The following is a 57434-nucleotide window of genomic DNA, read 5'->3' on the forward strand; positions in this document are numbered from 1 at the left end:
GATCTGTTCACCTGTGGCAGGGTTACGAACCATCCGCTCTGGGCGTTCGCGGCAATAGATTTTACCAACACCAGGAAGAGTCACGGCGCCGCCGCCTGCGACTTCTTTGGTGATGATGCTGGTTACAGCATCCAATGCAGCGCCTGCTGCTTTTTTGTCCAAGCCGGTCTCTTCGGAAAGTGCAGCAACAAGCTGAGCTTTAGTCATTGGTTTCGTCGCCATTTTCTGGTCTCCTTAATTCGCCCGACTTATGGGGCCTCTACCCGCGCATTTAACGGTATGTTGTGGGACACCACAACGATTAGTGTTCCATTTCAAGTGAAAACAGCGGCATTTCGCGTGTTTTTTGCACTTTTATAGGAACGCTGTCTCCTCAAAGCTGCGTAATTTGCGGCTATGGATGCGTTCTAGTGGCATTTCGCGCAGTCTTTCCATCGCGCGGATGCCGATCAGCAGGTGCGAAGCGACCTGTGTCTTATAGAAATCGGATGCCATACCGGGCAATTTCAGCTCTCCGTGCAGGGGTTTGTCACTGACGCACAGCAGCGTTCCATAAGGCACGCGGAACCGGAATCCGTTCGCGGCAATTGTCGCGCTTTCCATATCCAGCGCGACGGCACGCGATTGTGACAACCGCTGCACAGGTCCGGATTGATCGCGCAGTTCCCAGTTCCGGTTGTCGATCGTCGCAACTGTCCCGGTGCGCATGATCCGCTTAAGCTCGTATCCCTCTAGCTTGGTGACATCTGCCACCGCTGTTTCCAGCGCGATCTGAATTTCAGCCAACGCCGGGATCGGCACCCAGACGGGCAGGTCGGCATCCAACACGTGGTCTTCACGCAAATACGCATGCGCCAGAACAAAATCACCCAACCGCTGAGAGTTGCGCAAACCGGCGCAATGCCCCACCATCAGCCATGCGTGGGGTCGCAGGACCGCAATATGGTCAGTCGCCGTTTTCGCGTTTGACGGGCCAACCCCGATATTGACCAATGTGATCCCGCCACCATTCGCCCGTTTCAGGTGGTAGGTCGGCATTTGTGGCATCTTCGCCGGAATGGGAAGCGGTGCGTCCGCTGTCGTTATCTCAACATTTCCGGTGCTGACAAAACTGGTGTAGCCGCTATCAGGATCCGCCAGTTCTTTGCGCGCATAGTTTTCAAACTCTTCGACATAGAACTGGTAGTTGGTGAACAAAACGTGGTTCTGAAAGTGTTCAGGTGCGGTGGCCGTGTAATGGGCCAATCGGGCCAAGGAATAATCCACGCGCTGTGCCGTGAACGGTGCAAGCGGGCGGGCACCGTCAGGGTAAACAAACCCTTCGCCATTCACGATCGCATCGTGCGTGGTGCTTAGGTCTGGCACATCAAAATTGTCGCGCAGATTAAATTCCATGGACCCATCCTGCGGGACGGTCAGCGACGGATAGTTGGCTGCGGCAAAATGCACTGGCATCACCGTTTCAGACGACCCGATCATCACGGGCACCCCATGGCTATTCATCAAAAGCTGGATTTGCTGTTCAAGATAGGACGCAAAGAGGTCAGGGCGTGTGACCGTGGTTGCATAGGTTCCCGGTTCAGCCACGTGACCGAATGAGAGCCGGCTATCCATTTTGGCATGGGTCGTCGTCGTCAGCCGGATTTCAGGATAAAACGCCCGTACGCGCGTTTCGGGCTGGCCGTTTTCCAATGCTGTCTGAAAATTCTCTGACAGGAAAGTCACGGCAGTTCGGTATAGGTCTTGCAGCCGCGCAACGGCTGCCTTTGCGTCGGTAAACGCTTCATGTCCGCGCGCATCAGGTGTGCGGATAATGACCTTTGGTTCGTCGTTCATAGGTCGTCCTCAAATAGCTCTGTTAGTTCGAATTTTTCGACATCCACCAATCCCAGATCAGAAATCCGCAACGATGGGATGACAACAAGCGCCAGAAGCGAATGTTGCATATAGGCGTTGTTCAGCGTGCAACCACATTCGGCCATTGCGGCGACCATCTGGTCGGCTTTGGCCGCGACTTCGGCGGCAGGGCTGTCCGACATCAAACCCGCGATGGGCAGTTCGACCAACGCAAGTTCTTTGCCATTCTTCCAGACGGTTACACCGCCCCCGACCTGTCCCAGTCGGTTCGCGGCGGCGGCCATGTTCGCGCGGTCGGTGCCGACAACAATCATATGGTGGCTGTCATGCGCCACGGTTGACGCCATCGCCATTTTTCCGGTGTAACCAAACCCCGAAACAAAGCCGTTCACGACTTTGCCTGTGCCTTGGTGCCGTTCGACAAGCGCAATTTGATAGGTATCACCTTTACCTTCAACCAGCCCGTCAACCACGGGCAATTCCGCTGTCAGCGCCTCGGTCGGGGCTTGATTTTCGACGACACCGATCACTTTGGCCTTTACGCTGTTTTTGCCCGCAGGGGCATGGATCGCGAAATCGCTGTCATCCAGTTTCTTGCCCATATTTACGGTCTGGCGTGCATCGACGGGCCAGTCGTAATGCGGACAATCGACCGTGATCTTGCCACGCAATGCCACAGTTTTCCCGCGCGCGATGACATGTTCGATCGGCAATGTGGTCAGGTCAGATGTCAAAATCACATCGGCACGGCGACCGGGGGCAATTGACCCCAACTCGCGCTCCAACCCGAAATGGGTTGCGGTGTTGATCGTTGCCATTTGCAGCGCAATGACCGGATCGCACCCACAGGCAATCGCGTGGCGGACGACGCGGTTCATGTGCCCTTCGTTCACAAGCGTGCCGGAATGGCAATCATCGGTGCACAAGATGAAATTGCGCGGATCCAGCCCGCGTTCGGTCACGGCCGTGATCTGGCTTTCGACGTCATACCATGCGGACCCAAGCCGCATCATCGACTTCATCCCCAAACGCACCCGTGCAATCGCATCCGCCTCGGCGGTGCCTTCATGATCGTCGGACGCACCACCCGCAACATAGGCGGCAAAAGCATTGCCTTTGTCCGGCGAAGCGTAATGCCCACCGACAGTTTTACCCGCATTCATCGTCGCGGCCATTTCCGCCAGCATTTGTGGATCGCCGTTGACTACGCCGGGAAAGTTCATCATTTCGCCCAATCCGATGATGCCGGGCCAGCCCATTGCCTCGGCTACGTCAGCGGCGGAAATCTCGAATCCGGTAGTTTCCAATCCGGGGGCAGAGGGGGCACAGGATGGCATCTGCGTATAGATGTTGACCGGCTGCATCAGCGCCTCGTCATGCATCATGCGCACGCCACGCAGGCCAAGAACATTCGCGATCTCGTGGGGGTCTGTGAACATGGTGGTGGTCCCATGCGGGATCACGGCGGCAGCAAATTCTGCGGGCGTCAGCATCCCGCTTTCGATATGCATATGACCGTCACACAGACCGGGGATCATGTAACGCCCCGCCGCATCGATGATTTCTGTGTCGGGACCGATACAATGACTGGCATCGGGGCCGACATACGCAAAGCGCCCGTCAGCAATCGCAACCTGCCAACCATCCAGCACCTCGCGGGATTGGACATTGACCAATTGGCCGCCACGAATAACCATATCTGCAGCCGCGCGTCCCGCAGCGACAGCGACCAAACGGGGGGCAACTTCGGCCCAAGATTTGATGTGATGTTCCATGCACAATGGTTTCATTGATTTTGGACGGGTTCAAGGGGGGATACACCTGACGCGATCACCCAAATCGGGAAAAATGCCTGCCGCTAAGGCGCGCTGAAATTACGGCCGATCAAATTCAGTGCCACATGTCGGTAAAGCAGGCTCGGCAAATTTCTGACACACGATGCCAGCAGCCTGTCGCAAAAGGACCGCACCAGCGATGTGGCACGGCCCCGAAAAAGCATTGGTTTCTGGCAGCTTAATTAAACGTTGCCAGATAGGCGTAGATGTTTTCGGCTTGGTCTTCGTCACGCACCTGATAGGCCATTTTGCCACGGGCACGACTGTCGTCCAGTGCTTCGCGCAAATATCCCGTTGGGTTTTGGATATAGGCAACGAAAGAATCTTCGTCCCATACGGCGCCGGTTTCGCCCAGCGCAATGATGGAGTCGCCGTAACGGAAACCTTCGATGGATCCGATTTTACCGCCCGCGATACCAAAAAGGTTTGGACCTGTGCGTGCTGTCCGACCCGCCAAAACTTCGCCATTTTCGTCCTGCACGATGTGGCAAGACACACATTGACGGTTAAACTGTTCTTCACCTTCAGCGACATCACCTTCAGCGAAGGCGGGCGAGGCCAAGGCCGCCAAGGCGGCTAGGATTGTAAAATTCTTCATGATCGCGTTCCTTCTCGATCTCAACTTGTGACCGTTTGCCCCAGTCACTCCACGATATAGTGCACTAACGGGGTGATACCAAGTGTAATGACTTAGGTTTATCGACACGATGTTACAAACTAGCGCAGGCTGAACGGCTTGGCTGTGCGGCGTAGCCCCAAGTTTAGGGGCATCGTCACCTTTTGCCACCACGGATAGCCCGCAAGCGCCATGCCATCGCGTCGCGATCGATATCATGCTTTCTGCGCGCACGCCCATTTTCGGTCCAATGTTCGGGTGCATCCCACCGTTTGACGCGCGTTGCAGTGAACAGACTATCTGAAAAAATTGTAAGCATGACTTTCTCTTTCCTTGTGCTGATGGTCTGAGAATGCATATTTATATGTGTTCATACGACTCTGTATGATTTTCAAAATGATAGTATAGCTAACATATGAACTGGCATGAGATCCCGTCATTGGCGGCGCTACGCGCCTTTGAGTCCGCAGCGCGTGCTGGGTCGTTTTCGCAGGCAGCGCGGGAATTGAACGTGACACATGCGGCAATTGCGCAGCACGTTCGCGCAATCGAAGCAGAGCTGGGCACATCATTACTGGTGCGGCAGGGTCGCGGGGTCGCGTTAACAGATGCTGGCGCGCGATTGGCTGATGCGCTCTCGGATGGTTTTGGCCAGATTGTGTCAGGGGTGAAGGCTGTGCGCAGTGACACCGAAACGCGCCCTCTTGCGGTCACCGTCACCCACAACTTTGCGGAACGCTGGTTGATGCCGCGGATTTCGCGGTTTTGGGCGGATAACCCTGACATTGCGCTTTCGATTGTGCCTAGCAACAAACTGATCGATCTACGTCGCGATAGTTATGATTTGGGTGTGCGATACGGGGATGGGCAGTGGCCGGGGCTTGAGGCGACCCATCTTGTTGCCGCAGATTACACGGTCGTCGCGGCACCAGACAGTTTGAATAATCAAAGCGATGCGGCAGACCTGCCTTGGTTTTTCGAAGACGACCACCAAGAAGCCCGTCGCTGGGTCACAGATGCAGGCCTGATTTCGCAAAATCAGCGCGTCATCACGGTGACAACCTTAGGCATGGCGCTTTCGGCGGTCAGATCGGGCGGCGGGATCACAGTGGCGGCCAGCACGCTGGTCCAAGACGATATCAGTGCTGGACGGTTGGTGGCGGTCAGACAAACACAGCCGTTGGGGTTAGGGTACTACATCATCCACCCCCCCGGCGTGCTATCAAAGCGGGTGAAAATATTTAAATCATGGTTGCTGAAGGCGCTTTAACGCGGGCTGCGTTTCGCCAGAATGCGCTGCAATGTGCGGCGATGCATGGATAGGCGGCGCGCCGTTTCCGATACATTCCGATCACACAACTCGTAAACGCGCTGGATATGTTCCCAACGCACCCTGTCCGCGCTCATCGGGTTTTCTGGCGGCGGCGGCAATTCATCGGTCCGCGCAAGAAGCGCATTTGTGACGTCGGTCGCATCGGCAGGTTTTGCCAAATAGTCGGTCGCGCCCATCTTGACAGCGGCGACAGCGGTCGCGATCGCACCATAACCTGTCAGTACGACAATCCGGCTTTCGGGGCGGCGATTGCGCAATATCTCGACAACGTCCAACCCGTTGCCATCCTCAAGCCGCAGATCAACCACCGCATAAGCAGGAGGGCGCGCTGAAACGATTGCTTTACCGGCCGCGACGGATTCAGCCATCTCGACAATGAACCCGCGTTTTTCCATCGCTTTAGCAAGACGGCGCAGGAACGCATCATCGTCATCGACAAGCAAAAGGCTTTTGTCGTCTCCAAGGTCAAGTGGTGCGCTTGTCATCGTTACGTCCCCGACTAATTTTAACAGAGTTTAGGCCTGCGACGCCCGCCGTCAACCGCGACATCAGTATCATTGATCCGCATTGACCGGGTGCGTATCAAGGACCGACCCCGTGCGATAGGATCTGCGACCAAATGTCCATGACCGAATTTCAGCTATTCCAAGAACAACAGCATAGTAACTGGGTGCGTCTGCGCACGCTGACCACGCTGCGGTGGTGCGCGATCGGGGGCCAGTCTGTTGCGATTATCGTGGCAACACTTGTCTACGGCCTGCAAATCGAAGTGTGGCTGGCGGGGTTGGTCGTTGCCGTTCCGATGATTGCCAACCTGATCGTCCATTTCACCTACCCCGAGAACAAGCGCCTATCGGAACGCGAGGCAGCACAATGGATGTTCTTCGACCTTATTCAATTGGGACTGTTGCTGTTTGTAACCGGTGGGCTGAACAACCCGTTTGCGATGCTTGTACTGGCGCCCGTCACGGTCGCCGCCACAGTTTTGCACCGCAGTAGTACGATCGTTCTAGGTGTGACAGCGATCATCGTCATTTCGCTGATCAGTCAATTTCACCTGCCACTTGTTATGGCGAACGGCGCCAGCCTTGTTTTGCCTGCAATCTTTCGGTTCGGGTTCTGGATTTCACTGGTGATCGGTGTGATTTTTTTGTCGATCTATGCACGTCAGGTTACAACCGAAATGCACGCCATGCGCGAGGCATTGGTCGCCACCCAACTTGCGCTCGCGCGCGAACAAAAGCTGACAGATCTGGGTGGTGTGGTGGCTGCGGCCGCACATGAACTGGGAACTCCGTTGGCGACCATAAAACTTGCCAGCAGTGAACTGATGGAAGAACTGAGTGATCAGCCAGAGCTGTTCGCGGACGCAAACCTTATCCGTGAACAGGCAAACCGTTGCCGTGATATCCTGCAATCGATGGGGCGGGCGGGGAAAGACGATCTGCATCTACGGTTCGCCCCACTGGAAACCGTTGTACGCGAAGCAGCAGAGCCGCATGCAAGCCGTGGAAAGTTTGTCCAGTTTCGAATTGATCGCAATATCGAACATCAGCAATCGCAACCGGCAATGGCCCGCCGCCCCGAGATCATCCACGGGCTTCGCAACCTCATCCAGAACGCTGTCGACTTTGCCCAAGAACAGGTGAACGTCGATCTATCGTGGTCGGATACTGCCATCACGGTGCGCATCATGGACGATGGCCCGGGTTTCCCCGCGTCAGTGTTCGGCCGCATCGGCGACCCTTATGTGCGTCAACGAAGATCAACAGAAGAAGGCGACCCGCGTCCAGGTTATACGGGCATGGGTCTTGGCCTGTTCATCGCCAAAACGCTTCTTGAAAGATCAGGTGCATCTTTAAAGTTTGCAAACAGCCGCGACGGTGGACCGGGCCAAGGTGGTGCGGTCATTGATGTAACATGGGCACGCAGCGACCATCATGACCGCGCACCGCTGGGTGAAAATCAACGTCACGGCCCTGCAGCGTGACCCGGTAAAGAGGCTTAACCCGACATTAACCTTAAGATTAGATGATTGTCCCACATCTATGAGGGGCACCGTCAGATGGTAGTGAGTCTATACACTTTTGCGATTATGGGGGTCGCAACAACGATTGCGGTTTTTATTGCTGCGACAACATTGGCTAAGAAAAGCCGCACACAAAAATTGATGCAACGGTCCGTCAAAGCCCTGCGCGTTGGCCCGGTATTTTTGTTCGATCAAGGCCAGCTTGTCGATGCGACGCCTGACGCGCTGTCACTGATTGCGACTTACAGTGATCAGATGTCGGATTTTGACGCAATGATCCGGATGCTGGGTCCGCACTTTCCAAAGTTGCGCGACGTACTGGAAAGCCCGCCGGAAAAAAAGCGAACGATAGATGCGCCCACATGTCCCGACCTTTGGCTCGAGATCAGTGAAACAGCGGGGCGGCTACGCATCGCCGTTTGCGGTGGAAGCAAGACGACCACACAACCCGTCAAAGACTCCCTTGAGCGTGACATACACCTATCAGAGCTTGCCATGCTGCGCGAAATCACCCAGCACACCCCGCAGCTCATGTGGCATGAAGATCGCGCCGGACGGCTGATTTGGGCGAACCAAGCCTATATGAAAATCGCCGATCAAATGATGCCACCGCATGCCAACAGCCAAGCGATTTGGCCTAACACCTCTATTTTTCCTAATCTACACAATTTTCCAGGGCCGAAAGGGACATCATTTCGGCGGCTATCCGCAAAGCTGTTTGGTCAATCAGCCGAGCATTGGTTCGATGTTACCAGCACGCCTTTGGGCACCGGATTTTTGCACTTTGCCACGGATGCAAACGCGATCGTCCGGGCCGAACAGCAGCGCAGAAGTTTCGTCCAAACATTGGGCAAGACATTTGCAGAGCTTTCTACAGGTCTTGCTGTGTTTGACAAAAGGCGCGAACTGGCGATGTTCAATCCGGCCCTGCTGGATATGACCGGCCTACCTTTCGATTTTCTCAGCAGTCGCCCATCGCTTGATGCTGTTTTGGACCGGCTGCGCGAAGCACGAAAATTGCCGGAACCCAAAAATTATGCATCATGGCGCGAACAGTTCAAAGCGCTCGAGGATGGTGCCAAGAACGGCACCTATAGCGAAAGGTGGGCGTTGCCAGACGGTCAAACTCTGCGCGTTTCTGGCCGCCCGCACCCCGATGGCGCGTTTGCCTTCCTTCTTGAAGACGTGAGCGCAGAGGTGTCGCTGACCCGTCGGTTCCGGTCAGACATAGAAACCGGACAAGCCGTGTTGGATAGCGTTTCAGAAGCGATCGCTGTGTTTTCCAGCGCAGGCCATTTGGTGATGGCGAACAAAGCCTACGTCGACTTATGGCAGACGAACCCGGCTCTTTATCATGAACACAGGATGCTTCAGACAGAAATGAAAGTCTGGCAGCGACACAGCGACGGTAGTCATATTTGGACACAGATCCGTAACTTTACACACCAGCTGGGGCCGCGAGCATCCTTTACCGACAGCACTGTGATGGACGATGGCCGCCCGTTACGCTGCCACGTCAGTGCAATCACCGGCGGAAAGACACTTGTGAAGTTCACCGCTGACGCCCACATCAATCCGGTACTCCAAAAATTGAACATGCGCGATACGACGATCAGGATTGGAAAACGCTGATTTGACCTTGCAGGTGGCGCACCACACAATAGTGTTCAGGGATGACAAATTTCCCTCTCACGCTAACGCTGCCCGATGAAATCGACACGATCGCGTTAGCGAACCACATCGCGCCTTTGCTCAATCCGGGCGATACACTGCTGCTTGATGGACCCATCGGCGCAGGAAAATCTGCGTTTGCGCGGGCGTTAATCCGCGCGCGGTTGGGCCGGATGGAGGATGTCCCGTCACCGACATTTACGCTGGTCCAGACATATGAAGCACCCGATGGCGATATCTGGCACTGCGATCTTTACCGTCTAACGCACCCTGATGAGGCGTTCGAACTGGGGCTGGACGAGGCGTTTTCGACCGCAATCTGTCTGATTGAATGGCCAGACCGGCTTGGTGCTGATATACCGTCAAACGCGCTGAACCTCACATTTTCAGCAGGGCACACCGCGCATTCTGTAAAGATTGACGCAACAGCGGACTGGCAACAGCGCCTCAGAGGTATCCTATGACCGAACGGGCAGACATCATCGACAGGTTTATCGCGGACTCTGCTTGGGCAGCTTGGGCGCGCCATCCATTAGCCGGAGACGCCTCGGCACGCAGGTACGAAAGGTTGGTCAATGGCCAGCATTCCGTCATCGTAATGGATGCGCCGCCGGAAACGGGCCTGTCCACACAACCTTTTGCCGACATGACACGGTTCCTGCGGGACACCGGTCTTTGTCCGCCCGAAATTTTGGCACATGATGCAGATCGTGGAATTATGGTTCTGTCTGACCTTGGGAAAAACGATTTCGCACAATGGCTGACAATGCACCCGCATGAAAACACGACGCTTTACCGCGCCGCAGTTGACGTATTGATCAAGGTCGAAAGGGAAATCTGGCCGTCTGGATTGACCAAAATGACACCCGAAGTTGGTGCAAATATGGTCGAAATTACCGGCGAATTTTACGCCGGGCATCCGTTACCTGATCTGATAACCGCGGTGGGAAAGGCGTTAGAAGCCCACGCGCCTGATGCAAATACCCTTGCCTTGCGCGATTTCCACGCAGAGAATTTGATCTGGCGACCAGATCAAACCGGGATTAACCGCGTTGGATTGCTGGATTATCAGGACGCATTCGTTGCACCCAGCGGCTATGATCTTGTGTCTCTTTTGCGGGATGTCCGCCGCGATATCGACCCCAAGTTTGCCAACGATATGACCGCTTATTATATCGAAAATGCCAACGCCGGTCCGGACTTTAGGGCGCAACTTGCGATTTTGGGTGTGCAGCGCAACCTGCGCATATTGGGTGTTTTTGCGCGCCTGTCGGTGGAAGCGGGCAAAAAGCGCTATATTGAACTGATCCCGCGCGTTTGGAAAAATCTGATGCACGATCTTGACCATCCCACCTTGAAAAAAGAGCTGGCGCAGGTTGTGAACGACACGTTGCCCGTACCCAACACGTCTACCCTTGCTAGGCTGCGCGCATGACCATGCCAGTTTTGCTTTTCGCAGCCGGGCTAGGGACCCGGATGGGTTCGCTGACCGCACACCAACCCAAGCCGTTGGTGCGCGTAGCAGGGCGCGCGCTCATTGATCACGCATTGGCACAAACAAATACGGCAGGTGTCGGGAAAAGAGTTGTGAACGTTCATTACAAGGCGGACATGATACGCGATCACCTTGCGGGTCAGGATATCGCCATTTCGGATGAAACCGACGCGCTGCTTGAAACCGGGGGCGGTTTGCGACACGCGTTGCCGTTGCTTGGCGCGGGGCCGGTCATTACCTTGAACACGGATGCCGTTTGGCGTGGGTCAAACCCCATTGCTACCCTGATCGACCACTGGCGCGACGACATGGATGCCCTGCTGCTGATGGTCGAAAAACATAATGTTCACGGGCATTTAGGTAAGGGGGATTTTCGCATCGATTCAGACGGACGCCTAAGCCGCGCCCCTGATGTGATATACACAGGCGTACAAATTATCCGCCCGGACGTGCTGCACACGGTTGCTGAAACGGCATTTTCATTGAACGTCGCATGGGACAAAATTGCGGCGCGCGGTGGTCTGTTTGGCACAACTTATAACGGAAAATGGTGCGATGTCGGCCAGCCCGATAGCATTCCGATAGCCGAGGCAATGTTGCATGTTTGATCCGACCGACACACCACGCGTTTTCGGCTGTAGCATGGGCGTCGATTTCGCGCAGTCGTTGGTAACGGGCCTTTTAGCGCGCGGAACAAACATGACCCCCGAAGAATGGGCGCGCACAGAAATATACGTCAACACCAGCCGCATGCAGCGCCGCATCGGCGAAGTTTTTGACGCGGGCCCAGCGCGGCTTTTGCCACGCATCAAGCTGGTCACAGATCTGGCGAAGGATCCAGTTTCCCTCAAGATTCCACCCGCGATTTCCCCGCTGCGACGCAGGCTTGAACTGCTGCAATTTGTGTCCAAACTGCTGGATCAGGAACCCGATCTTGCGCCGCGTGCGGCCCTGTTTGACTTGTCCGATAGTCTGGCCAAACTGATGGATGAAATGCAGGGCGAAGGGGTCAGCCCGGGCATCATCGACGCCCTTGATGTCAGCGATCAATCCGGGCATTGGGACCGCGCACTGCGGTTTTTGCGGATCATCGCCCCGTTTTTCGGCACAGCCAATGATGCCCCTGACCAAGAAGCACGGCAAAGGCTGGTGATCGAAGCCCGTGCAGCCAGCTGGGCTGAAAACCCGCCAACCCATCCTATCATCGTGGCTGGTTCCACAGGGTCGCGCGGCGCAACTGCACTGTTTATGCAGGCGGTTTCAAAGCTGCCGCAGGGTGCGATTATCCTGCCCGGTTTCGATTTTGATCTACCCGATCCCGTATGGCAGGCCATGGACGACGAAATGACCGCCGAAGATCACCCGCAATTCCGTTTCCGGCGGCTGATGGAGGTGATCGGTTTTTCCCGGCAAGACCTAAAAAGCTGGGCCGATATTGCGCCCGTGCATCCCGCACGCAACCGGCTGATATCGCTGTCGCTACGCCCCGCACCTGTGACCAGTCAGTGGCTAGAGGAGGGGCCGCATCTGGGTGATCTTATCGCCGCCACCCAAGGTCTGACCCTGGTCGAGGCAGCATCCCCGCGTGCAGAGGCCGAAACCATTGCGCTGCGGCTGCGCCAAGCCGTCGACGACGGGATCACCGCGGCGCTGATTTCGCCCGACAGGATGCTCACGCGGCAGGTCACGGCTGCACTGGATCGCTGGGACATCAAACCTGATGATAGTGCGGGTGTACCGCTGCAATTGTCTCCGCCTGGCCGGCTACTGCGCCATGTGGGCGATATGTTTGGCAAACCACTGACCGGTGAAATGCTGCTGACGGTCCTCAAGCACCCACTGTGCAACGCTGCAGATCGCGGGCCGCATGTGCTGCGCACCCACGAACTTGAACTTTATTTGCGCCGCTACGGTCCGCCGTTTCCGACATCTGAGACACTTCAGATCTGGGCGTCAAAAGGCGAAGGCCGTACCGATTGGGCCAACTGGCTGTCTGAAACCGTGATTGGACATGAAACACCGCGCGCCCTGACGTTAGCTGATCATCTTGCGCGGCACCTGACATTGGCGGAACAGCTTTGTGCAGGGCCCAACGCCACAGGCGCGGGCGAGCTTTGGCGCGAGGCGGCTGGCCGCGAGGCGCAGCGTGTGTGCAATGACATCGCCGAAAACGCCGACGCTGCCGGGGTCATGGATACCAAAGATTACACCACCCTTTTCAGCGCGATCTTGTCCACTGGCGTGGTGCGCGAACGCGATACCGGGCATCCGCAGGTGCTGATCTGGGGCACGCTAGAGGCGCGTGTACAAGGCGTTGATCTGACCATTCTGGGCGGGATGAACGATGGGGTGTGGCCCGAAGCACCGCCGCCAGACCCATGGCTTAACCGGGTGATGCGCGCCAAAGCAGGGCTTTTGCTGCCCGAACGGCGCATCGGTCTGTCGGCCCATGACTACCAACAGGCAGTTGCTGGATCAGAGGTCTGGATCACGCGCGCGAAACGCTCTGCTGATGCGGAAACGGTGCCATCACGCTGGGTTAACCGCCTGACAAACCTGCTCCGGGGGTTACCCGCCCAAAACGGCGATACAGCCCTGGCCGAGATGCGTCAGCGTGGCGAAAAATGGACCCAGATGGCCGCGAAACTTTCGGCGCCGACAGACCGCACCGCGCCCGCACCGCGCCCGTCGCCATGTCCGCCGATCAGCGCGCGCCCCGATCATCTATCGGTCACACAGATCAAAACCCTGATCCGCGATCCATTTGCGATATACGCCCGCAAAGTGTTGGGACTTGATCCACTGGACCCACTGGTGCCCACAGCAGATGCACCATTACGCGGGACCATCGTGCATAAAATTCTCGAAGATTTCATCGCCGCAGGATACGCGCCGGATGACCGCGATGCGCTGATGCAGCTTACCCGAAATCACTTTACTGAAATGTGCCCTTGGCCCACGATCCGCGCGCAATGGATCACGCGCATGGACAAGGTCGCGGATAAATTTCTGGCCGATGAGGTCGCGCGTCAAGAATTGAGCGACAAACGGATTATCGAAAGCAAAGGCGAGATCGTCGTGCCCAATGTCGCCGTAACCCTAACCTGCAAGGCCGACCGCATCGACATTACGCCACAAGGCGAAGCCTTGATTTATGACTATAAAACCGGCGTCGTGCCTACCGGCCCGCAGCAGGAAAACTTTGACAAGCAACTGCTGCTAGAGGCGGCGATGGTAGAACGCGGCGCGTTTGACAAACTGGGTGCCACCCCGGTGAAATCCGCGCAGTTCATCGGCGTGAACCCGGCCATGCGCAACGTCGACGCCCCCCTTGCCAAACAACCGCCCGACCAAGTCTGGGCCGAATTGGAGACGCTATTTGCCAACTGGCAACGCATTGACCGCGGCTATACCGCACGGCTCGCACTGTTTTCGAAAACCGATTTCAGTCCCTATGATCACTTGGCCCGGTACGGCGAATGGGACACCAGCGACGATCCCGTACCACTGGCGCTGACATGATCCGCGATGCCGCCTCTCAACGCCAGGTTGATGCCGCCGATCCAGGTACATCAACGTGGCTATCTGCAAACGCCGGGTCGGGAAAAACCCGCGTGCTCACAGACCGCGTAGCACGGTTACTGCTGGAAAAAGTGTCACCACAGAACATTTTATGCCTGACCTACACCAAAGCGGCCGCCGCCGAGATGCAGAACCGCCTGTTCAAGCGGCTTGGCGAATGGGCGATGATGGCAGACGCCGATTTGCGGGCCGATCTGCAAGCTTTGGGCGTGGATCGCGTGATCGACGACACCCAACTGCGCGAAGCACGGACCCTATTCGCCCGTGCGATTGAAACGCCGGGCGGCCTGAAAATCCAAACCATCCATTCGTTTTGCGCGGGTATCTTGCGCCGCTTCCCCCTAGAGGCGCAGGTCAGCCCGCAGTTTCGGGAAATGGAAGACCGCGCCGCAGAATTACTGCGCGCCGAGGTGATGGACGATCTGATAACCGGCCCACATGCCCCGATTTTGCAAGAGGCGTTTCATCATTTCACGGGCGCCGATCTGTCACAACTGACCGCCGAAGTGGCAAGCAAACGTGACGCGTTAGCCACTGGCGCGGACCGGGCGCAAATCTGCGCAACGCTTGGTTTGCCCCCCGACGCACGCCGCGATGACGCGCTAGCACTGGCGTTTCAGGGTGGTGAATCCAGCATCGTCGAAAGCCTCCAACAGGCGTTTCGTACTGCTTCAAAATCCTACCAGACCTTTGCGGCCACGCTGGGCGCGATTGACCTCGAAAATCCGAGCTGGGCTGGATTGGAAACGCTTTGTGGTCTGTTCCTTTACGCGGGAACAGCAAATTCTAAGTCGGTAAATTTCCCACAGTCCAACCACAAAGCAGCGGTCGAGGCGATGGAACCTATCGCCGAAGCCGTTCACGACTGGATGGATCGTGTTGCCGCCGCAAAACAATACCTGTGGGCGATTGACGCGCTTGAACGCACGCTGGTGATTTACAAATTTGCCGCAGTTTTCATCCCTGCCTATGAACAGCGGAAACTGCTTCTGGGCGCGCTTGATTTCGATGATTTGATCCGCAAGGCCAAAGCGCTGTTGACGGACCGCGATGTGGCGCAATGGGTGCTGTTCCGGCTGGATGGTGGCATTGACCACGTTCTGGTCGACGAAGCCCAAGACACCAGCCCAACCCAATGGGCCGTGATCGAACACTTAACCCAAGAATTCGCAAGCGGCGAGGGCGCGCGGACTGATCAGGCGCGCACTATCTTTGTTGTCGGTGATAAAAAACAGTCGATTTATTCATTCCAAGGCGCCGATCCCGCCGCCTTTGACCAGATGAAAGCCCATTTTCGCGATGCTCACCGTGCGGTTGATAAACCGTTCGAGGTGACGTCTCTTGACCATTCGTTCCGGTCATCGCAAGCAATTCTATCAGTCGTTGATGCGACATTTTCCGGAGATCGGGCCGCTGGTATGGACGACAGCCTGACCCATATCGCGTTCAAGGAAAACATGCCGGGACGGGTCGATCTTTGGCCCGTCGTGGAAAAGGCCAGCCAAGACGAAAAACGCAACTGGTATGACCCCGTTGATCTGCCAAGCGAAACTGATCACACAGTTCTGATGGCAAACCGGGTTGCAGCACAGATCAAACGGATGATCGCGCAAGACACATTACCCGACGAAATAGGGAACACCGGCATCTATCGCCGCCGTCCCATTACCGAAGGCGATTTTCTGATCCTCGTGCAGCGGCGGTCTGATCTGTTTGCAGAAATTATCCGCGCGTGCAAAGCGGCTAATCTTAACATCGCAGGCGCTGACCGACTGCGCGTCGGTGCAGAACTGGCGGTCAAGGATCTCGGGGCGTTGCTCAATTTTCTGGCCCTGCCAGAGGATGATCTGTCATTGGCTGCCGCGCTACGATCCCCTTTGTTCGGTTGGTCAGAGCAAGACCTGTTCACATTGGCCTACCACCGCCCTGCCAAAGGATTCCTGTGGCCAGCATTGCGCGATTCAGCACATTTGGACACCTTGGCGGTGTTAGACGACCTGCGCCGCGAGGCAGATTTTTTGCGTCCCTACGATTTGATCGAACGTATCCTGATCCGCCATGATGGTCGCCGCAATCTGCTTGCGCGGTTGGGGCCTGAGGCCGAAGATGGCATTGACGCGCTGCTTTCTCAGGCCTTGGCTTATGAAAGCACGGGCATCCCCAGCCTGACGGGATTTCTGACGTGGATGGAAACCGACGACCTAGAGGTTAAGCGCCAGATGGACGCGCAAGGCGACCGTATCCGTGTGATGACAGTGCATGGGTCCAAGGGGCTCGAGGCTCCGATTGTCATTCTGCCCGACACCGCCAAACGCGATGTGAAGGTGAACGATGAATTGCTTCAGGCCGAGGATCATCTGGTTTGGAAAACCAGCACCGCTGCGTCACCACCCGCGATGACCGATATCCGCGACACCTTTGTGGCCAAGCAAACGCGCGAACGGATGCGCCTGCTTTATGTCGCGATGACACGCGCCGAAAAATGGCTGATCGTTGGGGCGGCAGGGGACGTTGGTGAAGGGGACGCCAGTTGGTATAACATCGTCGCCGAAGGTATGCGCGCCCGCGGCGATACCGAAGTGACGGTGGATGATATGTTGGTGCGCCGTGTCGCGCATCTGGATTGGGACGCAGGTGAAATGCACAGGCCTGACACTGCCCCGGTCAGCGATGTTTCTGTGCCTGTATTTGGCCCGTTAGCTGAATTAAGCGCCACAAAAACCTTGTCGCCATCAGATTTCCCCGGCGCCAAGATCGTCCCGGGCGACCCCGCCAGCGACAGTGAAGACGACGCAAAGGACCGCGGCACCAAGATCCATTTGCTGCTAGAGTACCTGCCGCTGGCCGCGCCGGCGGATAGGGTCGCATTGGGCGAACGGCTGGTCCCCGGTGCACCCGAAATGATATCGCAGGTCATTGCACTGCTGGAACAAAAGGATTTAGGCCACCTGTGGACGGCGTCGGCCCTGACTGAAATCGACATTACCGCCGACATCGTCGGGCTGGGCCGTATCAATGGCACGATTGATCGCCTGATCATCACAGATGGTCACGTGCTCGCGATTGATTACAAGTCAAACCAGATCGTTCCGGGCAGTGCCGCTGAAACCCCGTTGGGGGTGATGCGCCAAATGGCGGCCTATGATGCTGCGTTGCGACAGGTTTATCCCGACCACACAATCGAGGTTGCCATTTTATGGACGATTGACGGCACTTTGATGCATCTGCCCGCAGACTTGCTTCATCAGACGTTGAATGGGCTTACGATGCCTTGACCAATGGGGTCGGGGTTCTTACGTTCAGTTTCCAATGATTTGCGCCAAGGAGTAACCTAATGGCAACCGTACCCGTCACCGATGCGACCTTTGATGCCGAAGTCCGTCAATCAGATATTCCAGTCGTTGTAGACTTCTGGGCAGAATGGTGTGGCCCATGCCGCCAGATCGGTCCCGCACTGGAAGAACTGTCTGCCGAATACGACGGCAAGATTAAAATCGTCAAAGTGAACGTCGACGAAAACCCAAATTCGCCAGCCCAATTGGGTGTGCGCGGCATTCCCGCCCTGTTTATGTTCAAGAACGGCGAAGTCGTCTCGAACAAAACAGGCGCAGCACCAAAAGCTGTTCTTGAAGGTTGGATCAAAGAATCGATCTAAGGTTTTTCAACTTATCTGATGAATTCGGGCGCCCGTTGTGGCGCCCTTTTTCGTTTCAAACGGGCCAACCGTGCCTGCGCAAAACGCGCCGGATCACTTTTTCCGCTTCTGGCCTGCCCGCGTTGATCGCGTGCTGTTGCAAAAACCAATTCAGATAGGCCGCATAATCTGGCGCGTGATCGGGCACCGCGTCAAACGCCGATGCTACCCCCATCTGCCTGACATTCAACGCGATGTGGTGAAATTCGCTTTGGGCGAACAAGACCAGCGGTTTTTTCAAAAAATAGCCCATGAAGCCTGCGCCGGAATTCTGGGTGACGATGTAATCACACGTCAGCAAAGGGTCTGTGGACCCCCCCACGGCCAACACGAGCCGGTCATATTGTTTTTCAAGCGCCTCTAATGCTGCCAAATCTTCGGGGCTATAAACCTCTCTTGGATGCAGGGTTGCCAAAACATTGCGGGTCGGGTCATGCTCTAAAACGGCCTCGATCATCGCAATCGGGGGGCAGGCCTGAAACGATCTTTGTTCGGTTAATTGGCCCTGTAACGGCACATAGATAAATCCGTCCCGGGTCGGTGCGCGATCAAATAGCCGCTTGCACCATCGCTGGTGAAAGCCCGTAGATTTGGTGGATGACTGCAAGCTGGGGTCGAATGTTTCTTGCGCGACTGGCCACTCCCATCGCTTTGCCTGCTTCTCGATATGCCAAAACGGGTAAATATACGTTTTGCGAAACGTCAGGCCGCGATCATCAATCGGATCACCCATCAAAACCAAGCTACGCCCCGGTCGCGATAAGGCGCGTAACCGCGCCATCATATCGTCATCGTCAAACGCCACGGTAAGCCCGGCGTCATGTAAAACCTTGCTTACGATTTTGATAAAATTGTGGTTCCCGCTTTCCGCTTGTTGGCGCAGGCTTGCATGCAAATAAAATGTGACAATGTTTTCTTCGGTCATATAGCAGACGCTATCGCCACCGCGGCCCATCGACAAGCCACCGGGGTTGTTTGCGCGTGTAATGCCCGCCATATATGCACCAACCCGCAAGGAGCAGACGATGGCAAAAGACGAATTTCCCGGATGGCACGGCACCACAATTATCGGCGTGCGCAAAGGCGGCAAGGTTGTGATCGCCGGTGATGGTCAGGTCAGTCTTGGCCAGACGGTGATCAAAGGCACTGCGCGCAAGGTTCGGCGCCTGTCACCGGGTGGGCAGGACGTGGTCGCTGGCTTTGCCGGATCGACCGCTGACGCATTCACATTGCTTGAACGGCTTGAAAAAAAGCTAGAGGCCACACCCGGTCAACTGGCCCGCGCAAGCGTCGAGTTGGCGAAAGATTGGCGCACTGACAAGTACCTGCAAAAGCTGGAAGCCATGTTGATCGTGACCGATGGAAAAGACCTGTTTGTTATCACGGGCGCAGGTGATGTGCTGGAACCCGAACACGACATTGCTGCGATCGGGTCCGGGGGTAACTTCGCACTCGCTGCTGGACGTGCGTTGATGGATACCGATCTGGATGCCGAAGCAGTCGCACGCAAGGCAATGGCGATTGCCGCTGATATTTGTGTTTACACCAACGGAAAGCTGACCGTCGAAAGCATTAGTGAGAATATCGGCGCCTAATCCGAACCTCATTATCAGGTGATGCATCTACCCTGCTGGGGGGTGCTGAAATTTGATCGTTCCATACCGCCGACACGCTGTCGAATGATGGTTGCACGATCGAATACGCAATCTGTTCCCAGCACAAATTTTCGGTCTGCCGCACCATCAAAAAACAAAATAAGACCGTGAAAATCCGTAAAACACAAACCGGTGCGGGTTTGTGAACAGCTGCAATTTAGGTCAAATTCGACAGCAACCCCTTGGACCTGCGCCGAAGACGTCTTAGGTGTTTCAGGCAAATGAGGATTCATATGATTGATCGAAACGACATTCGCGCCGCTGTCAGCAGCGGTTTAATCAATGAAAAGCAGGCAGCTGGTCTGGTTACCCTTGCCGATAGTCGGCGTGGGGCGCGCGAAAATCTTTCCGCTGGCGATGAACCTTTTGAATTGTTCCGCGGCTTCAACGAGATATTTATCGTTATTGGACTGTTGATCCTATCGGTTGGCTGGATGGGTGTCGTTGGCGTGGCACTGGGCGGCAGCATCGTGAATGTTCAGCAATATGCCGTCGTCGTTGCCCTGACTGGGGCAGGTTTGCTGTGGCTGTTGTCTGAATATTTTGTGCGCAGACGCCGCATGGTCGCGCCCGCAATTGCGCTGTCGATCATGTTTGCGATCAACGCAGCATCAGGGCTGATCGCTGCGATGTCAGAACCCTTTATGATCGCGCAAAATGACTATAGCAGCGTACCACTACCGCTATTCCTCGCGACGCTATCGGTCCTTGTGTATTGGTGGCGATTCCGGGTGCCGTTTGCGATGGCGATGATCGCGGTCGGCCTGTTCGTCGTCTCGGTGGTGTTTACAGCCAGCCAAGGTGGCGAAATTCGCGATATCAGCGATTTCTTTTTGCTTTCTGCGGGGGGGCCATTTGCAGTGATCACGCTTGTGTTGGGCCTGCTGGTGTTCGCCGTCGCAATGGCGTTTGACATGAGCGACCCACATCGCGTCACACGGCGCAGCGCCAACGGATTTTGGCTGCACGTGGTGGCCGCGCCCGCGCTTGTCAACACTGTGGCACTGTCGTTGCTGGACCGTGACACCACAGGCGCAAACCTGGTGTTGCTGATCTTTCTTGCGCTTTTCGCCATTGTCGCGATTGTGATCGACCGCAGGTCGTTCCTGATTGCCGCCATCGGCTATATCGTGACCTTGGCCGCGACAGTCCTTGATGGGGATGGTGCCGCGCTGACGGTTCTCATCCTTGGGGTTGTCCTGCTTTTGCTGGGTGCGTTCTGGGAAAAGATCCGCGCCCGCATTCTTAAATTGATGCCCGGCTTTGTACCCCTGCACCGCCTTCCCCCCATTCATTCCTAAGGACTGACATGACCGACCTGACCCCCCGTGAAATCGTTTCCGAGCTTGACCGTTTTATCATCGGGCAGCATGACGCCAAACGCGCTGTGGCTGTGGCCTTGCGCAACCGTTGGCGGCGCAAACAGTTGGGCGACGATCTGCGCGACGAAGTGTATCCCAAAAACATCCTGATGATCGGGCCCACCGGCGTCGGTAAAACCGAAATATCGCGGCGGTTGGCGAAACTTGCGCGAGCGCCATTCATCAAGGTCGAAGCGACGAAATTTACCGAAGTCGGCTATGTTGGCCGCGATGTGGAACAGATCATCCGCGACCTGATGGATACCGCGATTTTGGATACCCGCGAACATATGCGCGAAGACGTCAAAGCCAAAGCGCGCGAAGCGGCCGAAGAACGGGTGATCACCGCCGTGGCTGGGACTGACGCCCGCGAAGGCACCCGCGAGATGTTTCGCAAAAAGCTTAAGGCGGGCGATCTGGATAATACCGTCATCGAACTGGAACTGGCCGATACCTCTAACCCTATGGGCGGGTTCGAAATTCCCGGCCAACCCGGCGGAATGGGTGGCATGATGAATTTGGGCGAACTGTTCGGTAAAATGGGCGGGCGCACTGTCAAAAAGCGCATGACCGTCGCCGAAAGCTATGGCGCGCTGATCGCGGACGAGGCCGACAAACTGCTGGACGATGAAACCGTGACGAAGGCCGCGCTGGAAGCGGTCGAACAAAACGGCATCGTGTTTCTGGATGAAATCGACAAAGTCTGCGCCCGCGCTGACGCTCGTGGCGCTGATGTATCCCGCGAAGGTGTGCAGCGTGACCTGCTGCCCCTGATCGAAGGCACCACCGTCAGCACCAAACACGGCCCGATCAAAACCGATCATATTCTGTTCATCGCGTCAGGTGCGTTCCATGTGGCTAAACCATCGGATTTGTTGCCTGAATTGCAAGGCCGTTTGCCGATCCGCGTGGAACTGCGCGCACTGACCGAAGAAGATTTCGTGCGCATCTTGACCGAAACCGACAATGCGCTGACCTTGCAATATACCGCCCTGATGCAAACCGAGGCGGTCACCGTGACCTTTACGCCCGACGGGATCAAGGCGCTTGCCAAAATCGCGGCAGAGGTCAACGAGGCGGTAGAAAATATCGGCGCGCGGCGTCTCTATACGGTGATGGAACGCGTATTCGAGGATCTGTCGTTCAACGCCCCTGATCGGGGTGGTGAAGAGGTCGCGGTCAACGCCGCCTTCGTAGAAGAGCACCTTGGCGCGCTGTCGCGATCAACAGACCTAAGCCGGTATGTGTTGTGATCGGGGTTTAACGCGCCTCCTAGGATAACGCCCTATTCTTCGGAAAATGCACGATTGGCATCGTGTCACGCATGTGCTCCGAAATGGGGCATGCGCGGCGATCTAAAAATGTGAGGCGGGCGCGCCGACCTTGTTGTCACTGCGGTTAAGTGACTGCGGAATTTGGGATCGGTCTTGTTGGTGAGATCGATTCAGAAACCTCGCCGGCGCGACCTTAACTTTGGTTGAAAGCCTTGCCTGTGACAAAGGTCTAAAAGCTAAAATCTGCCAGAATAAAGGTCATCGCTTTGTCTCGCGATGGCTTCATTGATGAAGGCCTGTCAGCTATCCGTAGCTTTTTGCCCTTTCCCTTCCGCATGTTGCGGATCACAAAGGCGCAATGACCCCTTTGAAAACCTATCTCACTTTTGTTCGCGAAAATGCGCCTTACCTTCTGGTTGGGGCCATTTTGGTGTTTTTGTCCAGTTTCGGGCAGACCTTTCTGATTGCAGTCTTTGCCGGTGAAATTCGTGCGGAATATGGGCTGAGCAACGGACAGTGGGGTCTGCTTTATATGGTCAGCACTATGGCCTCTGCCGGGGTGATGATCTTTGCGGGCGGGCTGACAGACACATTTCGCGTGCGCAGTTTGGGCGTTGTTGTCCTGCTGTGTCTGGCAATGGCCTGCCTTGCCATGGCGTTTAATACCCATGTGATTGGGCTTGCGCTTGTCATTTTTTGTCTGCGGTTTTTTGGCCAAGGCATGAGCAGCACAATTTCCATTGTTGCGATTTCGCGCTGGTTTATCGCAACACGTGGGCGGGCGCTGGCGATTTCCACATTGGGGTTTGTGCTGGCCGAAGCTGCGTTGCCTGTCAGCACCGTTTGGATGAAAACCTATGTCCCCTGGCGGATGATGTGGGTCGGGTTTGCGGTGTTTATCGTCATCATGACCCCGATCCTGTGGCGGTTGCTGCGGTTGGAACGCACGCCGCAATCCAGCACCAAAAGCGACAGCGCGACGGGCATGGACGGGCGGCACTGGACCCGCGCACAGGCGCTGCGGCATCCATTGTTCTGGACGCTGGCACCGGCGATGACGCTGTTTCCGATGTTTGCCACAGCATTCTGGTTCCATCAGGTCCATTTTGCAGAAATCAAAGGCTGGAATTATCTGTCACTGGTGGCGGTATTTCCGCTGGGAACCTTTGCTTTTATGGGGTCCAATTTCCTGTTTGGCTGGGCCGTTGATAAATACGGCGTCGGTCGGCTGTTGCCGATTTATCTGCTGCCATATTCAGTTGCGTTCATCCTGCACGCTTTCGCACCAACGATTGCATGGTCCGCGCTGGGTGTGATCTTGATGGGGATCGCTGGCGGTGGCCAGTCAACCCTGCCCGGATCGGTCTGGAGCACCTATTACGGCACCGCCAACATCGGCGCGATCAAATCGGCGGCGGTGGCGATGATGGTTCTGGGGTCGGCGATTGGGCCCGGGATGTCGGGGGCGTTGATTGACGCGGGATTGGGGTTTGAAACCCAGTTGTTGATCTATTCCGCAACCTTTGTGATTGCATCGCTCGCTATGTTGCCCGCGATCAGGGCAGCCCAAGCCCGCCTAACGGCTGCGGCGTAAATAGACGTAATAGGCCCCGTGCCCGCCATGTTTCAGGTGGGCGGGCGTGACCTGCAAAATCGCGTGGTTCATCGGGGGCATCGCCATCCACTGCGGCACTTGATGGCGCAAAACCCCGTTGCGGGTGGGGATCGGGCCGCCATCGTCGCGGTCTTTGCCTTTGCCGGTTATCACCAGCACCAGACGCCGCCCGATCGCATGTGACCCAAGGATAAAGGCGACCAATTCGGGGTGAGCTTCGGCGATGGTCATGCCGTGCAGGTCGATCCGTGCCTCTGGAGCGATTTTCCCACGGGTCATTTTGCCGTAAGATTTGTGATCCATATTGACCGGCGCCCGCGCGAGCCTGTCTGTGAGTTTCGGCAAAATGTCGTGCGGCCGATGGGGATTCACGGCTTGGCCGACTTTGAATTGCGGTAGCGGCGCAAAGCTGGGTGTTTGCGGTTTGGGTGCAGCTTTGGGTTGGGGCGGCTGTTTGACTTGGGCCTGTGGCGCAAGTGGTTTCGCACGTTCAGCCACACGGTCCCACAGGGCGCGTTCCTCTTCGGAAAGATGTCTGGGCCGCCGCATTATGCCACACCCGGCAGCAGGGCGACCATGCGACCACCGTCGTTGACCTGACCCGCCTGATGTCCAGCGACAGCACCAGTGCCAAAGAAAATATCGGCGCGCTGCGCACCCTTGATTGCTGATCCAGTGTCTTGGGCCACCGTCAGGCGCGCCATGCCGGTGCGTTCAATCCACACGGGCGTACCAAGCGGCGTGAACGCAGGATCAACCGCGATCGAGCGCAACGCGCTGATCGCACAGCCTTGCGCCCCAATCGGACCGTGGTCAGAAGGAATGTCGGTAATTTCGCGAAAGAACACATAGCTGTGGTTTTCCCACAGGATCGCCGCCCCGTTTTGGCGGACGTAGGCGCGGATCGTTTCAGGGGACACCGTTTCAAGAGACAGATCACCGCGCGCAATCAGCACTTTGCCGATCGAGGTATAAGGATGCCCGTTTTTGGCGGCAAATCCGACGCGCATTGCGCTGCCATCGGGCATGGTGATCCGGCCAGATCCCTGCACCTGCAAAAAGAACAGATCGACGGGATCAGCTAGCCACGCCAATGCAGGACGCGCTGCGCCTTCATCAATCTGGCGGCGGGTCAGATAGGGGGCATTTTGGTCAAAATCCGCCGGGATTGGATAGATCGGAACGGAAAAATCTTGGGTTTTTACACGCGACCCAATCAATTCCGGCTCATAATATCCGGTGAAAACCATCGGCCGACCGTCTTCGATCAAGGTTGGTTGAAAGTGGGTTTCGAAAAAAGCGCGGGCAGTAGGGGCCGTCGCTGCGCGATCTTGCCATTCAGCGCCGGCAGGGCTGGCAAGAAAAACATCAAGGGCGGCCTGATGGTCATCAGCCGCCCAATCTTTCAAATCGTCAAACGATAGCGTTGTATATGTCGGTTCCGCCATCGGCCTGACTGCACCTTATTCGCCTGTTGCAACAAGCTGCCAGTTGGGATCGCCAGCATCCATGTCGCGGGCAAAGGTCCAGGTGTCTTTCTGGCGCTTCACTTCTTTGTCGCTACCTTCCACGATATCGCCAGCGTTATCACGCACCACAGATGTCATTTCAGATTTAAACCGCACGGTGATTTCACCCGTTTTGGTGGACTCATCAAATTCAGCTGCGGCCAACGACATATCGCTGATCCCGATAAAGTTCGCGTGGACAGTCAAACCCTTGTTTTTACGGTCGTCTACGACCGAGGCAAAAGCATCGTATACATCATCCGAAATGAAGGGTTTGATCGACGCCAGATCACCATTTTCAAACGCCATCAAAATCATTTCATATGCACCACGGGCGCCGCCCAGAAATTCTGTGACGTTAAAGGAAGGATCGACACGTTTCATCGCTGCCAGCGCCTTTGCTGCCGCGCTTTCTGCGGCAATATGATCGGTAATATCCAGATCAGGGCCGCCTTCGATCACGTCGAAATCGGGGCGCTTGCTACGGCGTTCTTCTTTGGGTGCATGCACTGCGGGTTTTTCAAACCCCTCGCGCGTGCCCAAAACGCCACGCAGTTTCAGGATCAAAAACACAGCAATGCCCGCAAGCACCAACAGTTCTAGATAAGAGTTCATCCGGACCTCGTTCAGAGTGGGGCATGGAAACATCCCCGGTTGATCCCTATGTAGGTGTTCAACAGGGCCAAGTCCACCTTGGGCCAACATTGGTTTAGAAAGGCACAAAAGATGTGGCTATTGCTTGCTTTTATAGCAATTCCGTTGATCGAAATCAGCTTGTTCATTCAGGTGGGTGGGATCATCGGGATTTGGTGGACGCTGTTGATTGTATTCGCAACCGCAATTGCCGGATCTTATCTGGTGCGCCAACAAGGGCTTCGCGAACTGGCCAAGCTTCAGCAGTCTTTTTCACAGCTTCAGGACCCTTCTGAGCCGCTCGCCAATGGGGCGATGATTTTGTTTGCTGGCGCACTATTGCTGACGCCGGGGTTTTTCACAGATGCCGTGGGGTTGTCGCTTTTGGTGCCCCAGATCAGACAGGCCGCGTTTGTGTGGATGCGCAAGCGGGTAAAATTCGCCAGCTTTGTAACAAGCCCGACACCTCAAAGCCGTCCCAGTCATGTGATTGATGGCGAATTTGAAGAGATAAATACCGATAAAACGCCGTCAGACTGGACCCGGCATTGAGCCTGCCAGCGTTGACTGCTACGAACACGCCAACCAAATTTAACCGGAGCAGTTTCTTATGTCTGATACCCCCGAAAACGGTGCGGCCCCTGCACAGCCCGTCCAAGTGAACAGCCGCGTGCTTGCCCAATATATCCGCGACATGTCGTTTGAAAACATTCTGGCGCAAAAAGGCGTGTCCGGCGATGCACAGCCCGAAATTCAGGTTCAGGTGAACTTGGACGCGCGAAAGCGGACCGCTGACAACCAGTACGAAGTCATTACAAAGCTGAACATCACCAGCAAAACCAAAGAAAAGGGCGAACCGCTGTTCGTTCTGGAAATTGAATATGCGGGTGTGTTTTTGGTCGAAGGTGTGCCCGAGGCACAAATGCACCCTTACCTGCTGATCGAATGCCCGCGCATTACCTTCCCATTCCTGCGCCGCATCGTTAGCGACGTCACACGCGACGGCGGTTTCCCACCGCTGAACCTTGAAACCATTGATTTCTTGTCGCTGTACCGGTCTGAACTGGCCCGCCGTGCAGAAGCTGAAAAAGCAGCGGCGCCCGTCGTTAACTAAACTTTTTCCAAACAGCGTCGTCGCCCAGTTTTGCCACAAAGGCAGCGTGGGCGGCGACTTCTTCGGCTGTCAATTTTGACGGCAAAGCGTGGGGGCGCGGGGTCGGTCGCCAGTCTTGGGATATACCTGACGCATTGCGCGTGCGTGTATCCGACGCCAAGGCAAAGTCCGGCTGCCGCCCGCCGATCAATTCCAGATAAACTTCGGCCAGAATTTCGCTGTCCAGCAACGCGCCGTGCAATGTGCGCGACGAATTATCGATACCAAAGCGACGGCAAAGCGCATCAAGCGACGCCGGAGAGCCGGGGAATTTGCGCCGTGCAATAGCAAGCGTATCCAAGGCCTGATCCATCGGCAGCAATGGTCGACCAACCCAACCCAGTTCGGCATTCAGGAATTTCATATCGAATGCAGCGTTGTGGATGACCATTTTGGCGTTGCCGACAAAATCAACAAAGCCCTGCGCGATGTCTTTGAAAACCGGCTTATCGCGCAAAGTTTCCTGACCCGGTTTGGGCTGCTGCGGTGGTTCGAGCAAATCAGGACCAATTCCGTGAATGCCAAAGGCACCCGCAGGCATCGACCGTTCGGGGTTGATATACTGATGATACGTCCGGCCCGTTGGCATATGGTTCAACAGTTCGACAGCACCGATTTCCACGATCCGGTCACCTTCGCCGGGTTCGAATCCTGTGGTTTCGGTATCAAGAACGATTTCACGCATCAGTGGGGCCCTTTAGCTTTGCGATCAGTTTTTGCACAGCGGTGCGGGTGCCGTCCAGCGTCAGCGTTTCAATCACATGATCCGCGCGATCACGTTTTTTAGCGTCGGGCATCTGGCGGGCCATAAGGGTCTGAAACTGCTGTTCCGTCATGCCCGCACGGGACATGACCCGAGATTTTTGAACCTCGGCTGGGACCGAGACAACCAAAACTGAATCGAGCCAATCATCTGCATTGGTTTCAAAAAGCAAAGGCATATCAAACACAAGCAACGGGTCATCATGCGTGTCCATAAACGCCTGTCTGTTTTGGGCGACAAGCGGATGCACGATGGTTTCCAGCCGGGTAATGACCGCAGGATCAGCCGCTATCAACGCCTTGAGGGCGTCACGCGACACAGCATTGTCCCGGATGGCATCGGGATAAACAGCGGAAATGGGTCCAACCGCCGCGCCGCCCTGGGCATAAAGGTCGTGTACAGTTGCGTCTGCATCCCACACAGGAACTCCCGCGTCACGAAACATCTGTGCCGTGGAGGATTTTCCCATCCCGATCGACCCGGTCAAACCCAAAAGATAGGTCATGCAAGGACGGCTTGCCGGGTTGCTTCATCAACTTCGGGGCGCTTTCCGAACCAACGTTCAAACCCGGGGACACCCTGATGCAACAACATACCCAACCCGTCGACCGTCAGACAGCCCGCGGCCTCGGCCGCATCAAGGAACGGGGTGCGTAAGGGATTGTAAACAATATCCGTGACCACCGTTTCGGGACGCAAGTTATCAAGCGACATTTTAAATTCTGGACCACCCTTCATACCAAGCGACGTGGTGTTAATCAGAACATGGGCCTCTGGCAGGGCAGCGGATGCCTGAACCCAATCCACAACGCGGATGCGCGATCCAAAATCTGCTCGCAAAGCCTCGGCATTTGCACGGGTGCGGTTGGTCAAAATGATTTCAGGCGCGCCAGCATCGGCCAGTGCAACAATAATCGCGCGTGCGGCACCACCAGCACCAAGGATCATCGCGGGTCCAGATTTGGCATCCCAGTCTGGCGCGCCCTGACGCAAGTTAGAAATAAAACCGTAACCATCTGTATTGTCAGCAAAAATACGCCCATCTTCTTTGAAGATCAGTGTGTTTGCCGCACCGACAAGCGTCGCACGGTCGGTAATCTGATCCGCGATCTGCAAAACGCTTACCTTATGGGGCAGCGTGATATTTGCGCCAACAAACCCTTGGGCGGGCAACGCGCGCAGCGTTTTTTCAAGGTCTTGCTCTGTGACTTTAAGCGCTGTGTATGACCCGTCCAGCCCATAGCGTTCCAGCCAAAAGCTGTGCAGCTTGGGTGACAAAGAATGGGAAATAGGATTCCCGATAACACAGGCGCGCGGAAATTGGGTCATGATGGCAATGTCCCGCGAAGCGACAGGTAAGACAAGAGTTCCAGCAACGGAAGGCCGAGCACAGTGAAATAATCTCCTTCAATGCGTGTAAAAAGTCGCACTCCTTCCTCCTCTAGCTTGTAGGCACCGACCGCGTGCCGGATGCTTTCCCAGTTTCTGGCGACATAATCGGCCAAATAGGCATCCGAAGATTCGCGCATATGCAAACGCACAACACCAACATGGCGCCAAACCGGTTTCCCGTCGCCATAAATGACCGCAGCGGACAGCAACTGATGCGGCTTGCCACGTAACGATTGCAGCTGTGCAAACGCCTGTTCCTGATTTTCGGGTTTGCTAAGAATGTCGCGGCCGATAGCAAGAATCTGATCACAGCCGATGACCAAAGCATCGGGGTGTTTTGCGGCCACGCGTTGGGCTTTCATCTCGGCTAGGGTGTCCGCAATATCGCGGGGCGAGGCGGAATCTGCCTGTAGCGATTGTCTGATTGTGTCTTCATCTATGCGGGCAACAACGGTGGTGAAATCGACGCCGGCGTTGCGCAGCAATGTCGCGCGAATGTCAGAACCAGAGGCCAAAATGATGGATGTCGTCATGTGGATAACCTTTTGGAAAAACCCTGTGTCAGTCTGCGGGCGACCTGTGGGGCAATCAGACGATCGCCAGGGCCTGTGTATCGATCGCGACTTATGCCTGTGGTTATGCCCATTTTTCCACGGTGGGAAAGGATAAGTCGGTCCTGTGGAGGAATCGGCCGCAAAGACAGAGTCAATGTTACAACAGTTTGTGTTCTGGAAAAATATATATCATCTATGTCTTTGTTTTATATAGAATATATTTTTTGTTCTTGCTTTGACCTAAGGGCCGTTAAATTTCCCCAGCTTGGGGATAAGTCTGCGGATGAAAAAATAAACCACAGAAAATGCGATGACTACGAACATCATCATCTTTTCTTTCTATATATAATTATTAAGAAAGAAGTGACGGGAACTGGCGGGCTACATGATTGAATTTCTAAATCCGTATTATGACTGGATCAAAGCCGTGCATGTCATGGCGGTCATCGCGTGGATGGCTGGTATGTTCTATCTGCCGCGGTTGTTTGTGTATCATGCAGAGCGGGCAACTGTCGGGTCAGAGCTAGATGCCACATTCCAGATTATGGAAGAAAAACTGCTAAAGGTGATCATCAATCCGGCGATGATTGCTGCGTGGATTGCAGGGCTGATCATGATCGCGCTTGGCGCGTTTGATTGGGGGTCGGTCTGGTCATGGGCAAAGCTGATATCGGTTATCCTGATGTCCGGGTTTCATGGCTGGCTAAGCAAACGGCGCAAAGAGTTCGCGGCAGGCACCAACACGCGCTCTGGGCGCACCTACAGGCTCGCAAACGAGATCCCGACAGTGCTGATGGTCGTTATCGTCGTTGCAGTGATTGTGCGGCCATTTTAAGCCTATATTGACTTGGCAGGTGTGGGGGCCTATGTCTGCGGGCACTTCCCGTCCGGGACAGATTTTTCCGTTTTAATCGACAAAGACACCGACATACCGTTCGGTGATGGATTTTATGATGAGCATACGCCGTTTGAACCTTGCTGACCTTAAGGCACAAAGCCCGAAAGAATTGTTAGCGCAGGCTGAAGAGCTGGAGATCGAAAACGCATCGACAATGCGCAAGGGCGACATGATGTTCGCCATTTTGCGTGAACGCGCCGACGAAGAATGGGTGATCGGCGGCGACGGTGTTCTAGAAGTCTTGCAGGACGGGTTTGGATTTTTGCGGTCACCAGAGGCAAACTATCTACCCGGACCCGACGATATTTACGTGTCCCCCGACATGATCCGGCAATATTCGTTGCGCACTGGCGACACCGTTGAAGGCGTGATGAAAGAACCAAACGACAACGAGCGTTATTTTGCGCTGACGTCGGTCGAACAAATCAACTTTGAAGATCCCGAAAAGGCCAAACACAAGGTCGCCTTTGATAACCTCACACCGCTTTATCCTGATGAGCGGCTGAAAATGGAAGTCGAAGATCCAACTATCAAAGATCGTTCTGCGCGGATCATTGATTTGGTGACGCCAATCGGGAAAGGTCAGCGGTGTTTGATCGTGGCGCCACCACGGACCGGTAAGACCGTTCTGCTACAAAACATTGCGAATTCCATCGAAAAAAATCACCCAGAGATTTATCTGATCGTGCTGCTTATCGACGAACGGCCCGAAGAGGTGACCGACATGCAGCGGTCTGTGAAGGGCGAAGTTGTTTCATCGACCTTTGATGAACCGGCCACGCGGCACGTGGCTGTTTCGGAAATGGTGATCGAAAAGGCAAAACGCCTGGTCGAGCACAAGCGTGATGTTGTGATCCTGTTGGATTCGATCACGCGTCTGGGACGGGCGTTTAACACGACTGTGCCGTCGTCGGGTAAAGTTCTGACTGGTGGTGTCGACGCCAACGCGTTGCAACGGCCAAAACGGTTCTTTGGTGCTGCCCGGAACATCGAAGAAGGCGGATCGCTGACGATCATCGCGACCGCATTGATCGATACCGGAAGCCGGATGGACGAGGTCATCTTTGAAGAATTCAAAGGGACCGGTAATTCTGAAATCGTGCTGGATCGCAAAGTGGCTGACAAGCGGGTCTTCCCGGCGATAGACATTTTGAAATCCGGTACGCGCAAAGAAGAGTTGTTGGTTGAAAAGGGCGATTTGGCTAAGACATACGTCTTGCGTCGGATTTTGAACCCAATGGGGACCACGGATGCTATCGAATTCTTGATCGGAAAATTGAAGCAGACGAAGACAAATTCGGACTTCTTCGATTCGATGAACACGTAACTTTTTGTTATAAAACAATTGGTTAAAATATGGACACGATTTTCGCCTTAGCTACGGCAAAGGGCCGCGCTGGTGTGGCTGTTGTACGTTTGTCTGGTCCGGCCGCTGTTTTGGCGGCGGGCCGACTGATGGGCGATGTTCCACAGCAACGTGGCGTGCGGGCGATTCACGATCGCGACGGACTACTTCTGGACGAGGCGTTTGTCCTGCGTTTTGCCAAAGGCAAAAGTTTCACTGGTGAAGAGGTGGTCGAGCTACATTTGCACGGCAGCCCTGCGGTGGTAAATGCGGTGTTGCGCGTGCTTGGGAACGACGCAGATTTGCGACCCGCCGACCCGGGAGAGTTCACGCGGCGGGCGTTGGAAAATGGGCGCCTTGATCTTGCGCAGGTCGAAGGGCTTGCCGATTTAATAGACGCTGAAACGGAAAGCCAACGCAAACAAGCTGTGCGCGTGTTTTCAGGTGCATTGGGTGAGCTGGCGGAAAATTGGCGGCGCAAGTTGATCCGAGCGGCAGCTTTGCTTGAGGCGACAATCGATTTTGCGGATGAAGACGTTCCCGTCGATGTTGCACCCGAAGTGTTGGGACTGGTCGCAGAGGTGAAAGACCAAATGCGCCGGGAGGCCCAAGGCGTCAAGGTTGCAGAACGCTTGCGCGATGGATTCGAGGTGGCCATCATTGGCGCGCCGAATGTCGGAAAATCGACGTTGTTGAACCGATTGGCCGGCCGTGAGGTCGCAATTACTTCGGAGATTGCTGGCACAACACGCGATGTGATCGAGGTGCGGCTGGATCTCGATGGGCTTGCTGTGACGTTGTTGGATACAGCAGGGATGCGCGAGACGGACGACGTTGTGGAAAGCATTGGGGTCGCACGCGCCAAAGAAAGAGCGCAGCAAGCCGATATTAGGGTCCATATGCTGTCTGTAGGCGACAGTGAACCACTATATATAGACGAAAGTGACATCATTGTTCGCGCAAAGGGCGATCTATACGCGGGGTCAGGTCTGGCTGTGTCGGGGAAAACGGGTGCGGGAGTTGACGCGCTGGTTGATCAGATCGCGCACATTCTCAAAGACCGCGTTGGTAGTATCGGCATTGCAATGCGCGAAAGGCACCGGTTGGCGATGGTGAACGCAATAGAATATCTGGATGCGGTGGAGGCGGGTTTAGATATTGAAAATGGCATGGTCGATCTGAGTGCCGAAGAATTGCGGTCAGCCATCCGCGCAGTGGATAGCCTTGTCGGGCGCGTTGATGTAGAACATGTCCTTGACGAGATTTTCTCTAGCTTCTGCATCGGCAAATAGGAGTGTTTCACGTGAAACAATATGACTTTGATGTCATCATTATCGGGGGTGGACACGCGGGTGCCGAGGCAGCCCATGCCGCTGCCCGGATGGGTGCGCGCACGGCATTGGTAACATTGACGAAACACTCTATCGGGGTCATGTCCTGTAATCCGGCGATTGGCGGGTTGGGCAAGGGGCATTTGGTTCGCGAAATCGATGCGCTTGATGGCGTAATGGGGCGTGTGGCAGACCGCGCCGGGATACAATTTCGGCTGTTGAACCGCAAAAAGGGTCCTGCAGTGCAAGGACCGCGGGCGCAAGCTGATCGGGCAATATATCGCACAACGATGCAGGCAGAGTTAGATTTGCTTGAAAATCTTCAGGTTATCGAGGGAGAAGCGACGGATCTTCGGATGGAAGGTACAGCGGTCCGCGGTATCGTAATGCGCGATGGCGCCTCCTATTCCGCTGCGAATGTCGTTCTAACGACCGGCACATTTCTGCGCGGTGTTATCCATATCGGTGACGTATCGCGACCGGGTGGGCGGATGGGTGATGATCCATCGGTGAAAATGGCAGAGCGATTAGACGGATTCGGTTTGCCGCTTGGTCGCTTGAAAACGGGTACGCCGCCGCGGCTGGATGGGCGCACGATCAAATGGGATTTGCTCGAATCGCAGCCAACAGATTCAGAACCAACTTTGTTTTCTTTCCTGTCAAAGGGTGTTTACGCGCCGCAAATCGATTGTGGAATTACACATACGAATGAACGGACCCATGACATCATCCGCGCCAACCTTAGCCGGTCCGCAATGTACGGAGGCCACATTGAGGGGGTTGGTCCCCGATACTGTCCGTCGATTGAAGACAAAGTTGTGCGATTTGCAGAGAAAACGTCTCACCAGATTTTCCTTGAGCCAGAAGGTGTGAATGATCACACGGTGTATCCCAATGGAATTTCCACATCATTGCCTCAGGACGTCCAGGAAGACTACGTACATTCTATCTACGGGCTTGAGAACGCAGTGATTTTGCAGCCTGGATACGCAATCGAATATGACTACGTTGACCCCCATGCGTTACGTGATACGCTTGAGTTGCGTGATGTTCCGGGTCTTTACCTTGCTGGGCAAATTAACGGTACCACAGGTTATGAAGAGGCGGCGGCGCAGGGTCTTGTTGCTGGTCTGAACGCCGCAGCGCAAGCCCTGGAACGAGATCCGATTACGTTCAGCCGGCGTCAGTCGTATATCGGCGTCATGATCGATGACCTGATTACCCGGGGTGTCTCTGAACCTTACCGCATGTTTACGTCTCGCGCTGAATTTCGGCTATCGTTGCGTGCTGACAACGCAGATCAACGACTTACTAAGACCGGCCGCGAAATTGGTTGCGTATTGGATGATCGCTGGAAGGCGTACTCTGAAAAGATGGAAGAAATTGGCAACGCTAAGGCAGTTCTTAAGAACATCGTTCTTTCGGCGAGAGATATCGCGTCGTCGGGGGTTAACTTGAATGCTGACGGTCCGCGCCGATCCGCACTAGAGGCGCTTGCGTTGACTGATTTCTCTTTTGACCAACTTAAGAAAATTGCCCCGGATGTAGGAGAGATTTCATTGCCGGTGCAAGAGCAGATCAAGAAAGATGCGTTGTACGCACACTACATTTCGCGGCAAGATCGTGACATTGCTGCGCTGGAGCGCGATGAGAAACAGATTATTCCTAGCGATATGAACTACTTAGACATAAGCGGACTATCGACAGAGTTGGTACTGAAGTTGAACAAGGTGCGGCCCGTTAGTATTGCACATGCTGGACGGATCGAAGGGATGACCCCTGCGGCATTGATGCTAATAATCAGCGCACTTAAGCGCCTTTCGTACTCGGAAACAGGGACTTAGTGATGTCAGTTGATGTCGGCGGCGTGAATGTTTCACGTGAAACATATGAAAGCCTATCTGCATTCGCTGAGTTGGTACGTAAGTGGACGCCCAAAATAAACCTGATCGCGAGCAGCACCGTGTCAGATATCTGGGAGCGTCATATCGTTGATTCCGCACAAATTTATGGGTTTTCACCCAAGAAATACGCGCACTGGGTAGATATCGGTAGTGGCGGAGGGTTTCCCGGGATCGTGATGGCTGTGATGGGTAAAGAACTTCAGCCTGACGCGCAATTTACACTGATTGAAAGTGACCAGCGCAAAGCGACGTTTTTACGGACGGCAGTTCGTGAATTGCACCTCAATGTGACAGTGATCGCTGATCGGATCGAAAAAACAGAACCGCAAATGGCAGATGTGGTATCCGCGCGCGCATTGTCTACTTTATCGGCACTTATTCCATTGGTTGGGCGCCATCTTACACCGGATGGGCGTGCTATTTTACACAAAGGAAAGCGTGCACAGGAAGAAATAGCAGAAGCACGCCTATCATGGCGCTTTGACCTTGAAGAGTCGCCCAGTTTAACTGATCTTGAGGGGCAGGTGCTGGTCATCCAAAGGATATCTCGTGTCGATGAATGAACCAAGATTCGGGCCAAAAATCATTGCAATTGCAAACCAAAAGGGTGGGGTGGGTAAAACCACCACAACTATCAACCTTGGTGCAGCCCTGGCCGAACAGAAAAAACGTGTTTTACTGATAGATCTGGATCCGCAGGGAAATGCGTCAACTGGACTGGGTGTTGATCAAGATAAGCGCGATATAACAACATATGACCTTCTTTCTGGCGATTCGACCCTTGAAGAATCCAGTCAGCAGACCTCGGTTACGAATCTCGCGATTGTACCGGCAACAACAGACCTCAGCTCGGCTGACCTGGAACTGATCGACAACAAGAAACGTAGTTTTTTGTTACGCAGCGTGTTTGAAAGCAATGAAGTTGAGTTGGCAAAATACGACTATATATTGATTGATTGTCCGCCGTCTCTCAACATATTGACAGTTAACGCGATGGTAGCGGCAGATTCTATCCTTGTGCCTCTCCAAAGTGAATTTTTTGCGCTCGAGGGTTTATCGCAACTGATCCTTACAGTGCGCGACGTGCGCCAAACAGCAAATCCCGCGCTTCGGATCGAGGGGATCGTGCTTACCATGTATGACCGTCGGAACAATTTATCGCTTCAGGTTGAAGACGATGCGCGCGAAAATATGGGCGATATGGTGTTCAAGACGGTTATTCCGCGTAACGTGCGACTTAGCGAGGCGCCGTCTTTTGCGATGCCAGTTTTGGAGTATGACTCGGGCTCAAAAGGCAGCCTTGCATATCGCGCGCTGGCCAATGAAGTCATTCAAAAAGCTAAGAAAAAAAGGGGTTGATGCATGGTCCGTAGTACAAAAAAATCGCGCGGGCTGGGCCGGGGTCTATCGGCGTTGATGTCGGATGTGTCCCAGGACGATGTTGTCGATGACACCCCCCGACGCCCCGATATGATGGTCCCGGTTGAACTGGTACGCCCAAACCCCGACCAGCCCCGTCGGACCTTTGGCGAAGAGGCCCTTCAGGAACTTGCCGCGTCGATCGCTGAAAAGGGAATTATTCAACCGCTGATTGTTCGTGTGTCGCCAAACGACCCGGATACATATGAAATCGTGGCCGGTGAACGGCGTTGGCGCGCCGCCCAGATCGCGAAATTGCACGAGATTCCGGTGCTTTTGCGCGATTACACCGACACCGAAGTGCTCGAAGTTGCGATTATCGAGAATATTCAGCGCGCCGAGCTGAACGCTGTGGACGAGGCGGCTGGATACCGTCAGTTGATGGACCGTTTTGGTCATACGCAAGAACAGCTTGCGACCGCGCTTGGGAAAAGTCGCAGTCACATTGCTAACCTTTTACGGCTTCTGAACTTGCCAGAAGAGGTTCAGAATTACCTTGTTCAAGGCCATTTGACCGCCGGGCATGCGCGTGCACTGATTGGCCATGACCGCGCCAAAGAGATCGCGCGCGATGTGATTCAGCGAAATCTGTCGGTCCGTGACGTCGAAAAACTGGTTAAACAGGGACCACCTCTTAAACGTCGTCCGGGCGCAAAAACGCCGACCGCCAAAGACGCCGACACTGTGCAGATCGAGAACGAGCTGACTGCGACGCTGAAGATGAAGGTTACAATTGACCATAAAGCGGGGGACGAGGGTGGAAAAATGACAATCAGCTACAAATCGCTCGATCAATTGGATGATTTGCTGCGCGCGCTATCTGGCAATTAATCGTCCAAAAGCGCACGCAATACAGCATTTAGCACGGGGCGACCATTTGCGGTCAAACGCAATCGGTCGTCCGCAATGCTGACCATGCCAAGATCAGTCAACCCTTTGATTTTACGTTGAAAATCATCTGAATCTACGTTGTTAATCCGCTCTAAAAGAACACCTTCGTGCAGGCGCATTCCCATCAGCAAAAGCTCTGACCGTTGGATTTCGATGCTTAGCGCGACCCGTGCGCTTTCGCCATGCCCTTGCTTTTGAACCTGCGCTAACCACCCCATTGGGGCAAGCGGCGCCTCGGTCGCAAACCGCGTTCCATTCATCGTCAACCGTCCGTGGGCTCCGGGACCAATCCCCGCGTAATCACCGTATCGCCAATAGATTTGGTTATGGATGCTTTCAAACCCGGGCCGCGCGTGATTGGAGACTTCATAGCTCTCAAATCCAGCGGCACCGCAAACATCTTGTGTCAGTGCATACATGTCCGCCGCGGTATCGTCATCTGGCAGCCCACGCAGTTTTCCCGCTGCATATCGGTCGCCAAACGCAGTGCCGTCTTCGATTGTCAGTTGATAAAGCGACAGGTGGTCAATCGCTAAACCCAAGGCTTGCGTCAATTCAGCCCGCCAATCGGTCAAACTCTGGCCCTGACGGGCGTAAATTAGGTCAAAACTGACGCGATCGAACGTCTCTCTGGCCGTGCTGAAGGCCGCCAGCGCCTCTTGGGCGGTATGAAGGCGGCCTAGGGCACGCAAATCTGCGTCATTCAGCGCCTGAATTCCCATCGAAACACGGTTAACCCCGGCGTCCCGATACCCGACAAAGCGTCCGGCCTCGACTGACGTCGGGTTCGCTTCCAGAGTTATTTCAATATCGTTGGCCATGGACCACGTTGCACGGACTTGCGTCAGGATCGCGTCGACCAGATCCGGGTCCATCATGCTGGGTGTGCCGCCGCCAAAAAATACGGACCGCAAAACGCGACCTTTGGTTTCGGCACCAACGCGCGCGATCTCGCTTAGGTATGCCGCTTGCCATGCTTTTTGGTCAATCTTTGCGACCACATGACTGTTAAAGTCGCAGTAGGGACATTTGGCCTGACAAAACGGCCAATGGATATAAAGGCCGAAACCGCCGTTTTCCCAATCCTCAGGCAAAACAACCTGCAACAAGCTTGCGGAACGCGTCAGCCCGATGGCTAATTTTGTTCTTTTCCCAACGGTCCATTTCGCCAAACGTAATGTCATAGCCATCAGGTTGGAAAATCGGATCGTATCCGTGACCCTGTTCACCGCGCATCGGCCAGACAATCTGCCCGGGCATCACACCAGCGAACACTTCGTCGTGGCCATCCGGCCATGCCAAAACCAGTGTGCAACAGAATTGCGCCGTGCGGGGATAGGGCGCAGAAACAGATTCTAGTTCTGCCCAACTGCGGCCCATTGCCATTACGAAATCGCGGCCATTGGGTGTTTCAGCCCAGTCGGCAGTGTAAACGCCGGGCGCGCCATTCAACCCATCAATCGTGATCCCGCTGTCATCGGCAAGTGCGGGTAATCCGGTTGCTTTTGCGGCGGCATGGGCTTTGATCCGGGCATTACCGACGAATGTTGTTTCTGTCTCTTCGGGTTCAGGTAGCTCGTGATCGTCGTTTGACGACAGCGTCACACCGAAAGGCGCCAAAAGATCCGCGATCTCGACCAGCTTGCCCTTGTTGTGGGTCGCGATAACCAGTTGTTTTCCATCAAACCGCCGCATTAGCTGACCGCCGCCAGTTGTGCTGCCGTCAATTCTGCCACGCCCTTTTCAGCGAGATCCAGTAGGACATTCATCTGGTCACGCGAATAAGTTGACCCTTCAGCCGACATTTGCACTTCGATCAATTTGCCTGCGGTCATGACAAAATTGCCGTCGACGCCGGCTTCGCTGTCTTCTGGGTAATCCAGATCAAGCACGGGTTGGCCCGCATAAATGCCGCATGAAATTGCTGCAACGGGATCGACCAATGGGTCACTGATCACATCGCCAGCCTTCATCAGCTTTTGCACGGCAAGTTTAAGCGCGACCCAGCCGCCGGTGATCGATGCGCAGCGGGTTCCGCCGTCGGCCTGAATGACGTCGCAATCTACGACAATCTGGCGTTCACCTAATGCAACCCGATCAACACCGGCCCGCAGGGATCGACCGATAAGCCGCTGAATTTCTTGTGTCCGGCCTGATTGGCCCTCTTTGGCCTCGCGGCGCATTCGTGTGTTCGTCGCGCGTGGCAGCATCCCGTATTCGGCTGTGACCCATCCCAGCCCGGAATTTTTCAAAAAGGGCGGCACGCGGTTATCAATCGTTGCGGTACACAGCACGTGCGTGTTGCCACATTTGATCAAGCAGGACCCTTCGGCGTGCATGGTCACGCCGGTTTCAATAGAAATTTCACGCATTTCGTTGGTCTGACGGCCAGATGGGCGCATTGGGTCACTCCTTTTCATTGTAACGGTGGGATACGCTGCCCACATATGAAATCCAAGCCCGATTGACGTCAGGGTGTGTTTGGTTTTAATTGTCCGGCCCTGAAAAGAGTAAAAGATGCCTGATCAATCGCCTATCATTGCCGATATGAACGAACGTTCGCGCGAAGTATTTCGCCGCGTGGTCGAAGGCTATCTGGCGAGCGGTGCACCAGTTGGATCGCGCACGCTGACGCGGGACTTTTCCGAACACATCAGTGCGGCGACGATCCGTAATGTGATGCAAGACCTTGAATACCTTGGGTTGCTGGATAGCCCCCATGTCAGTGCTGGTCGTATCCCGACCCAGTTGGGCCTACGGATGTTCGTTGATGGCTTGCTAGAAGTCGGTGAACTGGACGGCAAAGACCGCCAGACAATTGATCGGACGCTCAGCAGCAATGATAAGGACGTCGCGACCGTTCTTGATCAGGTCGGCCAAGCGCTGTCCGGTGTGACCCAGGGTGCCAGCCTTGTTTTGACCCCAAAACATGAAGCGGCAATCAAACACATTGATTTCGTTTCACTTTCGCGGGAACGGGCGTTGGTTGTTCTGGTGTTTGCAGATGGACACGTCGAAAACCGCATCTTTACGCCGCCCGCGGGGCAAACCCCGTCGTCGATGCGCGAGGCTGCGAATTTTCTGAATGCCATCGCCGAAGGCCATACCTTGTCGGAACTGGGCAAGGTTATCGCCCGTGAAATTGCTGCGCGGCGACAGGAAATTGACAGCCTTGCGGCTGATTTGGTCGAAAACGGCTATGCGCTATGGGAAAACGAAGGCGAAACCACGGAACGGCTCATCGTGCGTGGCCGCGGGAACCTTATTCACGACGGAGAGGCCGATTTGGCCCGAATCCGTACGCTGTTTGACGACCTTGAACGCAAGCGTGACATCGCCCAATTTCTGGATCTGGCCGAAGAAGGCGACGGTGTGCGCATTTTTATTGGCTCAGAGAACAAATTGTTCTCACTTTCGGGTTCCTCTCTGGTGGTTTCTCCTTATATGAACGCCGACCGTAAGATAATTGGCGCCGTGGGCGTCATTGGTCCGACTCGTCTGAACTATGGGCGGATCGTCCCGATTGTGAACTATACTGCACAGCTGGTTGGCAAACTGATTGCCGATCGCTCCTAAAGGAAAAAAGACCGATGTCTGACAAAGAAGACCACCTGCAAAGCCTTGATGAACTCGCTGCGGAAGGCGATGAAATGGACATGGCCGCAGAAGCCAGCTTTGACGAGATCGAGGCACTGCGCGCCGAACGCGACGAATTGCGCGATAAATTCATGCGCGCGCTGGCTGACGCGGAAAACATGCGCAAACGGTCCGATCGGGATCGCCGCGAGGCTGAAAACTATGGCGGCTCCAAACTGGCCCGCGATATGTTGCCAGTATACGATAACATGCGCCGTGCGTTGCAGTCCGTCGAAGATACCGACAAGGCTGTGAACGCGGCCCTGTTGGAAGGTGTCGAGCTGACCATGCGCGAGCTGATCAACGTGTTCAAACGCCACGGGATCGACCCGATTGTCCCCGAAGTCGGTGACCGGTTCGACCCAAAGCTGCACCAAGCAATGTTCGAAGCGCCCGTACCCGGCACCAAAGCGGGCGATATTATTCAGGTTGCGACCGAAGGTTTCATGCTGCACGACCGTCTGCTGCGTGCCGCCCAAGTGGGTGTTTCTTCGACGCCCGCGTCCTAACCGGATGTTTCACGTGTGACGGCGGGAAACGCCGTCACCGCCACCAAACCGACCAAGATCAGGATCGTGCCCGTGATGCCTTGCACGGTCATCGCTTCGCCGATGAAAAACGTGGCGAGCAGCCATGCCGTCAAAGGTTCAGCAAGCGCCAGCGTCACGGCAGTTGATGCCGCAAGACGCATCAAACCCCATGTATAAAGCGCGTAGGCCAATCCGGTGGCCACGAAGCCCAAAAATACCAACCCACCCCAGGCCGACGGCGTGCCAAGCCATGCGAGCGGCACAATCAACAGCACGGGCAGGGTGATAATGGCAGCCGCGCTGAAAGTGGCGGCGGCGATAGTGGTCGATGGTGCGCGGTGTGTCATCCGGCTGGTGATCAGTGAATAGGCCGCATAGCAAACGCCGGCCATTAACGCCAAAATCACGCCAACGACGGACCCTTGTGCGCCACCTGCCGCAAACCCAAGCACGCTAACACCGGTAACAGATAGACCCTGCCCAAAAATGCGCATGTGATCAGGCAGTTGCCTTCGCGTCGCGACCTCCCAGGCGGTGGCCCAAACCGGGGCGCTACCGATGGTGACGGCGGTACCAATGCCCACGCCTGCCAGCGAAACAGCGTAGAAAAACAATAGATTATAGGCGCCAATCGCCAACGCGGCGCTGATAACGCCCCCCGTAGGTAGATCCTGAAACGCGCGCCGCGTATGCGGTTTTCCCATCGCAAGGCACAGCAAAAATACCGCCCCAAACGCCAGTCGTAACGCCCCTACCGCAAGCGGTTCACGATCAGGTGGCAGCAGGGTTTGCACGGTGCCGGTGGTACCCCAAAGACAGGCCGCAAAAAGAACCGCACCGATACTGATCAGGCGCTTGCGGCGGGTCACAGCAATTCGCGCAATTCATAAAGCAGGCTTAACGCCTCTTTCGGGGTGAGTTCGTCAGGAAGGATGTCGCGCAACCGGGTTTCGACCTCGGATATTTTGGCTTTGGCGGGTGCTGTCGTGGCAACGGCTGAAAACAGCGGCAAATCGTCGATGATTGCTTTTTTTGCGCCGCCGCCTTCGCGTTCGCCTTTTTCTAATGCCTCAAGCACGACCTTGGCGCGCTCTACCACAACCGTCGGTAATCCGGCCAATCGCGCGACCTGCACCCCATAGCTGCGGTCGGCGGTCCCGCGTTTGACCTCGTGCAGGAAAATCACGTCGCCGTCCCATTCCTTGACGGTCACAGTGGCGTTCTCGACGCCGGTCAGTTTGTTCGAAAGTGCGGACATTTCGTGGTAGTGCGTGGCGAACAAGGCGCGACACCGGTTCACATCGTGCAAGTGTTCCAGTGTAGCCCACGCGATGGACAGACCATCATAGGTCGCGGTGCCCCGCCCGATTTCGTCTAAAATCACCAGCGCACGGTCGTCGGCTTGGTTCAAGATCGCGGCTGTTTCGACCATTTCGACCATAAATGTCGATCGACCGCGCGCTAAATCATCTGACGCGCCAACGCGACTGAAAATCTGGCTGACGATCCCGATATGCGCTGATGTTGCGGGCACAAAACCGCCCATCTGCGCAAGGATCGCAAGCAACGCATTTTGCCGCAGAAACGTCGATTTACCCGCCATGTTCGGCCCGGTCAAAAGCCATATCGGTGCGTCTGTCAAACCACAGTTATTGGCGATGAACGGTGTCCCTGTCTTTTGCAACGCGGCTTCGACCACCGGGTGCCGGCCACCTATAATGTCAAACGCGCGGCTGTCGTCGATCACGGGACGAGCCCAGTTTTCACGGGTCGCCAAATGGGCAAGCGCTGCCGCCAAGTCAAATTCCGCCAAGGCCCGCGCAAGCGCGCCGAGCGGACCGGCCTTTGCCACAATCGACTGAGTTAAGCTGGAATAGAGTCTTTTTTCGATGTCTAACGCGCGTCCACCTGCATTCAGAATGCGCGTTTCGATCTCGGACAATTCCACTGTCGTGAACCGCACTTGGTTCGCGGTGGTTTGGCGGTGAATAAAGGTTTCATTCAGCGGTGCCGCCATCATCTTTTCGGCATGGGTCGCGGTGGTTTCGATAAAATAGCCCAGCACATTGTTGTGCTTGATCTTCAGCGACGTCACCCCAGACAGCGCCACAAAATCCGCCTGCATCGCGGCGATGACGGATCGGCCTTCGTCGCGCAATTTGCGGGCCTCGTCTAATTCGGCGTCATATCCAGGCGCGATAAAGCCGCCATCGCGGGCCAACAAGGGTGGTTCGGCCACCAGCGCATCGTCAAGCAGCGCCAAAAGGGTATCGTGGCCGGTCAGATATATTGCTGCATCTGCCAAAATCTGCGGTAAATCGGATCCAAGACAGTTTGCCAGACCAATTGCCTGCCCCAATGTGTTGCGAATGGCCGCCATATCGCGCGGACCACCGCGATCAAGCGCCAGTCGTGACAGCGCACGGTCCAAATCATGCACGCCTCGCAACTGGTCGCGGATATCTTCGGTCAGGCGGGCGTTTTGCACCAGATGTTCGACGCAATTTTGGCGTGCTGTGATGACCGACAGTGTGCATGACGGCGATGAAAGCCGCCGTTCCAGCATTCGTGCGCCGCCCGCCGTGACGGTCCGGTCAATGCAATGCAGAAGCGACCCTTGTTTGCCGCCATTCATCGCGTGGGTCAATTCAAGCGACCTGCGGGTGGCCGCGTCGATCTGCATCGCGCTTGATTGTCCTTCTTGGACGGGTGGCCGGATCAGCGGCAGGTTTCCTTTTTGCGTGATGTCGAGGTATTCCGCGACTGCCGCCATTGCCGAAATTTCAGGGCGGGAAAAGCTGCCGAACGCGTCCAGCGATCCAATCTTATACAGTTGGCACAGGCGTTTGTCGCCCGACGTGCTGTCAAACGCCGCGGCACCCAATGTGGTCAGTGTTGCCCCTGAATCAGACACTATTCCAGCCCAATCTGCCTCTGATCCATCCACAACAATTACTTCGCGGGGGGTAAGGCGTGCCAATTCAGGTCCCAAATGCGCGCCGCTACAGGGCATCACGTGAAACGCGCCTGTCGAAATATCAACCCATGCCAGCGCCCCCTGATCGCGGATCGTCGCAAAGGCCGCCAAAAAATTGTGGCGGCGGGCATCAAGCAGGGAATCCTCGGTCAATGTGCCGGGTGTGACCAGCCGCACCACCTCGCGTTTGACCACGGATTTATAGCCGCGTTTCTTCGCCTCGGCGGGGCTTTCCATTTGCTCGCAGACGGCGACGCGGAACCCCTTGCGGATCAACGTCAGGAAATACCCTTCGGCGGCGTGATGCGGGACGCCGCACATCGGAATATCCGCGTCGTCGTGTTTGCCGCGCTTGGTCAGCGCGATATCCAATGCTTCTGACGCGGCCACGGCATCATCAAAAAACATCTCGTAAAAGTCGCCCATCCGGTAGAACAAAAGCGCATCCGGATGCGCCGCTTTGATCTCTAGATATTGTGCCATCATTGGCGTGACTGTGGAATTATTGGTGCTCATACATGCCCCCGCATCATCGTGGCCACACTACCGATCTGCGGACTGCGGTGAAACCCCGAAATGAATCCGTTGCGGGTCCAATCGGGAAACCGCTATGACTGTTGAACCAAAGAGGGGGAATAGAATGGCCAAGACGAAAATGACACGCGAGGATGCGCTGCAATTCCACATGCATCCCAATCCCGGAAAGTGGGAAATTCAGGCGACGGTGCCGATGACCACGCAGCGCGATCTATCGTTGGCCTATTCTCCCGGTGTTGCGATCCCTTGCGAAGAAATCCACGCCAACCCCGCGACGGCCTATGATTACACGAACAAAGGCAATCTGGTCGCGGTGATTTCCAACGGTACGGCCGTTCTGGGTCTTGGCAACTTGGGTGCGCTGGCATCGAAACCCGTGATGGAAGGCAAATCAGTGCTTTTCAAACGCTTTGCCGATGTGAATTCGATTGATATCGAACTGGATACCGAAGACCCGGATGCGTTTTGCAACGCCGTGCGGCTGATGGGGCCGACCTTTGGCGGGATTAACCTTGAGGATATCAAGGCGCCGGAATGCTTTATTATCGAACAGCGCCTCAAAGAAGAAATGGATATCCCTGTTTTTCACGATGATCAGCACGGCACAGCGGTGATTTGTGCGGCCGGTTTGCTGAACGCACTGCACCTGTCAGGCAAAAAGATCGCCGATGTGAAAATTGTGCTGAACGGGGCTGGCGCTGCCGGGATTGCCTGTCTTGAACTGCTGAAATCCATGGGCGCAACCCATGACAATTGTATTATGTGCGATACGAAAGGCGTGATTTATCAAGGTCGTACCGAAGGTATGAACCAATGGAAATCTGCCCATGCGGCCCACACCGATGCCCGCACCCTTGAAGAGGCAATGCGCGATTGTGATGTGTTCCTTGGCGTCAGCGCCAAGGGCGCGGTGACCCAAGATATGGTTGCCAGCATGGCGCCAAACCCGGTTATTTTCGCGATGGCGAACCCCGACCCCGAAATCACCCCAGAAGAGGCGCACGCCGTCCGTGAGGATGCGATCGTGGCCACCGGGCGCAGCGATTACCCCAATCAGGTCAACAACGTGCTGGGCTTCCCCTACCTGTTTCGTGGCGCGCTTGATATCCATGCCCGCGCCATTAACGACGAGATGAAAATCGCCTGCGCAGAGGCGTTGGCCGCGCTGGCGCGCGAAGATGTGCCTGACGAGGTTGCGTTGGCTTACGGAAAAAAACTCACGTTTGGGCGCGATTACATTATCCCAACGCCGTTCGATCCACGGTTGATTCACCGTATCCCGACCGCTGTTGCCGTTGCGGGGATGAAAACTGGCGTCGCGCGGCGACCAATTGTTGATATGGATGCTTATGAGGCATCGCTGAAGGGTCGTATGGACCCAACCGCGTCCATCCTGCGGAGCCTGAACGCGCGGGCGCGGGCGAACCAATCGACCGTGGTATTTGCCGAGGGTGACGATTCACGCGTGTTACGCGCTGCAGTGCTGTACCAGCGGTCCGGCCTTGGGAAGGCGTTGGTTGTTGGCCGTGCGGCAGATGTAAAGGAAAAGCTGACCGCGGAAGGGTTGGCAGATGCTGTCGGCGAACTGACGATTGTGAACGCGGCGAATACAATTCACCTTGATACGTACAAAGAGTTTTTGGACAAACGCCTGCAACGCAAGGGTTTTGATGGACAGGACATCCACCGCCTTGCTGCGCGCGACCGCCATGTGTTCGCGGCGTTGATGGTCGCACACGGACATGCCGACGGGATGGTCACTGGCGCGACACGCAAATCGGCGCATGTTCTGGAACTGATCAACCACGTTTTCGACGCACAACCGCATGATGGCGCGGTTGGGGTTACAGCGGTGCTGAACAAAGGTCGGATCGTGCTGATCACTGATACCTTGGTCCACGAATGGCCCGATGAACAGGATCTGGCCGACATTGCGGAACGCGGCGCGTCTGTGGCCCGCGATTTGGGGCTTGATCCACGCGTGGCGTTTTTATCGTTCTCGACCTTTGGCTATCCGGTGTCTGAGCGGGCCGAAAAAATGCACAAAGCCGCCAGTGTTCTTGATGGTCGCAACGTCGACTTTGAATATGAAGGCGAAATGACAGTGGACGTGGCACTGAACGTCAAAGCGCAGGAAAACTATCCGTTTTCGCGGCTGACAGGCCCTGCAAACGTGTTGGTGGTGCCTGCGCGGCATTCAGCGTCTATTTCGGTTAAGCTGATGCAGGAAATGGCGGGGGCAACGGTGATTGGCCCGATCCTGTCCGGGGTTGGTAAGCCGGTGCAGATTTGTTCGACGGTATCGACCGTCAACGATATTTTAAACATGGCGGTCATCGCCGCCTGTAGGATCGACTGATGGCAATTTGGAATCTGGGCTCTATCAACGTTGATATCGTCTATTCTGTGCCGCACATACTGGCGCCGGGTGAAACGCTTGCATCAACGGGGCGGGAAACGTTCCTGGGTGGGAAGGGGGCCAATATGTCGGTCGCGGCGGCCCGTGCTGCTGCACATGTAAACCATATTGGTGCTGTCGGAACGGATGGTGCGTGGGTGGTCGGACGTCTGTTGGAATATGGCGTCGATACCCGTAATATAGCAATGTTAGACACTGATACCGCCCAAGCCATTATCATGGTCGACCCGCATGGCGAGAATGCGATTGTCCTGCATCCTGGCGCAAATGTCGAAATTCCGCAGACGACACTGCAGACCGCAATGGCCGAGGCGCAGACAGGTGACTGGCTGGTTTTGCAGAATGAAACGAACCTGCAGCGGACTGCCGCCAGCATGGGCAAAAAGATGGGGCTGAAGGTTGCGTATGCGGCGGCCCCTTTCGATGCGGATCGGGTAATCGCCGTTTTACCCTATCTCGATTTTCTGATTTTGAACGCAGTCGAGGCCGCGCAGTTACAAGCGGCGACAGGGCAATCCCCGGATGATTTGCCTGTGAAAGACGTGATTGTGACCTTGGGCGCGGATGGTGCTGATTGGTACGGAAGCCAAGGAAAACAACACTTTGACGCGATAAAAGTTGAACCAGTCGATACCACGGGGGCCGGTGATACCTTTACCGGTTATGTTCTGGCATCGTTGGATCGGGGCGCGTCGATGCAAGACGCGATCACACTTGCGACCAAAGCAGGCGCGCTGATGGTTACCCGTCACGGCACGGCAGACGTGATACCTGATTTGGCCGAGGTGATCGCCTTTGATCCCTAATGGGTGAAAGGCGCAGCAGCGCCCCAAAGTGCGGATACGCGCTGATCACGGCCGCAGGAATTGCGATAGAACGCGTATGCCTCAGTTTGGCGTTTTGGGCCGCGCCTGGTCAAAACAATGGACTGCCCAAGGTAGTAGTCCTGATGATAAGCCTCGGCAGGGTAAAATGGGCCAGCCTGCAAAATTGGCGTTACAATCTGCTGACCCAGATCGCGCTGGGCTGCGGCTTTTGCGGCTTCGGCAGATGCGTTTTCACCTGTGTTAGACACGAAAATGGCGGTGCGATAGCTGTCGCCACGGTCACAGAATTGTCCGCCCGCATCCGTTGGATCGACGGACCGGAAAAACAGATACAGCAGCTGATCATAACTGACGACCTCGGCGTCATAGGTGATTTGGACAGCCTCGTAGTGGCCGGACCCTTTGATGGTTTCATAGGTGGGATTTGTGGTCGTACCACCGGTATAGCCGGAAACCACGTCTTGCACGCCTTCAACTTTTTCAAAATCGCTTTCGACACACCAGAAACAGCCACCAGCGATGACGGCAGTTTGGATATCGCGGGCGATCGCCATTTGGGCAAGCGGCAGTAACAGCATAGCGGCAATCAAAGATCTGAACATGATGTGGTTCTCCTTGCGGGTATTTTTGCCGGCAAGGCCGCGCAACACAACGTTGCAGGCGCTTTCTCACGCGCTGTTTACCTATTGGAACATTTCGCGGGCTGTCCTAGCGTACCGATGAAGGAGCCCACCATGACCGAAGTCACCACGCACCAAGCCGCCGAAGATACACGCAACGACGATATCCTGATCTACCTTAACGGTCGGATCGTGCCCAAAGCCCAAGCGACCGTCAGCGTCTATGACAGCGGTTTTATGTTGGGGGACGGTGTGTGGGAGGGGCTGCGGTTATATGATGGTAACTGGGCGTTCCTAGACGAACATATGGACCGATTGTTCGAGGCCGCAAAAGCCGTTGATATGGATATCGGACTGGACAGAAAAGGCGTCATTTCTGCCTTGTTAGACACACAAAATGCCAATGAAATGACGACAGACGCCCATGCGCGGTTGATGGTCACGCGCGGGGTCAAAACCCGCCCGTTTCAGCACCCCAGTTTGTCGCAACAAGGTCCGACCTTTGTGATTATCATGGAGCATTCAAAGCCCAAAATTCCACGCCCCATCACGTTGGCCACCGTCCCGCACCAGCGCGGGCTACCCATGACCCAAGACCCGAAACTGAACAGTCACTCCAAGCTGAACTGCATACTCGCTTGCATCGCCGCGCAAAAGGCAGGCGCGGACGAGGCGCTGATGTTGGATGTGCATGGTTTCGTGAACACGACCAACGCCTGTAACTTTTTTATCGTGAAAAAGGGCGCTGTTTGGACCAGTACCGGCGACTATTGTATGAACGGGATTACACGTCAAAAGGTGATCGACCTATGCCGCGCCAATGACATCCCCGTATATGAGCGTAATTTTAGCTTGGTTGACACATATTCAGCGGACGAGGCGTTTCTGACGGGAACCTTTGGTGCACAAACACCCGTTAGCACCATTGACGGGCGGATAATTGGCACGGGCGAACTGGGGCCGATCACGACCCGCCTGCGCGCGCTATACAAAGATTTGGTGGGCCGGTCATGAGAATTGCGATGTGGTCCGGCCCGCGGAATTTGTCGACCGCGATGATGTACAGCTTTGGCAACCGTGCCGATTTTGCGGTTTGGGATGAACCATTTTATGCACCGTATCTTGCGGCGACGGGTTTGGATCATCCGATGCGCGATGAAATTGTTGCGACGCACGAAACTGATCCAGCCAAGGTTGCGGCACGCTGTTTAGCCGCTATTCCGAATGGAAAGCCAAATTTTTATATGAAGCACATGCCGCATCACATGATTGATGGCATGCCGTTGGATTGGGCCAACGACTGCGTCAATGTCCACCTGATCCGGCACCCGGCACGCGTCATCGCCAGTTACGGCGCCAAGCGCGCTGAAATCACCGAAGACGACATCGGGTTTCGGCAGCAGGCAAATTTATTCAACCAACTGGGTGGAATTGTTATCGATAGCGCAGATATACGCGCCGACCCGCACCAGATGTTAAACAAGCTATGCGCTGCAATTGATTTAGAATTTGATCCCGCCATGCTGTCATGGCCCGCTGGCCCACGTATACAAGACGGTATCTGGGCATCGCATTGGTATAATGCGGTTCACCAAAGCACGTGCTTTATGGGCGCTGAGGGTCCATTGCCCCCGTTGTCAGGGCGTGCTGCAGAGTTGTCTGAGGTCGCGTTGCCGTACTATGAAATGTTGGCTGCAAAAAAAATTTGAAATAACTGAAACTCTTTTGTCGCCGCCTGCGTGGTTTCTGGCAGATCACCCAAAAACGGGTGCGAACCCAAAGGAGTTACACATATGAAACTGACAACAATCGCCGCTCTCGCTCTTTCCGCATCCGCAACCGTCGCGATGGCTGCCGGCCACGCCCCTGCACCCAGCGTGATGGCTGCAAACCAAGACGTGTCAAACGGTGTCGTGTCTGCCGAAATGGTTGTCGCTGGCGAAAACGGTTGGATGGTTGTCCACCGCACGGACATGGAAATGAAGCCAGGTCCAGTGGTCGGATATGCTCCGCTGCGCGCAGGTGAAAACACTGATGTTGCCGCGATCCTGACCGAAGATGTTGCCGTTGGCGAAATGCTGATGTTGATGGTGCATTCAGAAGCTGGCGGCATGACCACAGGTGGCTTTGAATACACGCTTGGCGCCAAAGAAGACGGCCCGATCCGTATCGATGGTCAATTGGTCATGGCGACAATCACCGCCGAATAATTCCGAGCCCCCGGAAGCCACCTTTTGGTGGCGCATGTCCCCTTGGTGTTCTTGTTCTCTCTCGCGCCAAGGGGGCATGTAACTAAGATTTAAGAAGTTCCCCAAGTTTCAGTGCGATCCGTGCATCGCCAGAAACCTTGAGTTTACCGGTCATGACACCCGTCATCGGGTTTAATTGACCTTTAACGAGTTTGGTGAGGTTCGGCCGCGAGATCTTGATCGTGCAGTCTGTCGCACGATCAAGATTGGTGGCGGTATTGTTTTCCAGAACAACAACACCGTCTTCCCCGCAATCAAATTTCAAACTGCCCTTTAGCGGCGCATGATCGACCCCGCGTTGCAGCAGGGCCGTGATTTCTTCCATCGTCATTTGGTGCGGCGGTTCCGTGCGGCCAACAGTTTCAACCGCAGTGCGTTCAACTGGATAAAGCCTTGGGCGTCGGTTTGATCGTAGGCGCCAGCGTCTTCTTCAAAGGTTACGTGGGCCTCGGAATACAGGCTGTGGTCAGACCAGCGTGCAACCGTGCTGGCAGAGCCTTTATAAAGTTTCACACGCACGGTGCCGCTCACGTGCTCTTGCGATTTGTCGATCAGGGCTTGCAGCATTTCGCGTTCAGGCGAGAACCAGAAACCGTTATAGATCAGTTCCGCGTAGCGTGGCATGATGCTGTCCTTCAGGTGGCCAGCACCGGAATCCAGCGTGATTTGTTCGATGCCGCGGTGCGCCTCGAGCAGGACAGTGCCGCCGGGTGTTTCATAGATACCGCGCGATTTCATCCCAACAAAACGGTTTTCCACCAGATCAAGACGGCCAACACCGTGCTTGCCGCCAAGTTCGTTCAGTTTGGTCAGGATCGTTGCGGGCGACATTGCCTCGCCATTGATAGCGACCGCGTCACCTTTTTCAAAGGTAATCTCGACCATCTCTGGTGTGTTTGGCGCATCTTCCGGGGCGACGGTCCGCTGGTAGACGTATTCTGGTGCCTCGTCGGCGGGGTTTTCCAACACCTTACCTTCAGACGAGGTATGCAGCAGGTTGGCATCCACGCTGAACGGTGCCTCGCCGCGTTTGTCTTTGGCGACGGGAATCTGGTTTTTCTCGGCGAACTCCAACAGACGGGTCCGGCTGGTCAGATCCCATTCACGCCACGGTGCGATCACTTTGATTTCAGGGTTCAGCGCATAGGCGGCCAGTTCGAACCGGACCTGATCATTGCCTTTGCCTGTCGCGCCGTGGGCCACCGCATCGGCACCTTCGGCAGCGGCGATTTCAACCAGACGCTTGGAAATCAGCGGGCGGGCGATGGATGTGCCCAGCAGATACAGGCCTTCGTATAATGCGTTGGCGCGGAACATCGGGAACACGAAGTCGCGCACGAATTCTTCGCGCAGGTCTTCGATATAGATGGCGCTTGCGCCCATCATTTCGGCCTTGGCACGGGCAGGTTCAAGTTCTTCGCCCTGACCAAGATCAGCAGTAAAGGTCACGACCTCGCACCCGTATTCCGTCTGAAGCCACTTCAGAATGATCGATGTATCGAGGCCACCAGAATAGGCGAGAACAACTTTTTTCGGAGCGGTCATGCGAGGGGCCTTTGTGTCAGAGCTATAATCCCCCGCGCGATACCTGTTTTCTAAGGACAGAGCAAGGTTTGCGCCGTAGACGGACACCATGATGCATCCCGCGACGGTGCGAGGCGTCAAAAAAGGGAACTATCAGTGGTTTTTCAGGTGATCCCGCCCGCATTTGCCATGATTTTTGGCAGTTTCGGGCAGGCGATCAGGATATCGCTTTGGCCATAGTTCAGGAAAGCGGCGGGCGTCCGCTAGTGAATTAAACTGGCAACAAAGGCCACGTCACCTTCGTTCGCCAGTTGCTGCTTTGCTTCGCGGGGGTTCAGCCAAACAGCCGTATGACCTGCCTCGCGGGGCGGGCCGTGCGGGCGGATGGGGCGCGCAAGGTAGATGTGGCAGATTTTTTCGGCGTGTATGCCGTATTCGGGCATAAACACAAACCGGCGAAATGCGCCCAGCCGCAGCGGTTTGGCGATCCGCCAGCCGGTTTCTTCGAACACTTCACGGTGCAGGGCCTGAATCGGGCTTTCACCCGGGTCAATGCCGCCGCCGGGCAGTTGAAATTCGAAATGTGGTGCCGCCTGATATGTGAGCAAAAGCTGACCATCACGGGGTAAAATCGCATAGGCGCCGGGGCGCAAGGTATAGGGTTGACCCCGTTTTGGACTGTCGCCGTAGCGTTTCATTGCAATCTACCCCTTGGACCGTGGCTTGTCCTGACTATATAGGCGCGGTATGCCAATTCCTGACATGTAAGGAAACCCCATGACCCTTAGCGCAAAGATCGCATGGGACGATACCGTCCTGCCGTTCCAACTTGACGCCTCCGATATTCGCGGACGGGTGGCGCGCCTTGATGGCGTGCTGGAACAGGTGCTTGCACAGCATGACTATCCGCCGATGGTCGAAGGGATGATCGCGGAAATGGCACTGCTGACGGCGTTGATCGGTCAAACGATCAAATTGCGCTGGAGATTGTCGTTGCAGCTGCGCGGCGATGGTCCTGTGCGGTTGATCGCGACCGATTACTATGGCCCGACAGATGACGGTGCGCCCGCGCGCATCCGCGCCTATGCGTCCTACGACAAAGACACCATTGATCTGGCCGCCGACCCGTTTAGCCAAATCGGGAACGGCTATTTCGGCGTGTTGATTCACCAAGGCGAAGATATGACACCCTACCAAGGGATCACGCCAACTGCTGGTGGCTCGATTTCATCCTGCGCCGAGGCGTATTTTGCACAGTCGGAACAGTTGCCGACGCGGTTTTCGCTGACATTCGGGCAGTCGCAAGTCCCGGGTGAAAATGCGCATTGGCGCGCTGGGGGCGTGATGTTGCAGCATATGCCTAAGGCATCGCCATTTGCCGCTGGTGACGGCGGATCGGGCGAAGGCGGATTGCTGGACGCGATGGACATCCTGACCGAAGACGAAGGTGAAAACTGGACGCGGGTCAACGCGCTGCTGGACACGGTTGAAGATATCGAATTGATCGGGCCAAGCGTGACGCCGACGGACCTGTTGGTGCGCCTGTTCCACGAAGAAAAGCCGCGCGTCTTTGATGCGCAACCTGTGACGTTTGGTTGTACGTGTTCCGAAGACCGCGTGCGCCAAAGCCTGTCGATCTATTCGGCCAAAGACATCGGCACCATGACCCGCGACGACGGTACTGTAACGGCAGATTGCCAGTTCTGCGGGGCGCATTATTCGTTTGATCCCGCGACCTTGGGATTTGAAGCGCAGGAAAACGGTGCCTGATCTACGCCAAAGACTGTTGGATGCGCTGACCAGAACTGGCAGCGCATCCTCTGACTTTGACCTTAATAAGGGCATTATGCCCGCGCAATTGTCCCGTACTTCCGCAGCAGTGCTTATTGCGGTTCGCCCTGTGTTAGACACTGTTATCCTGACGAAACGCTCTGCCAGGTTGAAACATCATCCAGGCCAGATCGCTTTCCCGGGTGGGAAAAAAGACCCGACCGATGCGACGCTGATTGATGCAGCGTTACGCGAAGCCCACGAAGAAATTGGCCTGCCTGCCGCATGTGTTGATGTGTTAGGCGTCCTGCCGACACATCAAACGGTAACGGGGTATGCGATGACCCCGATTTTGGCGATACTGAAAGCGGATTACGATCCAATCCCAGAGGCCGGAGAGGTTTCCGAGGTATTCGAAGTGCCGCTCGCACATTTGATAAAGCCAGAGAATTATCGCATCGAAGGTCGGCATTGGCGCGGTCAACGTCGGGAATACTATACGGTTCCTTATGGCCCTTATTACATTTGGGGTGCGACCGCGCGTATTTTGCGTGAACTCGCGGAGACCATGCGGTGACCAAAATAACCGCGCCTTGGTTGTCCGACCCGATCGTACAGCGGGCCTGTGCGACTTTGACCGACGCGGGGTATCAAGCGTGGTTCGTGGGCGGCTGTGTGCGGAACACACTGTTGGGCGCGCGGGTGGCCGATTTTGATATGACGACCGATGCGCACCCTGATGTTGTATCGCGCCTTGCCAAGACGGCTGGATTCAAGGTTATCCCCACTGGTATCGACCATGGAACAGTCACTATTCTTGCCGAAAACCAGTCTTTTGAGGTGACGACGTTCCGCCGCGATGTGGCCACAGATGGCCGTCGCGCGACCGTCGCTTTTGCCGACAACATGACTGATGACGCCCGCCGCCGTGATTTTACGATGAATGCCCTCTATGTCGGTGCGGATGGTGTTGTGGTGGATCCGTTGGGGGGGTTGCCCGATTTGTACGCGGGGCGCGTGCGCTTTATCGAAGACGCGGATCGTCGGATCAAAGAGGATTATCTGCGGATCCTGCGCTATTTTCGATTTTACGCGTGGTATGGCAATGCTGAGGTGGGTCCTGACCCCGATGCGCTTGCCGCGTGCGCCGCGAATGTCGAAGGTTTGCAAAACCTATCGGCAGAACGCGTGACCGCAGAGCTGCTAAAGCTGTTGGCCGCCCCTGATCCTGCACCAGCTGTGGCATCAATGGCTGCGACGGGCGGTTTGGCGCAAATACTGCCGGGTGCGCAAGCAACGACACTGGCTGTTTTGGTTCACGTTGAGGAACAAGCCGGGCTTGCCCCTGATCCGATCAGGCGACTGGCCGTCTTGGGTGGTGATATCAGCGGATTGAAGCTGTCAAATGCGCAGGCGACGCAATTGGAACAGATGCGCAGTCAACAAAGCCCGGCAGTGATGGGATACCGGTTAGGGTCACGGGCCGCACTTGATGCGATGGCCGTGATGTCGGCGTGCTTGGGTCAGGAAATAGACACTAACATGGCGAAAGCTGCCAAATCCGCCGCTGACCAAGTGTTCCCGTTGAAAGCTGCCGATCTCATGCCAGCCCTGCAGGGTGCTGCGCTGGGTGCTGCCCTGAAGCAGGCAGAGGCGCGATGGATCGCGTCCGGTTTTACGCTAACAAAGGCAGAGCTACTGCCGTAGGTTTTCCTTTGACGGAAACCTTGCTATGACTTGCCTGTAACCCCCTAAAGGCATGTCCATGTTTCGATTTTTCGAAGGTCTTGTCGATCCCTATACCACGTATCAGGAGACCGACACACCGCCAACGCGGCTCTATCCGTTTCTGCGTCAGTACGCGGAACCGTTCATGCGTGTGTTCTGGGTGACTGGGGCACTGTCCATTGCCATTGCTTGCGTCGAAATCTGGCTGCTGGGCTATTTGGGCCGATTGGTGGATATTCTGTCGGGCGGGACCCCTGCCGAAGTTTGGGCGCGTAGCGGTGCCGAACTTATTCTTGTGGCGATCTTTGTGTTGACGCTGCGGCCTGCGGTACACGTGCTGCAAGTCATGATGCTGAACAACACGATTTTACCGAACTTTGCCACGCTGGTGCGTTGGCGGGCGCATAAACATGTTTTGCGGCAATCTGTGGGTTGGTTTGAAAATGACTTTGCGGGTCGTATCGCCAACCGGATCATGCAAACGCCACCCGCCGCCGGCGAGGTCGTGTTTCAACTGTTTGACGCGCTGACATTTGCGGTGGCCTATCTGGTTGCTGCGGCTGTTTTGCTGGGTCAGGCCGATATCTGGTTGATTGTGCCGCTTTTAGTGTGGCTGATCCCCTATCTGGTCTTATTGCGCTGGGTTGTCGCGCGGATCGGGCCCGCATCCGAGGCGGCATCAAATGCGCGTAGTGCGGTCACCGGCCGCGTCGTGGATAGCTATACCAACATTCATTCGGTCAAAATGTTTGCGCTTCATGACCGTGAAGTGGCCTATGCCAAGGACGCGATCGAAGAGGCGAGGCGGA

55 protein-coding genes (2 of these 55 cut by a window edge) are annotated in these 57434 nt (G+C 55.5%); 33 read left to right on the forward strand and 22 right to left on the reverse strand.

Annotated elements, in window-relative coordinates:
• The 4 genes from ACXJGX_RS07595 to ACXJGX_RS07610 form a co-directional block, all read right to left on the reverse strand.
• On the reverse strand, positions 1-222 hold the 5' portion of the coding sequence (locus ACXJGX_RS07595) for an HU family DNA-binding protein (RefSeq protein WP_474780217.1). The gene continues 69 nt to the left of window position 1, outside the view; 222 of the gene's 291 nt are visible here — the first part of the coding sequence; it begins with the start codon at positions 220-222; its stop codon lies beyond the left edge, outside the window.
• Between the two features lie 132 nt (positions 223-354).
• Positions 355-1836, reverse strand: coding sequence for an AMP nucleosidase (locus ACXJGX_RS07600; RefSeq protein WP_474780219.1), 1482 nt, complete (start codon positions 1834-1836; stop codon positions 355-357).
• Positions 1833-3632: an adenine deaminase gene (gene ade, locus ACXJGX_RS07605; protein WP_474780220.1), complete on the reverse strand. Its 1800-nt coding sequence runs from the start codon at positions 3630-3632 to the stop codon at positions 1833-1835. The genes ACXJGX_RS07600 and ade overlap by 4 nt, the downstream gene beginning before the upstream one ends.
• A 238-nt stretch (positions 3633-3870) precedes the next feature.
• Positions 3871-4290: a c-type cytochrome gene (locus ACXJGX_RS07610; RefSeq protein WP_474780222.1), complete on the reverse strand. Its 420-nt coding sequence runs from the start codon at positions 4288-4290 to the stop codon at positions 3871-3873.
• Between the two features lie 433 nt (positions 4291-4723).
• Between ACXJGX_RS07610 and ACXJGX_RS07615 the strand changes: the two genes are divergently transcribed.
• A complete protein-coding gene (locus ACXJGX_RS07615; RefSeq protein ID WP_474780224.1) occupies positions 4724-5578 on the forward strand; it encodes a LysR substrate-binding domain-containing protein in 855 nt (284 codons plus the stop codon).
• On the opposite strand, the gene ACXJGX_RS07620 is transcribed toward ACXJGX_RS07615, so the two are convergent.
• Positions 5575-6126, reverse strand: a complete 552-nt coding sequence (locus tag ACXJGX_RS07620) for an ActR/PrrA/RegA family redox response regulator transcription factor (protein WP_474780226.1) — start codon at positions 6124-6126, stop codon at positions 5575-5577. The two genes, ACXJGX_RS07615 and ACXJGX_RS07620, sit on opposite strands and share 4 nt — an antisense overlap.
• A gap of 134 nt (positions 6127-6260) precedes the next feature.
• Between ACXJGX_RS07620 and regB the strand changes: the two genes are divergently transcribed.
• The 8 genes from regB to trxA all read left to right on the forward strand — a co-directional run bounded on the left by regB (position 6261) and on the right by trxA (position 18073).
• Complete coding sequence (gene regB / locus ACXJGX_RS07625) at positions 6261-7631, forward strand: sensor histidine kinase RegB (RefSeq protein WP_474780228.1); 1371 nt, start codon at positions 6261-6263, stop codon at positions 7629-7631.
• 75 nt (positions 7632-7706) lie between these two features.
• Positions 7707-9302 (forward strand): PAS-domain containing protein, encoded by a 1596-nt coding sequence (locus ACXJGX_RS07630; protein WP_474780230.1) that lies wholly within the window; start codon positions 7707-7709, stop codon positions 9300-9302.
• Positions 9303-9343: 41 nt separating this feature from the next.
• The gene (gene tsaE, locus ACXJGX_RS07635; RefSeq protein WP_474780232.1) at positions 9344-9805 is read left to right on the forward strand and encodes a tRNA (adenosine(37)-N6)-threonylcarbamoyltransferase complex ATPase subunit type 1 TsaE; all 462 of its coding nucleotides are present in this window, start codon (positions 9344-9346) and stop codon (positions 9803-9805) included.
• Positions 9802-10776 carry an aminoglycoside phosphotransferase family protein gene (locus ACXJGX_RS07640; RefSeq protein WP_474780234.1) on the forward strand — a complete coding sequence of 325 codons (975 nt, stop codon included), beginning with the start codon at positions 9802-9804 and terminating at the stop codon, positions 10774-10776. Before tsaE ends, ACXJGX_RS07640 begins: the two co-directional genes overlap by 4 nt.
• The gene (locus tag ACXJGX_RS07645; RefSeq protein ID WP_474780236.1) at positions 10773-11444 is read left to right on the forward strand and encodes a nucleotidyltransferase family protein; all 672 of its coding nucleotides are present in this window, start codon (positions 10773-10775) and stop codon (positions 11442-11444) included. Before ACXJGX_RS07640 ends, ACXJGX_RS07645 begins: the two co-directional genes overlap by 4 nt.
• A complete protein-coding gene (addB, locus tag ACXJGX_RS07650; protein ID WP_474780238.1) occupies positions 11437-14358 on the forward strand; it encodes a double-strand break repair protein AddB in 2922 nt (973 codons plus the stop codon). The genes ACXJGX_RS07645 and addB overlap by 8 nt, the downstream gene beginning before the upstream one ends.
• Positions 14355-17693, forward strand: coding sequence for a double-strand break repair helicase AddA (gene addA, locus ACXJGX_RS07655; protein WP_474780240.1), 3339 nt, complete (start codon positions 14355-14357; stop codon positions 17691-17693). The genes addB and addA overlap by 4 nt, the downstream gene beginning before the upstream one ends.
• A gap of 59 nt (positions 17694-17752) precedes the next feature.
• On the forward strand, positions 17753-18073 hold the full coding sequence (gene trxA, locus ACXJGX_RS07660; RefSeq protein ID WP_474780241.1) for a thioredoxin: 321 nt from the start codon (positions 17753-17755) through the stop codon (positions 18071-18073).
• Positions 18074-18128: 55 nt separating this feature from the next.
• On the opposite strand, the gene ACXJGX_RS07665 is transcribed toward trxA, so the two are convergent.
• On the reverse strand, positions 18129-19109 hold the full coding sequence (locus tag ACXJGX_RS07665; protein ID WP_474780243.1) for a hypothetical protein: 981 nt from the start codon (positions 19107-19109) through the stop codon (positions 18129-18131).
• 28 nt (positions 19110-19137) lie between these two features.
• Between ACXJGX_RS07665 and hslV the strand changes: the two genes are divergently transcribed.
• From hslV to ACXJGX_RS07685, 4 genes are all read left to right on the forward strand, one after another.
• Positions 19138-19707 carry an ATP-dependent protease subunit HslV gene (hslV, locus tag ACXJGX_RS07670; protein WP_474780245.1) on the forward strand — a complete coding sequence of 190 codons (570 nt, stop codon included), beginning with the start codon at positions 19138-19140 and terminating at the stop codon, positions 19705-19707.
• Between the two features lie 293 nt (positions 19708-20000).
• Positions 20001-21068, forward strand: a complete 1068-nt coding sequence (locus ACXJGX_RS07675; protein WP_474780247.1) for a hypothetical protein — start codon at positions 20001-20003, stop codon at positions 21066-21068.
• Between the two features lie 8 nt (positions 21069-21076).
• On the forward strand, positions 21077-22381 hold the full coding sequence (gene hslU / locus ACXJGX_RS07680) for an ATP-dependent protease ATPase subunit HslU (protein WP_474780248.1): 1305 nt from the start codon (positions 21077-21079) through the stop codon (positions 22379-22381).
• A gap of 379 nt (positions 22382-22760) precedes the next feature.
• The gene (locus ACXJGX_RS07685; protein ID WP_474780250.1) at positions 22761-23996 is read left to right on the forward strand and encodes an MFS transporter; all 1236 of its coding nucleotides are present in this window, start codon (positions 22761-22763) and stop codon (positions 23994-23996) included.
• Here ACXJGX_RS07685 and ACXJGX_RS07690 read toward each other — a convergent pair.
• From ACXJGX_RS07690 to ACXJGX_RS07700, 3 genes are read right to left on the reverse strand one after another with little or no spacing between them, the layout of a single operon-like run.
• Positions 23979-24566 (reverse strand): Smr/MutS family protein, encoded by a 588-nt coding sequence (locus tag ACXJGX_RS07690; protein WP_474780252.1) that lies wholly within the window; start codon positions 24564-24566, stop codon positions 23979-23981. The two genes, ACXJGX_RS07685 and ACXJGX_RS07690, sit on opposite strands and share 18 nt — an antisense overlap.
• Positions 24566-25465, reverse strand: coding sequence for a murein transglycosylase A (gene mltA / locus ACXJGX_RS07695; protein ID WP_474780254.1), 900 nt, complete (start codon positions 25463-25465; stop codon positions 24566-24568). Before mltA ends, ACXJGX_RS07690 begins: the two co-directional genes overlap by 1 nt.
• A 15-nt stretch (positions 25466-25480) precedes the next feature.
• Positions 25481-26140, reverse strand: a complete 660-nt coding sequence (locus ACXJGX_RS07700) for a Tim44/TimA family putative adaptor protein (protein ID WP_474780256.1) — start codon at positions 26138-26140, stop codon at positions 25481-25483.
• 111 nt (positions 26141-26251) lie between these two features.
• Between ACXJGX_RS07700 and ACXJGX_RS07705 the strand changes: the two genes are divergently transcribed.
• Both ACXJGX_RS07705 and secB read left to right on the forward strand, forming a co-directional pair.
• A complete protein-coding gene (locus ACXJGX_RS07705) occupies positions 26252-26710 on the forward strand; it encodes an FxsA family protein (protein ID WP_474780258.1) in 459 nt (152 codons plus the stop codon).
• Between the two features lie 58 nt (positions 26711-26768).
• Entirely contained in the window at positions 26769-27272 is a 504-nt protein-coding gene (secB, locus tag ACXJGX_RS07710) for a protein-export chaperone SecB (protein ID WP_474780260.1), read from the forward strand.
• On the opposite strand, the gene dnaQ is transcribed toward secB, so the two are convergent.
• Genes dnaQ through ACXJGX_RS07730 form a run of 4 tightly spaced genes read right to left on the reverse strand, consistent with a single transcriptional unit; the run spans position 27265 to position 29999 of the window.
• Entirely contained in the window at positions 27265-27996 is a 732-nt protein-coding gene (dnaQ, locus tag ACXJGX_RS07715) for a DNA polymerase III subunit epsilon (RefSeq protein WP_474780262.1), read from the reverse strand. The genes secB and dnaQ overlap by 8 nt on opposite strands.
• Positions 27989-28579 carry a dephospho-CoA kinase gene (gene coaE / locus ACXJGX_RS07720; protein WP_474780264.1) on the reverse strand — a complete coding sequence of 197 codons (591 nt, stop codon included), beginning with the start codon at positions 28577-28579 and terminating at the stop codon, positions 27989-27991. Before coaE ends, dnaQ begins: the two co-directional genes overlap by 8 nt.
• Entirely contained in the window at positions 28576-29403 is an 828-nt protein-coding gene (locus ACXJGX_RS07725; RefSeq protein WP_474780266.1) for a shikimate dehydrogenase, read from the reverse strand. Before ACXJGX_RS07725 ends, coaE begins: the two co-directional genes overlap by 4 nt.
• The gene (locus ACXJGX_RS07730) at positions 29400-29999 is read right to left on the reverse strand and encodes a Maf family protein (RefSeq protein WP_474780268.1); all 600 of its coding nucleotides are present in this window, start codon (positions 29997-29999) and stop codon (positions 29400-29402) included. Before ACXJGX_RS07730 ends, ACXJGX_RS07725 begins: the two co-directional genes overlap by 4 nt.
• A 406-nt stretch (positions 30000-30405) precedes the next feature.
• Between ACXJGX_RS07730 and hemJ the strand changes: the two genes are divergently transcribed.
• The 7 genes from hemJ (at position 30406) to ACXJGX_RS07765 (ending at position 37748) form a co-directional block, all read left to right on the forward strand.
• Positions 30406-30855 carry a protoporphyrinogen oxidase HemJ gene (gene hemJ / locus ACXJGX_RS07735; RefSeq protein ID WP_474780270.1) on the forward strand — a complete coding sequence of 150 codons (450 nt, stop codon included), beginning with the start codon at positions 30406-30408 and terminating at the stop codon, positions 30853-30855.
• Between the two features lie 118 nt (positions 30856-30973).
• Complete coding sequence (gene rho / locus ACXJGX_RS07740) at positions 30974-32245, forward strand: transcription termination factor Rho (RefSeq protein ID WP_474780772.1); 1272 nt, start codon at positions 30974-30976, stop codon at positions 32243-32245.
• Positions 32246-32274: 29 nt separating this feature from the next.
• Positions 32275-33555, forward strand: a complete 1281-nt coding sequence (mnmE, locus tag ACXJGX_RS07745) for a tRNA uridine-5-carboxymethylaminomethyl(34) synthesis GTPase MnmE (protein ID WP_474780272.1) — start codon at positions 32275-32277, stop codon at positions 33553-33555.
• An 11-nt stretch (positions 33556-33566) separates the two neighbouring features.
• Complete coding sequence (gene mnmG / locus ACXJGX_RS07750; RefSeq protein ID WP_474780274.1) at positions 33567-35438, forward strand: tRNA uridine-5-carboxymethylaminomethyl(34) synthesis enzyme MnmG; 1872 nt, start codon at positions 33567-33569, stop codon at positions 35436-35438.
• Positions 35439-35440: 2 nt separating this feature from the next.
• A complete protein-coding gene (gene rsmG, locus ACXJGX_RS07755) occupies positions 35441-36061 on the forward strand; it encodes a 16S rRNA (guanine(527)-N(7))-methyltransferase RsmG (protein WP_474780276.1) in 621 nt (206 codons plus the stop codon).
• Positions 36054-36857, forward strand: a complete 804-nt coding sequence (locus ACXJGX_RS07760; RefSeq protein WP_474780774.1) for a ParA family protein — start codon at positions 36054-36056, stop codon at positions 36855-36857. Before rsmG ends, ACXJGX_RS07760 begins: the two co-directional genes overlap by 8 nt.
• Positions 36858-36860: 3 nt before the next feature.
• Positions 36861-37748, forward strand: coding sequence for a ParB/RepB/Spo0J family partition protein (locus ACXJGX_RS07765; protein WP_474780278.1), 888 nt, complete (start codon positions 36861-36863; stop codon positions 37746-37748).
• On the opposite strand, the gene hemW is transcribed toward ACXJGX_RS07765, so the two are convergent.
• From hemW to rph, 3 genes are read right to left on the reverse strand one after another with little or no spacing between them, the layout of a single operon-like run.
• Positions 37745-38902 (reverse strand): radical SAM family heme chaperone HemW, encoded by a 1158-nt coding sequence (gene hemW / locus ACXJGX_RS07770; RefSeq protein WP_474780776.1) that lies wholly within the window; start codon positions 38900-38902, stop codon positions 37745-37747. The two genes, ACXJGX_RS07765 and hemW, sit on opposite strands and share 4 nt — an antisense overlap.
• Positions 38895-39503, reverse strand: coding sequence for an RdgB/HAM1 family non-canonical purine NTP pyrophosphatase (rdgB, locus tag ACXJGX_RS07775; protein WP_474780280.1), 609 nt, complete (start codon positions 39501-39503; stop codon positions 38895-38897). The genes hemW and rdgB overlap by 8 nt, the downstream gene beginning before the upstream one ends.
• Positions 39503-40210 carry a ribonuclease PH gene (rph, locus tag ACXJGX_RS07780; protein WP_474780282.1) on the reverse strand — a complete coding sequence of 236 codons (708 nt, stop codon included), beginning with the start codon at positions 40208-40210 and terminating at the stop codon, positions 39503-39505. The genes rdgB and rph overlap by 1 nt, the downstream gene beginning before the upstream one ends.
• A gap of 115 nt (positions 40211-40325) precedes the next feature.
• Here rph and hrcA point away from each other — a divergent pair, with 115 nt between their 5' ends.
• Positions 40326-41384: a heat-inducible transcriptional repressor HrcA gene (hrcA, locus tag ACXJGX_RS07785; protein WP_474780284.1), complete on the forward strand. Its 1059-nt coding sequence runs from the start codon at positions 40326-40328 to the stop codon at positions 41382-41384.
• Between the two features lie 14 nt (positions 41385-41398).
• On the forward strand, positions 41399-41953 hold the full coding sequence (locus ACXJGX_RS07790) for a nucleotide exchange factor GrpE (protein WP_474780286.1): 555 nt from the start codon (positions 41399-41401) through the stop codon (positions 41951-41953).
• On the opposite strand, the gene ACXJGX_RS07795 is transcribed toward ACXJGX_RS07790, so the two are convergent.
• The gene (locus ACXJGX_RS07795; RefSeq protein WP_474780288.1) at positions 41950-42843 is read right to left on the reverse strand and encodes a DMT family transporter; all 894 of its coding nucleotides are present in this window, start codon (positions 42841-42843) and stop codon (positions 41950-41952) included. The two genes, ACXJGX_RS07790 and ACXJGX_RS07795, sit on opposite strands and share 4 nt — an antisense overlap.
• Entirely contained in the window at positions 42840-45467 is a 2628-nt protein-coding gene (mutS, locus tag ACXJGX_RS07800; protein WP_474780290.1) for a DNA mismatch repair protein MutS, read from the reverse strand. Before mutS ends, ACXJGX_RS07795 begins: the two co-directional genes overlap by 4 nt.
• A gap of 124 nt (positions 45468-45591) precedes the next feature.
• Between mutS and ACXJGX_RS07805 the strand changes: the two genes are divergently transcribed.
• Positions 45592-47847 carry an NADP-dependent malic enzyme gene (locus ACXJGX_RS07805; protein ID WP_474780291.1) on the forward strand — a complete coding sequence of 752 codons (2256 nt, stop codon included), beginning with the start codon at positions 45592-45594 and terminating at the stop codon, positions 47845-47847.
• Positions 47847-48713 carry a ribokinase gene (locus tag ACXJGX_RS07810; RefSeq protein ID WP_474780293.1) on the forward strand — a complete coding sequence of 289 codons (867 nt, stop codon included), beginning with the start codon at positions 47847-47849 and terminating at the stop codon, positions 48711-48713. Before ACXJGX_RS07805 ends, ACXJGX_RS07810 begins: the two co-directional genes overlap by 1 nt.
• Here ACXJGX_RS07810 and msrA read toward each other — a convergent pair.
• A complete protein-coding gene (gene msrA, locus ACXJGX_RS07815) occupies positions 48710-49336 on the reverse strand; it encodes a peptide-methionine (S)-S-oxide reductase MsrA (RefSeq protein ID WP_474780295.1) in 627 nt (208 codons plus the stop codon). The two genes, ACXJGX_RS07810 and msrA, sit on opposite strands and share 4 nt — an antisense overlap.
• Before the next feature lie 132 nt (positions 49337-49468).
• On the opposite strand from msrA, the gene ACXJGX_RS07820 reads away from it, so the two are divergent.
• The 3 genes from ACXJGX_RS07820 to ACXJGX_RS07830 all read left to right on the forward strand — a co-directional run bounded on the left by ACXJGX_RS07820 (position 49469) and on the right by ACXJGX_RS07830 (position 51564).
• Positions 49469-50368, forward strand: coding sequence for a D-amino acid aminotransferase (locus ACXJGX_RS07820; RefSeq protein WP_474780297.1), 900 nt, complete (start codon positions 49469-49471; stop codon positions 50366-50368).
• Entirely contained in the window at positions 50365-51063 is a 699-nt protein-coding gene (locus tag ACXJGX_RS07825; protein ID WP_474780299.1) for a sulfotransferase-like domain-containing protein, read from the forward strand. Before ACXJGX_RS07820 ends, ACXJGX_RS07825 begins: the two co-directional genes overlap by 4 nt.
• Positions 51064-51147: 84 nt before the next feature.
• A complete protein-coding gene (locus ACXJGX_RS07830) occupies positions 51148-51564 on the forward strand; it encodes a DUF7282 domain-containing protein (RefSeq protein WP_474780301.1) in 417 nt (138 codons plus the stop codon).
• A gap of 82 nt (positions 51565-51646) precedes the next feature.
• Here the strand turns inward: ACXJGX_RS07830 and ACXJGX_RS07835 are convergent, their stop codons facing one another.
• The 3 genes from ACXJGX_RS07835 to ACXJGX_RS07845 all read right to left on the reverse strand — a co-directional run bounded on the left by ACXJGX_RS07835 (position 51647) and on the right by ACXJGX_RS07845 (position 53825).
• Positions 51647-51934, reverse strand: a complete 288-nt coding sequence (locus tag ACXJGX_RS07835) for an SCP2 sterol-binding domain-containing protein (protein ID WP_474780303.1) — start codon at positions 51932-51934, stop codon at positions 51647-51649.
• Entirely contained in the window at positions 51931-53148 is a 1218-nt protein-coding gene (locus ACXJGX_RS07840; RefSeq protein ID WP_474780305.1) for an argininosuccinate synthase, read from the reverse strand. Before ACXJGX_RS07840 ends, ACXJGX_RS07835 begins: the two co-directional genes overlap by 4 nt.
• 242 nt (positions 53149-53390) lie before the next feature.
• Entirely contained in the window at positions 53391-53825 is a 435-nt protein-coding gene (locus ACXJGX_RS07845; protein WP_474780307.1) for an NUDIX domain-containing protein, read from the reverse strand.
• A gap of 79 nt (positions 53826-53904) precedes the next feature.
• Between ACXJGX_RS07845 and hslO the strand changes: the two genes are divergently transcribed.
• The 4 genes in view from hslO to ACXJGX_RS07865 are tightly spaced (at most 58 nt apart) and all read left to right on the forward strand, a layout consistent with a single transcriptional unit that may run on beyond the window.
• Entirely contained in the window at positions 53905-54897 is a 993-nt protein-coding gene (hslO, locus tag ACXJGX_RS07850; RefSeq protein WP_474780309.1) for an Hsp33 family molecular chaperone HslO, read from the forward strand.
• Positions 54890-55474 (forward strand): CoA pyrophosphatase, encoded by a 585-nt coding sequence (locus ACXJGX_RS07855; RefSeq protein WP_474780311.1) that lies wholly within the window; start codon positions 54890-54892, stop codon positions 55472-55474. The genes hslO and ACXJGX_RS07855 overlap by 8 nt, the downstream gene beginning before the upstream one ends.
• Positions 55471-56604, forward strand: a complete 1134-nt coding sequence (locus ACXJGX_RS07860) for a CCA tRNA nucleotidyltransferase (protein WP_474780313.1) — start codon at positions 55471-55473, stop codon at positions 56602-56604. The genes ACXJGX_RS07855 and ACXJGX_RS07860 overlap by 4 nt, the downstream gene beginning before the upstream one ends.
• Before the next feature lie 58 nt (positions 56605-56662).
• Positions 56663-57434, forward strand: partial view of an ABC transporter ATP-binding protein gene (locus tag ACXJGX_RS07865; protein WP_474780315.1) — the 5' portion only. The gene runs 1076 nt beyond the window's last position; only the first 772 of its 1848 coding nucleotides appear in the window; its start codon is at positions 56663-56665; its stop codon lies off the right edge, out of view.

The organism is Yoonia sp. SWMV100 (assembly GCF_056108365.1).

Coding starts and splice junctions, on each gene's coding strand:
- ACXJGX_RS07600 (WP_474780219.1), bottom strand. CDS start 1,836: ATGAACGACGAACCAAAGGTCATTATCCGCACACCTGATGCGCGCGGA.
- ade (WP_474780220.1), bottom strand. CDS start 3,632: ATGGAACATCACATCAAATCTTGGGCCGAAGTTGCCCCCCGTTTGGTC.
- ACXJGX_RS07610 (WP_474780222.1), bottom strand. CDS start 4,290: ATGAAGAATTTTACAATCCTAGCCGCCTTGGCGGCCTTGGCCTCGCCC.
- ACXJGX_RS07615 (WP_474780224.1), top strand. CDS start 4,724: ATGAACTGGCATGAGATCCCGTCATTGGCGGCGCTACGCGCCTTTGAG.
- ACXJGX_RS07620 (WP_474780226.1), bottom strand. CDS start 6,126: ATGACAAGCGCACCACTTGACCTTGGAGACGACAAAAGCCTTTTGCTT.
- regB (WP_474780228.1), top strand. CDS start 6,261: ATGTCCATGACCGAATTTCAGCTATTCCAAGAACAACAGCATAGTAAC.
- ACXJGX_RS07630 (WP_474780230.1), top strand. CDS start 7,707: ATGGTAGTGAGTCTATACACTTTTGCGATTATGGGGGTCGCAACAACG.
- tsaE (WP_474780232.1), top strand. CDS start 9,344: ATGACAAATTTCCCTCTCACGCTAACGCTGCCCGATGAAATCGACACG.
- ACXJGX_RS07640 (WP_474780234.1), top strand. CDS start 9,802: ATGACCGAACGGGCAGACATCATCGACAGGTTTATCGCGGACTCTGCT.
- ACXJGX_RS07645 (WP_474780236.1), top strand. CDS start 10,773: ATGACCATGCCAGTTTTGCTTTTCGCAGCCGGGCTAGGGACCCGGATG.
- addB (WP_474780238.1), top strand. CDS start 11,437: ATGTTTGATCCGACCGACACACCACGCGTTTTCGGCTGTAGCATGGGC.
- addA (WP_474780240.1), top strand. CDS start 14,355: ATGATCCGCGATGCCGCCTCTCAACGCCAGGTTGATGCCGCCGATCCA.
- trxA (WP_474780241.1), top strand. CDS start 17,753: ATGGCAACCGTACCCGTCACCGATGCGACCTTTGATGCCGAAGTCCGT.
- ACXJGX_RS07665 (WP_474780243.1), bottom strand. CDS start 19,109: ATGGCGGGCATTACACGCGCAAACAACCCCGGTGGCTTGTCGATGGGC.
- hslV (WP_474780245.1), top strand. CDS start 19,138: ATGGCAAAAGACGAATTTCCCGGATGGCACGGCACCACAATTATCGGC.
- ACXJGX_RS07675 (WP_474780247.1), top strand. CDS start 20,001: ATGATTGATCGAAACGACATTCGCGCCGCTGTCAGCAGCGGTTTAATC.
- hslU (WP_474780248.1), top strand. CDS start 21,077: ATGACCGACCTGACCCCCCGTGAAATCGTTTCCGAGCTTGACCGTTTT.
- ACXJGX_RS07685 (WP_474780250.1), top strand. CDS start 22,761: ATGACCCCTTTGAAAACCTATCTCACTTTTGTTCGCGAAAATGCGCCT.
- ACXJGX_RS07690 (WP_474780252.1), bottom strand. CDS start 24,566: ATGCGGCGGCCCAGACATCTTTCCGAAGAGGAACGCGCCCTGTGGGAC.
- mltA (WP_474780254.1), bottom strand. CDS start 25,465: ATGGCGGAACCGACATATACAACGCTATCGTTTGACGATTTGAAAGAT.
- ACXJGX_RS07700 (WP_474780256.1), bottom strand. CDS start 26,140: ATGAACTCTTATCTAGAACTGTTGGTGCTTGCGGGCATTGCTGTGTTT.
- ACXJGX_RS07705 (WP_474780258.1), top strand. CDS start 26,252: ATGTGGCTATTGCTTGCTTTTATAGCAATTCCGTTGATCGAAATCAGC.
- secB (WP_474780260.1), top strand. CDS start 26,769: ATGTCTGATACCCCCGAAAACGGTGCGGCCCCTGCACAGCCCGTCCAA.
- dnaQ (WP_474780262.1), bottom strand. CDS start 27,996: ATGCGTGAAATCGTTCTTGATACCGAAACCACAGGATTCGAACCCGGC.
- coaE (WP_474780264.1), bottom strand. CDS start 28,579: ATGACCTATCTTTTGGGTTTGACCGGGTCGATCGGGATGGGAAAATCC.
- ACXJGX_RS07725 (WP_474780266.1), bottom strand. CDS start 29,403: ATGACCCAATTTCCGCGCGCCTGTGTTATCGGGAATCCTATTTCCCAT.
- ACXJGX_RS07730 (WP_474780268.1), bottom strand. CDS start 29,999: ATGACGACATCCATCATTTTGGCCTCTGGTTCTGACATTCGCGCGACA.
- hemJ (WP_474780270.1), top strand. CDS start 30,406: ATGATTGAATTTCTAAATCCGTATTATGACTGGATCAAAGCCGTGCAT.
- rho (WP_474780772.1), top strand. CDS start 30,974: ATGAGCATACGCCGTTTGAACCTTGCTGACCTTAAGGCACAAAGCCCG.
- mnmE (WP_474780272.1), top strand. CDS start 32,275: ATGGACACGATTTTCGCCTTAGCTACGGCAAAGGGCCGCGCTGGTGTG.
- rsmG (WP_474780276.1), top strand. CDS start 35,441: ATGTCAGTTGATGTCGGCGGCGTGAATGTTTCACGTGAAACATATGAA.
- ACXJGX_RS07760 (WP_474780774.1), top strand. CDS start 36,054: ATGAATGAACCAAGATTCGGGCCAAAAATCATTGCAATTGCAAACCAA.
- ACXJGX_RS07765 (WP_474780278.1), top strand. CDS start 36,861: ATGGTCCGTAGTACAAAAAAATCGCGCGGGCTGGGCCGGGGTCTATCG.
- rdgB (WP_474780280.1), bottom strand. CDS start 39,503: ATGCGGCGGTTTGATGGAAAACAACTGGTTATCGCGACCCACAACAAG.
- rph (WP_474780282.1), bottom strand. CDS start 40,210: ATGCGCCCATCTGGCCGTCAGACCAACGAAATGCGTGAAATTTCTATT.
- hrcA (WP_474780284.1), top strand. CDS start 40,326: ATGCCTGATCAATCGCCTATCATTGCCGATATGAACGAACGTTCGCGC.
- ACXJGX_RS07790 (WP_474780286.1), top strand. CDS start 41,399: ATGTCTGACAAAGAAGACCACCTGCAAAGCCTTGATGAACTCGCTGCG.
- mutS (WP_474780290.1), bottom strand. CDS start 45,467: ATGAGCACCAATAATTCCACAGTCACGCCAATGATGGCACAATATCTA.
- ACXJGX_RS07805 (WP_474780291.1), top strand. CDS start 45,592: ATGGCCAAGACGAAAATGACACGCGAGGATGCGCTGCAATTCCACATG.
- ACXJGX_RS07810 (WP_474780293.1), top strand. CDS start 47,847: ATGGCAATTTGGAATCTGGGCTCTATCAACGTTGATATCGTCTATTCT.
- msrA (WP_474780295.1), bottom strand. CDS start 49,336: ATGTTCAGATCTTTGATTGCCGCTATGCTGTTACTGCCGCTTGCCCAA.
- ACXJGX_RS07820 (WP_474780297.1), top strand. CDS start 49,469: ATGACCGAAGTCACCACGCACCAAGCCGCCGAAGATACACGCAACGAC.
- ACXJGX_RS07825 (WP_474780299.1), top strand. CDS start 50,365: ATGAGAATTGCGATGTGGTCCGGCCCGCGGAATTTGTCGACCGCGATG.
- ACXJGX_RS07830 (WP_474780301.1), top strand. CDS start 51,148: ATGAAACTGACAACAATCGCCGCTCTCGCTCTTTCCGCATCCGCAACC.
- ACXJGX_RS07835 (WP_474780303.1), bottom strand. CDS start 51,934: ATGACGATGGAAGAAATCACGGCCCTGCTGCAACGCGGGGTCGATCAT.
- ACXJGX_RS07840 (WP_474780305.1), bottom strand. CDS start 53,148: ATGACCGCTCCGAAAAAAGTTGTTCTCGCCTATTCTGGTGGCCTCGAT.
- ACXJGX_RS07845 (WP_474780307.1), bottom strand. CDS start 53,825: ATGAAACGCTACGGCGACAGTCCAAAACGGGGTCAACCCTATACCTTG.
- hslO (WP_474780309.1), top strand. CDS start 53,905: ATGACCCTTAGCGCAAAGATCGCATGGGACGATACCGTCCTGCCGTTC.